The organism is Granulicella aggregans (assembly GCF_014203275.1).
GTDB lineage: Bacteria > Acidobacteriota > Terriglobia > Terriglobales > Acidobacteriaceae > Edaphobacter.
This window is the reverse complement of sequence record NZ_JACHIP010000004.1, coordinates 749,731-807,401: the sequence shown is the minus strand read 5'-3', so window position 1 is coordinate 807,401 and position 57,671 is coordinate 749,731. Positions and strand designations below refer to the sequence as shown.

At 59.3% G+C, this 57,671-nt stretch carries 46 protein-coding genes (2 of these 46 only partly in view); 20 read left to right on the top strand and 26 right to left on the bottom strand.

Annotated elements, in window-relative coordinates; all coding sequences use genetic code 11:
- A protein-coding gene (locus HDF16_RS17090) for a D-tagatose-bisphosphate aldolase, class II, non-catalytic subunit (RefSeq protein WP_184219040.1) crosses the window boundary here: on the bottom strand, positions 1–681 show its 5' portion. Its footprint begins 594 nt before the window's first position; the window shows 681 of its 1,275 coding nt (coding positions 1–681); its start codon is at positions 679–681; its stop codon lies beyond the left edge, outside the window.
- Between the two features lie 4 nt (positions 682–685).
- Positions 686–1,870, bottom strand: a complete 1,185-nt coding sequence (locus HDF16_RS17085) for an SIS domain-containing protein (RefSeq protein WP_184219037.1) — start codon at positions 1,868–1,870, stop codon at positions 686–688.
- Between the two features lie 77 nt (positions 1,871–1,947).
- Between HDF16_RS17085 and HDF16_RS17080 the strand changes: the two genes are divergently transcribed.
- Positions 1,948–2,916 (top strand): carbohydrate kinase family protein, encoded by a 969-nt coding sequence (locus HDF16_RS17080; RefSeq protein ID WP_184219034.1) that lies wholly within the window; start codon positions 1,948–1,950, stop codon positions 2,914–2,916.
- 172 nt (positions 2,917–3,088) lie between these two features.
- Here HDF16_RS17080 and HDF16_RS17075 read toward each other — a convergent pair whose 3' ends face one another.
- Positions 3,089–4,162 (bottom strand): amidohydrolase family protein, encoded by a 1,074-nt coding sequence (locus tag HDF16_RS17075; protein ID WP_184219031.1) that lies wholly within the window; start codon positions 4,160–4,162, stop codon positions 3,089–3,091.
- A 117-nt stretch (positions 4,163–4,279) separates the two neighbouring features.
- On the opposite strand from HDF16_RS17075, the gene HDF16_RS17070 reads away from it, so the two are divergent.
- From HDF16_RS17070 to HDF16_RS17050, 5 genes are all read left to right on the top strand, one after another.
- The gene (locus tag HDF16_RS17070) at positions 4,280–5,989 is read left to right on the top strand and encodes an MFS transporter (RefSeq protein ID WP_184219028.1); all 1,710 of its coding nucleotides are present in this window, start codon (positions 4,280–4,282) and stop codon (positions 5,987–5,989) included.
- A gap of 91 nt (positions 5,990–6,080) precedes the next feature.
- A complete protein-coding gene (locus HDF16_RS17065) occupies positions 6,081–7,412 on the top strand; it encodes a carbohydrate porin (RefSeq protein WP_246409188.1) in 1,332 nt (443 codons plus the stop codon).
- A 334-nt stretch (positions 7,413–7,746) separates the two neighbouring features.
- The gene (locus tag HDF16_RS17060; RefSeq protein ID WP_184219025.1) at positions 7,747–8,340 is read left to right on the top strand and encodes a sigma-70 family RNA polymerase sigma factor; all 594 of its coding nucleotides are present in this window, start codon (positions 7,747–7,749) and stop codon (positions 8,338–8,340) included.
- Complete coding sequence (locus HDF16_RS17055; protein WP_184219022.1) at positions 8,337–11,111, top strand: serine/threonine-protein kinase; 2,775 nt, start codon at positions 8,337–8,339, stop codon at positions 11,109–11,111. Before HDF16_RS17060 ends, HDF16_RS17055 begins: the two co-directional genes overlap by 4 nt.
- A 50-nt stretch (positions 11,112–11,161) precedes the next feature.
- Complete coding sequence (locus tag HDF16_RS17050; RefSeq protein WP_184219019.1) at positions 11,162–11,977, top strand: hypothetical protein; 816 nt, start codon at positions 11,162–11,164, stop codon at positions 11,975–11,977.
- Positions 11,978–12,082: 105 nt separating this feature from the next.
- On the opposite strand, the gene HDF16_RS17045 is transcribed toward HDF16_RS17050, so the two are convergent.
- Positions 12,083–12,529 (bottom strand): hypothetical protein, encoded by a 447-nt coding sequence (locus tag HDF16_RS17045; RefSeq protein WP_184219016.1) that lies wholly within the window; start codon positions 12,527–12,529, stop codon positions 12,083–12,085.
- A 214-nt stretch (positions 12,530–12,743) separates the two neighbouring features.
- Here HDF16_RS17045 and HDF16_RS30230 point away from each other — a divergent pair, with 214 nt between their 5' ends.
- Together HDF16_RS30230 and HDF16_RS17040 are read left to right on the top strand one after the other, a co-directional pair.
- Complete coding sequence (locus tag HDF16_RS30230) at positions 12,744–13,247, top strand: amidohydrolase family protein (RefSeq protein ID WP_221312822.1); 504 nt, start codon at positions 12,744–12,746, stop codon at positions 13,245–13,247.
- Complete coding sequence (locus tag HDF16_RS17040) at positions 13,181–14,134, top strand: amidohydrolase family protein (RefSeq protein ID WP_221312821.1); 954 nt, start codon at positions 13,181–13,183, stop codon at positions 14,132–14,134. The genes HDF16_RS30230 and HDF16_RS17040 overlap by 67 nt, the downstream gene beginning before the upstream one ends.
- 6 nt (positions 14,135–14,140) lie before the next feature.
- Here HDF16_RS17040 and HDF16_RS17035 read toward each other — a convergent pair whose 3' ends face one another.
- Genes HDF16_RS17035 through HDF16_RS17020 form a run of 4 tightly spaced genes read right to left on the bottom strand, consistent with a single transcriptional unit; the run spans position 14,141 to position 18,726 of the window.
- A complete protein-coding gene (locus HDF16_RS17035) occupies positions 14,141–15,076 on the bottom strand; it encodes an ABC transporter permease (protein WP_184219013.1) in 936 nt (311 codons plus the stop codon).
- The gene (locus tag HDF16_RS17030) at positions 15,073–16,176 is read right to left on the bottom strand and encodes an ABC transporter permease (RefSeq protein WP_184219011.1); all 1,104 of its coding nucleotides are present in this window, start codon (positions 16,174–16,176) and stop codon (positions 15,073–15,075) included. Before HDF16_RS17030 ends, HDF16_RS17035 begins: the two co-directional genes overlap by 4 nt.
- A 10-nt stretch (positions 16,177–16,186) precedes the next feature.
- Entirely contained in the window at positions 16,187–17,701 is a 1,515-nt protein-coding gene (locus tag HDF16_RS17025) for an ABC transporter ATP-binding protein (protein WP_184219008.1), read from the bottom strand.
- Positions 17,698–18,726, bottom strand: a complete 1,029-nt coding sequence (locus tag HDF16_RS17020) for a BMP family protein (protein ID WP_184219005.1) — start codon at positions 18,724–18,726, stop codon at positions 17,698–17,700. Before HDF16_RS17020 ends, HDF16_RS17025 begins: the two co-directional genes overlap by 4 nt.
- 186 nt (positions 18,727–18,912) lie before the next feature.
- Between HDF16_RS17020 and HDF16_RS17015 the strand changes: the two genes are divergently transcribed.
- Positions 18,913–19,650, top strand: coding sequence for a class I SAM-dependent methyltransferase (locus HDF16_RS17015; protein ID WP_184219003.1), 738 nt, complete (start codon positions 18,913–18,915; stop codon positions 19,648–19,650).
- Here HDF16_RS17015 and HDF16_RS17010 read toward each other — a convergent pair.
- Positions 19,632–22,037 (bottom strand): tetratricopeptide repeat protein, encoded by a 2,406-nt coding sequence (locus HDF16_RS17010; RefSeq protein ID WP_184219000.1) that lies wholly within the window; start codon positions 22,035–22,037, stop codon positions 19,632–19,634. The genes HDF16_RS17015 and HDF16_RS17010 overlap by 19 nt on opposite strands.
- Positions 22,038–22,361: 324 nt before the next feature.
- Here HDF16_RS17010 and HDF16_RS17005 point away from each other — a divergent pair, with 324 nt between their 5' ends.
- Complete coding sequence (locus HDF16_RS17005) at positions 22,362–24,740, top strand: DUF707 domain-containing protein (protein ID WP_184218997.1); 2,379 nt, start codon at positions 22,362–22,364, stop codon at positions 24,738–24,740.
- Positions 24,741–24,746: 6 nt separating this feature from the next.
- Here HDF16_RS17005 and HDF16_RS17000 read toward each other — a convergent pair whose 3' ends face one another.
- From HDF16_RS17000 to rfbF, 4 genes are read right to left on the bottom strand one after another with little or no spacing between them, the layout of a single operon-like run.
- The gene (locus HDF16_RS17000; RefSeq protein ID WP_184218994.1) at positions 24,747–25,673 is read right to left on the bottom strand and encodes an NAD-dependent epimerase/dehydratase family protein; all 927 of its coding nucleotides are present in this window, start codon (positions 25,671–25,673) and stop codon (positions 24,747–24,749) included.
- Complete coding sequence (rfbC, locus tag HDF16_RS16995) at positions 25,670–26,236, bottom strand: dTDP-4-dehydrorhamnose 3,5-epimerase (RefSeq protein WP_184218991.1); 567 nt, start codon at positions 26,234–26,236, stop codon at positions 25,670–25,672. The genes HDF16_RS17000 and rfbC overlap by 4 nt, the downstream gene beginning before the upstream one ends.
- Positions 26,233–27,357 (bottom strand): CDP-glucose 4,6-dehydratase, encoded by a 1,125-nt coding sequence (rfbG, locus tag HDF16_RS16990; protein WP_184218988.1) that lies wholly within the window; start codon positions 27,355–27,357, stop codon positions 26,233–26,235. The genes rfbC and rfbG overlap by 4 nt, the downstream gene beginning before the upstream one ends.
- Positions 27,342–28,112, bottom strand: coding sequence for a glucose-1-phosphate cytidylyltransferase (gene rfbF, locus HDF16_RS16985; RefSeq protein WP_184218985.1), 771 nt, complete (start codon positions 28,110–28,112; stop codon positions 27,342–27,344). The genes rfbG and rfbF overlap by 16 nt, the downstream gene beginning before the upstream one ends.
- A gap of 147 nt (positions 28,113–28,259) precedes the next feature.
- Here rfbF and rfbH point away from each other — a divergent pair, with 147 nt between their 5' ends.
- The 5 genes from rfbH (at position 28,260) to HDF16_RS16960 (ending at position 33,751) form a co-directional block, all read left to right on the top strand.
- Entirely contained in the window at positions 28,260–29,597 is a 1,338-nt protein-coding gene (rfbH, locus tag HDF16_RS16980) for a lipopolysaccharide biosynthesis protein RfbH (RefSeq protein ID WP_184218982.1), read from the top strand.
- Positions 29,598–29,630: 33 nt separating this feature from the next.
- Positions 29,631–30,347, top strand: a complete 717-nt coding sequence (locus HDF16_RS16975; protein WP_184218979.1) for a glycosyltransferase family 25 protein — start codon at positions 29,631–29,633, stop codon at positions 30,345–30,347.
- A 111-nt stretch (positions 30,348–30,458) separates the two neighbouring features.
- A complete protein-coding gene (locus HDF16_RS16970) occupies positions 30,459–31,811 on the top strand; it encodes a cytosine permease (protein WP_184218976.1) in 1,353 nt (450 codons plus the stop codon).
- Positions 31,812–31,814: 3 nt separating this feature from the next.
- The gene (locus tag HDF16_RS16965; RefSeq protein ID WP_184218973.1) at positions 31,815–32,759 is read left to right on the top strand and encodes a nucleoside hydrolase; all 945 of its coding nucleotides are present in this window, start codon (positions 31,815–31,817) and stop codon (positions 32,757–32,759) included.
- 11 nt (positions 32,760–32,770) lie between these two features.
- Positions 32,771–33,751: a nucleoside hydrolase gene (locus HDF16_RS16960; protein ID WP_184218970.1), complete on the top strand. Its 981-nt coding sequence runs from the start codon at positions 32,771–32,773 to the stop codon at positions 33,749–33,751.
- 11 nt (positions 33,752–33,762) lie between these two features.
- Here the strand turns inward: HDF16_RS16960 and HDF16_RS16955 are convergent, their stop codons facing one another.
- Both HDF16_RS16955 and HDF16_RS16950 read right to left on the bottom strand, forming a co-directional pair.
- Positions 33,763–34,749 carry a zinc-dependent alcohol dehydrogenase family protein gene (locus HDF16_RS16955; RefSeq protein ID WP_184218967.1) on the bottom strand — a complete coding sequence of 329 codons (987 nt, stop codon included), beginning with the start codon at positions 34,747–34,749 and terminating at the stop codon, positions 33,763–33,765.
- Positions 34,746–36,179, bottom strand: a complete 1,434-nt coding sequence (locus tag HDF16_RS16950; protein WP_184218964.1) for a dihydrolipoyl dehydrogenase family protein — start codon at positions 36,177–36,179, stop codon at positions 34,746–34,748. Before HDF16_RS16950 ends, HDF16_RS16955 begins: the two co-directional genes overlap by 4 nt.
- A gap of 101 nt (positions 36,180–36,280) precedes the next feature.
- Between HDF16_RS16950 and HDF16_RS16945 the strand changes: the two genes are divergently transcribed.
- Entirely contained in the window at positions 36,281–37,108 is an 828-nt protein-coding gene (locus HDF16_RS16945) for an AraC family transcriptional regulator (RefSeq protein ID WP_184218961.1), read from the top strand.
- A 15-nt stretch (positions 37,109–37,123) separates the two neighbouring features.
- On the opposite strand, the gene HDF16_RS16940 is transcribed toward HDF16_RS16945, so the two are convergent.
- The 4 genes from HDF16_RS16940 to HDF16_RS16915 all read right to left on the bottom strand — a co-directional run bounded on the left by HDF16_RS16940 (position 37,124) and on the right by HDF16_RS16915 (position 45,540).
- A complete protein-coding gene (locus HDF16_RS16940; protein WP_184218958.1) occupies positions 37,124–37,750 on the bottom strand; it encodes a protoglobin domain-containing protein in 627 nt (208 codons plus the stop codon).
- 146 nt (positions 37,751–37,896) lie between these two features.
- Positions 37,897–39,759 (bottom strand): PP2C family protein-serine/threonine phosphatase, encoded by a 1,863-nt coding sequence (locus HDF16_RS16935; protein WP_184218955.1) that lies wholly within the window; start codon positions 39,757–39,759, stop codon positions 37,897–37,899.
- A gap of 278 nt (positions 39,760–40,037) precedes the next feature.
- Positions 40,038–44,672 (bottom strand): chitobiase/beta-hexosaminidase C-terminal domain-containing protein, encoded by a 4,635-nt coding sequence (locus HDF16_RS30725; protein WP_348641342.1) that lies wholly within the window; start codon positions 44,670–44,672, stop codon positions 40,038–40,040.
- Positions 44,569–45,540, bottom strand: coding sequence for an FG-GAP-like repeat-containing protein (locus HDF16_RS16915; protein ID WP_184218952.1), 972 nt, complete (start codon positions 45,538–45,540; stop codon positions 44,569–44,571). Before HDF16_RS16915 ends, HDF16_RS30725 begins: the two co-directional genes overlap by 104 nt.
- Position 45,541: 1 nt before the next feature.
- Here HDF16_RS16915 and HDF16_RS31595 point away from each other — a divergent pair, with 1 nt between their 5' ends.
- Positions 45,542–45,847, top strand: coding sequence for a hypothetical protein (locus tag HDF16_RS31595; protein ID WP_184218949.1), 306 nt, complete (start codon positions 45,542–45,544; stop codon positions 45,845–45,847).
- 49 nt (positions 45,848–45,896) lie between these two features.
- Here the strand turns inward: HDF16_RS31595 and HDF16_RS16905 are convergent, their stop codons facing one another.
- The 5 genes from HDF16_RS16905 to HDF16_RS16885 form a co-directional block, all read right to left on the bottom strand.
- On the bottom strand, positions 45,897–46,412 hold the full coding sequence (locus tag HDF16_RS16905) for a hypothetical protein (protein ID WP_246409184.1): 516 nt from the start codon (positions 46,410–46,412) through the stop codon (positions 45,897–45,899).
- Positions 46,413–46,498: 86 nt separating this feature from the next.
- A complete protein-coding gene (creD, locus tag HDF16_RS16900) occupies positions 46,499–47,848 on the bottom strand; it encodes a cell envelope integrity protein CreD (protein ID WP_184218946.1) in 1,350 nt (449 codons plus the stop codon).
- A gap of 71 nt (positions 47,849–47,919) precedes the next feature.
- Positions 47,920–48,657, bottom strand: a complete 738-nt coding sequence (gene uppS / locus HDF16_RS16895) for a polyprenyl diphosphate synthase (RefSeq protein WP_184218943.1) — start codon at positions 48,655–48,657, stop codon at positions 47,920–47,922.
- 62 nt (positions 48,658–48,719) lie between these two features.
- On the bottom strand, positions 48,720–49,109 hold the full coding sequence (locus tag HDF16_RS16890) for a transcriptional regulator (protein WP_184218940.1): 390 nt from the start codon (positions 49,107–49,109) through the stop codon (positions 48,720–48,722).
- Positions 49,099–49,713 carry a hypothetical protein gene (locus HDF16_RS16885; RefSeq protein ID WP_184218937.1) on the bottom strand — a complete coding sequence of 205 codons (615 nt, stop codon included), beginning with the start codon at positions 49,711–49,713 and terminating at the stop codon, positions 49,099–49,101. Before HDF16_RS16885 ends, HDF16_RS16890 begins: the two co-directional genes overlap by 11 nt.
- Positions 49,714–49,880: 167 nt before the next feature.
- Here HDF16_RS16885 and HDF16_RS16880 point away from each other — a divergent pair, with 167 nt between their 5' ends.
- Both HDF16_RS16880 and HDF16_RS16875 read left to right on the top strand, forming a co-directional pair.
- The gene (locus tag HDF16_RS16880) at positions 49,881–50,744 is read left to right on the top strand and encodes an RNA polymerase sigma factor (RefSeq protein WP_184218934.1); all 864 of its coding nucleotides are present in this window, start codon (positions 49,881–49,883) and stop codon (positions 50,742–50,744) included.
- Positions 50,745–50,764: 20 nt separating this feature from the next.
- Complete coding sequence (locus HDF16_RS16875; protein WP_184218931.1) at positions 50,765–51,574, top strand: zf-HC2 domain-containing protein; 810 nt, start codon at positions 50,765–50,767, stop codon at positions 51,572–51,574.
- Between the two features lie 120 nt (positions 51,575–51,694).
- On the opposite strand, the gene HDF16_RS16870 is transcribed toward HDF16_RS16875, so the two are convergent.
- Both HDF16_RS16870 and HDF16_RS16865 read right to left on the bottom strand, forming a co-directional pair.
- Positions 51,695–52,585: a M48 family metalloprotease gene (locus HDF16_RS16870; protein ID WP_184218928.1), complete on the bottom strand. Its 891-nt coding sequence runs from the start codon at positions 52,583–52,585 to the stop codon at positions 51,695–51,697.
- The gene (locus tag HDF16_RS16865) at positions 52,582–56,412 is read right to left on the bottom strand and encodes a DUF2339 domain-containing protein (RefSeq protein WP_184218926.1); all 3,831 of its coding nucleotides are present in this window, start codon (positions 56,410–56,412) and stop codon (positions 52,582–52,584) included. Before HDF16_RS16865 ends, HDF16_RS16870 begins: the two co-directional genes overlap by 4 nt.
- 184 nt (positions 56,413–56,596) lie before the next feature.
- On the opposite strand from HDF16_RS16865, the gene hrpB reads away from it, so the two are divergent.
- Positions 56,597–57,671: the 5' portion of an ATP-dependent helicase HrpB gene (gene hrpB / locus HDF16_RS16860; protein WP_184218923.1), read on the top strand. Its footprint extends 1,256 nt past the window's final position; the window shows 1,075 of its 2,331 coding nt (coding positions 1–1,075); the start codon lies at positions 56,597–56,599; its stop codon lies off the right edge, out of view.

The following is a 57,671-nucleotide window of genomic DNA, read 5'->3' as shown; positions in this document are numbered from 1 at the left end:
CTCCACTCCCGGCTGCACAACCATTGCGATCACCCTTTGCCATGCATCATCAAGGCCCTTCGCCGCGAAGGCTGCACGATGCACTTCGAGCGTATGCGCTGCGGCTGCAGGCGGAGTGATCTGCAGGCCATCTAGCGAGTGCGTCGCTCCGCCCGGTGTAGGAACTTCGGTGCCAATCACATAGACGGGCTTGTCTGCTGGGGCAGCGGCCTCCGCAGCCGTGCACAGTTTGACGCTTCGGCTCGCAACCTCTTCATCGCTGAGCGGCACAGGATCGCCTGCGCACGACATGCTCGCATCAAGATGGATCTTGGTGAACCCGGCTGCGGCGTATGCGGAGACCATGGCGATGGCGTGCTCCATCGCTTCTGCCGCTGGCAGATTCTTCCACGGGTTCGGGCCGAGATGGTCGCCGCCCAGGATCAGCTTGCTGGGATCAAGCCCAGCCTTCGCCACGATCTCTTCCGCGAAGATGCGGAAGTCGGCGGGCTTCATCCCTGTGTATCCACCGAATTGATTGACCTGGTTGCTGGTCGCTTCGATCAGCAGCAGGCTTTCCTGCTCCGCAGCAAGTTCGGCGGCGGCGCGCAACACCAGAGGATGCGCGGAGCAGACCGACGTAATGCCCGCTTGTGCGGCATCGCTTCCCTGCTTCAGATGATCCTGCAGTAGCTTCGACATACTCTCAACGATAGATCGTGAAGTCGCTCACGACGCGGTTGATCACGCCTGCGGGGCTCGGCGCATCCGGACGGAGGCCAAACGAGATCGACGAATACAGCCCGAGAAGCTGGCCGAAGATTACGTCCACCGGCGGCCTGTAGGCATCGGGAAACGAGCCGTCGATGCCGTTGAAGATATCGCAGAACGGAAGTACCTCCGCCTCGTTCGCATTGAGGCCGACGACGACGCAGGTTGCAGTGATCTTCTTCTCGCGAATCTCGCGGAGCAAGTCGATCTCGTAGCGTAGGCGCGCGCGCTCCGATGAAAGGAAGCAGATGAAGTCGGTGTCGGGATCGAGCGCGGCCATGGGGCCGTGGCGCAGGCCGAGCGAGGTCTGCCACATGGTCTTGATCTTGCCACCGGACATCTCGAGGACCTTGAGCGATGCCTCCTGCGCGACCGCCGCGAGCGAGCCTGAGCCGATCATGCAGATGCGCCGGCTGCCCCCGTTCGCCATCTTTTTCGCGAGCTCGGCAGAGTCCGCGAGAAACTTGTTCGCTGCGGCAATCATGTTTGTGAGGATGGGCTTGTACTCCGCGAAGCTCCAAGCATGGGCGAGGCACTGGCCGAAGATGACCATGTTGGTGAAGGAGCTGGTCATCGCGAGGCTGCGATCGTTCACCGCGTCGTCGAGGACTGCGGTGAAGGCGTTCGCGCGATTCGCGGCGAGCGCGGCCATGCGCGAGCTTGCGTTACAGGTGACGACCATGTGCGAGATCTCGGGATAGATTTCGAGAGCCTGTTCAAGAACGTTGACGCCTTCGGGCGAATCGCCGGAGCGAGAGAACGAGATCCAAAGGTAGCGGCGGCCGGGGATGACATATTCCGACATGGTCGGCAGCAGGCTTGTGCTGGCCACCGCGGAGGTCTCGCAGCCCCAGCGCTGGCGCAGGAGCAGGGCCAGCGACTCGCCGATGTAGTCCGATGTGCCGGCACCGATGAGCATCACAACCGGTCGCGCTTCGAGAGGGCCGTTCACGCCGGCGTGTTCCAGGAATGAGATGATCTCTTCGTGCCGCGACTCGAAGAGTTCGGCGGTCTTCTTCCAGGTCGCGGGTTGCTGGGCAATCTCTCGCGGCGTAAACGCCAGCCCTCGTGACTCCTGCTCAGCGATCGGCAGTTCCAGCAAACTGGTCAAGGCTCCCACGCGATGCAACCTCCAAAACGGTCAAATAGAAAAGTAAATGAAACAAAACACAAAAAATAGTAACATGAAATTCGATTATGAAAGCACAAACTAACGCTGTTGCCTCGTCCGATCGCCGTTTCGATGTGACCATCGCCGGAGAGATCAACCTCGACCTGATTCTCTACGGTCTGCCTCAGGAGATGCCGGTGGAGCGTGAGCTGCTCGCCTCGAACTTCCAGGTGACTCTCGGAAGCTCTTCGGCGATCGTCGCGCACAACCTGGCTGCGCTGGGGATGAAGGTGGGCTTCGTGACGCGCATTGGGCCGGATGATTTTGGCAGGCTTGCGCTGGAGCGACTGGCCGAGAGTGGCGTCGATCTGTCGCAGGTGCAGTCGGGCATCGGAACCTCAGGGACCGGGGTGACCATTCTGCTGCCGCATGATCGCGACCGGCATATGTTCACGTATCTCGGCACGATTGCGGAGCTTACGGCGGAGTCGCTGCCGCTCGATTACCTCGAAGACTCGCGGCACTTCCATCTTTCGTCGCTGTATCTGCAGCGAGGCTTGCAGCCGGGGCTGGTGGCGTTGCTAAGGCATTTGAAGGCTGCGGGGATGACGATCTCGCTCGATACCAATGACGATCCCGATGGCACATGGGGCGGCATCCTCAACGACATTCTGGAGTTTGTCGACGTGCTTCTGCCCAGCGAGGGCGAGTTGATGCGGATGACGGAGCGCTCCAGTTTAGAGGAAGCGCTTGAGGTGATGGGCAAGCGGGTTCCGTTGATCGTGGTGAAGTGCGGGGCTCGCGGGGCGCTGGTGTATCAGGATGGCTCGAGTGTTTCGGTACCAGGACTACAGGTCGTGCCGGTGGATACGATTGGCGCGGGCGACAGCTTCAATGCGGGGTTTATCAGCGCGTATCTTCGTGGCGCGTCGCCTGTTGAGGCGGCAAGGATGGGGAATGTGACAGGGGCGCTTTCGACGCAGGGTGCGGGTGGTACGGAGGCTTTTCGGGATGCGGTGGTGCGCGGAAGCTTTCTTGCTCAGCATGGGAGGTAGTGGCTTCATTCCCACCCATGGCCAGGTGCGAGCCATGGGTGGGGCACCCGACGTTTGTGGGTGAAAGGTCCGAGATGTTGTGGGGGTGCGACCGGGGATCCAGGTCCTTCGACTGCGCGCTCCGCGCTTCGCTCAGGATGACCGAATTTTTTCGTTGGGTTGAAGGGCTTGACTAGCGGAGACGGGGTAGGAGCTTCAGGGCGTTGTCGCGGTAGACCTTCTTGAGCACGTCGTCCGGGAGGAAGAGGCCGTAGATGTTCCAGCGGCCCTGGCGTGATGCGTGCGAGGGGTACTCGAAGTACTCGTCGTCGGTTTCGAGGAAGCGGTAGTAGAGGCGGTACATCTCGATGTCGGGCAGCAGGTCGGTGCCGAAGAGGATGCGGTCGGCGTACTTCAGGAAGATCTTGCGGGCGGTGTAGGGCTGGCGACCGAGCTCCGGCGTACGGGCGCTGAAGTCGATGAGGAGATTCGGCAGCGCATCGAGTTGTTCTTCCAAGTAGGCTAGGTCTTCGCCACTTTCGGCACAGTGCGCGCCGACGAAGGTTGTGGCGGGATGGCGCGCGATGACGCGATTGCGCTGTTCGAGAAGCTCGCGCTTGGTGACGGGCACGTCGCTGAAGCCCCAGTCGGGATGGGCTGCCAATTCTTCGTAGCGCTCGTTGAACTCGTCGATGGGCGAGAAGAAGGCGGAGGGGTCGGAGGTGTGGAACATGACCGGAAGATTCCACTTGCCGCAGGCTTCGAAGATCGGGGCGAAGCGTTCGTCGTCGATCTTCAGCAAGGTTCCACCGGTGTCGCGCAGGGTCAGGCCGAGGTCTTTCCAGAACTTAATGCCGACGACTCCGTGCTCGATTTGGCGCTGCAAGCGGTCGAGAGTGACCTGCACGAAGTCCGAGCGCTCGACGCCTCTCCAGTCCATCCAGCCGATGGTCGAAAATCGCTCGGGCGAGGCGGCGTGATACTTGTCCATCATCGCCAGAGCTTTTTCTCCTACCTGCATCGTAATGTTCACCAGATGCTCAATTCCGCACGCATCCATGATCGACAGAACGTCCTTCGGCTCCATGGAATCGAGGTGATTGTGATAGTCGATTACCGGGAACTTTGGCCGTTCCACGATGTGCGGCTTGCGCTGTAGAGTGGAACGAGGGTGGAAGTCGCTGAGGCGCAGGTCGACCTCGGCGGTGGCGCTCACCATGTCTACAAACTTGTCGGATTGTTCCGGTGAAGCGTCCTGTACAGCCATGCAGCCACCTCGAATCAATTGATATCTTTTGGTTACGTTTACTTTCGCCTTACACTATAGCCGCTCGGCGGTTCGCGTCAAAGCAGTCGCATTCCACATCAGTTTCTCAAGGATTCCATGACCGAAGGCAGCCCGCTCCGCTCCAGTCCCGCTTTCTACAGCAAGTTTCTGCTCTGTATCGCCGGATTGGGCGGCCTGCTTTATGGCATCGATGTGGGCATCAGCTCCGCCGCGCTGCTCTACCTGACCAAGACCGTAGACCTGACCGTGAGCCAGACCTCGATCATCGTCGCCGCCGTCTTTGGTGGAAGCACGGTCTCCTCGCTCATCGCGGGCTTCTTTGCGGATTGGGTCGGACGCCGGAAGATGGTCATCGTCAGCGGCTTTCTCTTCGCGGTAAGCGTGGCGATCATCGTTCTTTCGCATGGCTTCGTTCCGCTGCTGGTTGGCCGGCTGCTGCAGGGTCTTAGCGGAGGTGTCATCGCCGTCGTGGTGCCGCTGTATCTGGCGGAGTGCCTGAGCGCGGGATCGCGTGGCAAGGGCTCGGGAATCTTCCAGTTCATGCTGACCTTCGGCATCGTTGCGGCCTCGCTGACTGGCCTGTACTTCATCCACCAGGCAGAGGCGACCATCGCAGCAGCGGGCGGCAATGCCGCACTGATTCGCGCGGCGCAGGATCACGCCTGGAGGAGCATGTTCCTAGCGGTCATCTATCCAGGGCTGGCGTTTTTCATTGGAGCGTTCTTTCTGAGTGAGACGCCGCGCTGGCTCTTCAAGAAGGGCCGTCTGGAGGAAGCGAGTGCTGCGTTGCGCCGTGCGGTCTCCAGCGACGAGGCGGATCGCGAGATGCGCGAGATGCAGGAGCTTGCACTCGAGGACAAACAGCACACTGAGACAACATCGGGCTCTGGCTCACTGCTACAGCGTAAGTACGTCTATCCGTTTCTCCTCGCATGCGTCATCCTGACGCTGAACCAGACGACTGGCATCAACTCCGTCCTGGGCTATCTGCTCGTCATCCTGAAGCAGGCTGGCATGACCGCGACCCACGCGGCACAGGGCGACCTGACCGTGAAGGTACTGAACTGCCTGATGACGATCGTCGGGGTCACTCTGGTCGATCGCAAGGGCCGCAAGTTTCTCCTGAGTCTCGGGACCGGTGGCATCGTTGTAGCGGTGCTGGGTGTGGCTTTCTTCTTCTACGCGTTTGAGTCGCACCGCATCGACATCAGCCAGCAGGTGAATGCACGCATCCAGGGCAACACGTTGAGCCTGAGCGCCAGCGATGTGAAGAGCTGGTCGCCACAGGGCGGCTCAGGGCAAGACTCAGGCGCCATGGGCCTGAGCATCCTCTACTCCTACGGCAGCGGCGATAAGCTCGCCACGCTGGTCAGCACCGACTCGGCACCGCTCGCCGTCGCGCCCGAAGTCGAGGCCGCAACGAAGCCGCTCATCATCCGCCACGCTTTCCTCAGCCGCATCCCCGCCGAGCGGACGGGGTGGTTCGTTACCGCCTTCCTCGCGCTGTTCATCGCAAGCTACGCCGCTGGCCCGGGTGTGGTCGTATGGCTTGCCCTTTCGGAGCTGATGCCGACGCGTATCCGCTCCGCTGGAATGGGCATCGCACTGCTGTTGAATCAAGGCGCATCCACGCTGATCGCGGGCGTCTTCCTTCCAGCGGTCGCGAACTTCGGCTACTTCTCCATGTTCCTGTTCTGGGGGGGCTGCACCACGCTCTACTTCTGCACGGCTATCTTCTTCCTGCCGGAGACCAAGGGCAAGACGCTCGAAGAGATTGAACGGAACTTCGACCCGGCCCGCGCGTAGTTGCGGCTGGGTTGGCCAATTTTGAGCAGAAGTTGCAAGACGAGTCTTGGAACGTGTGGCAAGCTGAACTGTGCGCTACAAATCGACCATCTTGTCCCTCCAATGGCTTCGCCGAGCGGCCGTCTGCGCGATCCTTACGTCCGTGCTCTGCATGCAGACGCCGGCGTTCGGGCAGGTGGGATCGGGTTCTCCAGACGCTTCGGCGCATGTGCAGGTAAGGACCAAGGCCGGAGACATCACCGAACCGACTGCGAGTTCCGGCCAAGCCAAGTTCCCGGGGCAGGCGCTGGATCAGGATGCGGTGGTCTTATCAGCGGTGCCGGCTGACCCGCTGCTGCACAACGATCCCTTCAGCTTTCTGCTGGTTCCGTTTGACCGGAGCATGAATGAGCTTCGCAAGGAACGGAGGCTAAGTCTCGCGGCGACTTACACTGTCGTCGACCAATACGCCACCGAGACACCGGCCGGAGTACGTCATAACTGGGCGACGGGGCGCTACGATCTTGTGGGCGGATGGAAGGCCTATGACCATGGAGGCAACGCGGGATCGTTCAGCCTGCTGGTGCGTTCGGGAACAAACATCGGTGTCAGCGAAAAGTTCAATCTGAGCGACAGTCTCGGATCGGGCCTGGTGTTGAACTGCCTTCCGGGCGGTGGCCCGCAACGGCCTATCACGCTGAATGTTTTGTACTACCGGCAGGACTTCTACAAGAAGAAGCTGGCCTTCTATATCGGCAAGCTCCATCCCAACGAGTTCATCAGCCTCAGCCTCTACAACAATGATGAGCGCAGTCAATTCCTGAACGCTGAGAACGATGGCAACCTGACGATTCCTTCCGATGGAACCTACGCCGGGGGAGCGGCACTGGAGTACCAGGCCACGGAGCACATCTACGTGCATACGGTCACGGTCGACACCGAGGGCGGACAGGAGCGGAATCTCAAGACGCTGGCTGACAAGAAGTATCTGAATGCCGTCGAGTTCGGATGGAAGAAGGGCAGCCCCACCCAGCAGCAGCACATCTTTCGCCTCGCCCTTTGGCGGAACGACACTGCGGATCAAGGTAGTGGGGCCGGTGTCGGATTTGGCTCGGACTATGAACTCAAGAGTGGCTGGGTTCCGTTCGGAAGAGTTGGCATTGGGACCGATCGCGGATCTTCCATCAAGAGAGTCTTCGATGCCGGGATCGCCAACATCCGTCCATTCGGTCGGCGGGGAGATATGTTCGGCGCTTCATTCACGCTGAACGACCCCAGCCATGGTGCGCAGCATCACGAGAGTCTCTTCGAGACGTTCTACCGGTTGAGGCTGACGCAGAGCCTGGAATTAGGCCCCGATCTTGAAGTATCGATTCATCCGACGAACAGCAAGCCGGCCTATACGACTGCGTTGCTTGGATTCAGACTGCGACTGATTCTCTAAGCAGCGGGCTAATTTAGTTGCTAGTTCGTATCCGGACGAATTTGCGTTGCACGAAATTGCTGCGGCTCTCGCTTTCCAAGTAAGGGATATTTCTAGTTCGTGCATCCATCCACTGGAAAATCACCGGAAATCCCTGCCACGCATCGCGCGGACGGTAGGGAGAGGCGGATGAGCCATGTTATTCAGCCATCACGAATTGCTGCATGCCTCAAAGGAAATTGCTGAAGCCACAAATTCGGGCGGCAGTCCGCATCTACTGAAAAAACTAGAACGGACGGCTGATCAGGGTAAGATGCACGCTATACTCCCGACTAAATATGTTTGGGCGGCGCCTATGGCTAACCTGGAACCGGAGCTGGACGGCTCGGGTAACTCGATTACCGCTTTGCTGGTCCAGCTGAGCGAAGGCAACCACGCGGTGGAAGACCGCCTGATCCCGCAGGTCTATGCTGAGTTGCGCCGGGTTGCGGCCCACCATATGCGCTTTGAACGCGGCAACCATACGCTCCAGCCAACGGCACTTGTCCACGAGGCTTACGAGCGGCTGGTGCAGCCGCACTCCGAGATCGCATGGCAGAGCCGGGCCCACTTCTTTGCGACAGCTTCCCGGTTGATGCGGAACATCCTGGTGGACCACGCCCGCGCGAAGCACGCCGGTAAGCGCGGGGGGTTGCAGCATCAGGTCTCTCTCGACGAGGCCTTTCTTCCATCGAACGACCGGTTGATCGATGTGCTGGTGCTGGACGATGCGCTTGACCATCTGGCGACATTTGACGCTCGGCAGGCGCGGATCGTGGAGCTTCACTTCTTCGTCGGCCTCAACTTCGAAGAGATCGCTGTGGTGCTGGGCGTTTCCGTTCGGACAGTGAAGAGCGACTGGGGCATGTCCCGCGATTGGCTGAGAGGAGAGCTGACGAAGCGGCCATGATGACCCCTGAGCTATGGCAACGCCTGAAACCGCTTTACGGTGCCGCGCTTGACCTGCCAAGCAGCGCGAGGGAGAGGTTTGTCACCGATGCGTGCGGAGATGACGTTGAGTTGAGGCTGGAGCTGAAGACACTGCTCGAGGCACACGATCAGAAGACGACCACAAGAGATGGGCCGCTGGTCGATCTGCTTAACTTCAATCACGGGCCTGGACTCTTTCCTGGAGCTTCTGTGCTGAACCGGTACCGAGTTGTACGACGCCTTGGGTCGGGCGGCATGGGCGAGGTCTACGAGGTGGAGGACCGCTTTCTGCAGGGCGTGCATGTCGCCATGAAGACGATCCTGCCGCATAAGTCTGATGATCCTGATCTCCAGAGACGCTTTGAGCGGGAGGTACTGCTGGCGCGCGAGGTAACGCACCCGAACCTGTGCCCGATGTACGACATCGCCCATTGCGATGACCCGCCGCCCGGCTTCCTGTTCCTGACGATGAAACTCTTGCCAGGAACTACGCTCAGCGAGCGATTGAAGCATGGCGAGCCGATCTCACCAGAAGATCGGTTGGCGATTCTCAGCAAGATCGCGCTGGGGCTGGCGGCGATTCATCACGCGAACATCGTTCACAGGGACATCAAGCCGGGAAACATCATGCTCGACGGCACTGGTCCGGAGCTGCGGCTTTGGATCACAGACTTTGGGCTCGCCCGGGCTTACGAGATAGAGACGACGGCGGTGGAGAAGAGCATGCTGGCGGGGACGCGCGGCTACATAGCACCGGAACTCTTTCTGGGCCAGACTCCATCGCAGGCGAGTGACCTTTTTGCCTTCGGCGTGGTGCTGCACGAGCTCTTCGTTGGCGAGAAGCCTGCGGCCTCGCCTGACGGTACCTCTTACACGTTGAGTTCACGGCTGGCCTCTCCCGATGTTCCTGACTTTTGCGTCACGCTCATCACAGAGTGTCTTAGCCAGGACCCGAAGCGACGATGCGTGGCCTTTGAGGAGGCGCTCAAAGAGATCGAGCCAAGCGGGTCTCGTCGCTCGCAGCTGGTTGAGGTGAAGAAGTTCTGGACGCGGCGGCGCTTTGCAGGCGCGGCTGTAGCTGGCATATGCGTTACTGGCGGGGGCGCGTGGTGGCGATGGGATGATCTCGAGTACATCTTCGAACCTCTTCCAGACCATCGCTCGGTTGCGTTGCTGGCGTGGCCTGATGGCCAGCTCTCGGCGGTAGTATCGACCGTGCTCGAGTCGATCGGGCAGCGCCTGGCCCGCGCCGAGGCTTACGTGAAGGACCTGCTGATCGTTACTCTCAGAGACCTGCCGAGGGGTGAAAAAATGCCATCTGCTCCTGCGGAGTCCGTCAGCGCGCTGGGAGCGAACCTGGTGCTGGCGGCGTCGCTCGCAAGCGTCGATTCAATGCACACATTGACGCTGCAGGTGCTCGACGCGTCGAGCCAGCGCTTGCTGCGGAAGGCGCATGTTTCGCTGCCTGCAGCACAGTTGAGTCAGATGTCCGAAAAGGCGACGCGAACCGCGGCCCGGCTGCTCGGAGTGCCTGAAAACGAAATTGAGGTTAAGGACAAGGAGGAGTTGAAGCGGGTCTCGCCCGAAGTGTACCGCATCTTCAGTGAAGCGGAAGAGCTGGCCGCCCGACCGAATGACACCGGACTTGAAGCCGCCCTGTTGAAGTATCAACAAGCCGTGGATCTGGATAAAAGTTTCGCTCTCGGCTATGCCAGGCTGGCGATGGCTTACATCACGGGATACCGGGATGGCGATCCTGCAAAGCTGACGCTTGCACAGGACAACGCCACGCTTGCCTACAAGTGGAACCCCGACTCCGCCAAAGGTCTTCTGAGCCAGGCGATGGTCTATGTCTACTCAGGCAAGACCGAACAGGCACTGGTCTATTTTGCGAGGTCTCTGAAAGCCGACCCAGGCAACCCCGAAACCCTGATCTACAAGGCGGAGGCTCTGCGGGAGACACAGCACTTGTCCGAGGCGGAACAGGTTTACCGGGACATCAGCCGTGAGCGTCCGAACTACTGGCTGGCGCACAACGAACTCGGCTGGACACTTTCTCAGCAGGCGCAGTACCTGAAGGCCGCGGACGAGTTTGCTGTCGCTGCGGCAGCCGCGCCGAAGGTTGCCATGCCGCTTGCCAATCTTGGGATCATGTACCTCGCAATGGGTAAGCGCCAGGAGGCAATTACGGCCTCCCAAAACAGCCTGGTACGCGCTCCCAACAAGGACGCCTACATGACGCTGGGGGACATCGCCTTTACCGACGGAAAGTATAAGTCTTCGCTCGAAAATTATCAGAAGGCTGCCGCTCTTCGACCAGCCGCCCACATGATCTGGAGAAACATCGGCGATTGCTACTCCGTGATGGGCAACGCTGCCCTGGTGAAGGAGAACTACGCCAAGGCCACGCGGTTGCTCGCGGCCAACCTGGCTGCGAATCCGCGCGATGCTTCGGACTGGGCCATTCTTGCCTTCTATCACGCGAAGATCGGCGACTCCTCAAACGCTCAGACCGACCTTAAGAATGCCGAGGACAGGGGAGCGACCGATGTTGAATCGCAGTTCATGATCTCCCAGGCGCTGGCCCTGCTGGGCAAGAAAGAGGAGGCGTTGAAGATGCTCCTATCCTGCATGGACCGGGGACTTTCGCCAGTCGAGGCCGGACTTGCGCTCGATTTGAAAGAGATTGAAAAGGATCCGCGGTATCTCTCCCGCGTCTCCAGGCTCCGGGCCCCGAAGAGTTCCACCTAACCCTCAAGTCTCGATCCATCCATTGCGGCAACCCGAAAGGACTCTCCTCCATGTCTCGAATATCCGTGTATCGCACATCCGGACTTTGCTTTCTAGTCTTCCTGATTGGCGTCGTAGTCGGCGGCGCCCTGATCGCATCGATTCACCAACCCAACCACATTCATCTGTCGGTGCTGCCTTATGAAGGCGTCAATGTCAGCCCCGAACCGGGAGACGTGATTGACTGGTCTTCCTATGGGCAGGACAACCCGCCGACTATCACGTTCAGCCCATTTACAAGCTCGCCCTGCAGGGATAAAACCCCCGGCAGCACATGTATCTACGCCGGAACCCGCGACAACATCTACACCTACAGCTGCAGCGGTTCCGCGATCTGTGACCCCGGCATGGGACCGTCATCTGGAACAAAGGGCGGAGGTGGAAGTGGCAACAAGTTAGCCTATGTTTCCGGATTGCAGCTTCTCGCCACAGCACTTTACAAGGTCGATCTCCCCGTCGACAGGGTGCTCGGCCTGGTTGCGGAGCCTGCAAAGCCCTACGTCCCGTTTGGACCACCCTCGCCACAACCCTTCGCAGGTGACGGGAGCGCCGATGCGGAGGTCAATTGCGACAGCTCCTCCAATAAGATACAGATCGACAACCCAAGCATTACGAAGCAGGTCGGGCGGTCGATCTACTGGCTTGGCAATCCTTCAGTCTCGATCGCTGTGGATCCATCGATCTGTAAGGGTGACATGTCATCGGCTCGTGCTATCCAATCGTGCCAGGTAATCAAAGCGGCCCCGGCTACTGCGTACACCATCACCGATGCCGCTTGCACCGCTCAACCTACCCTGAGCACCCCAACCATCACAACCACCCCGTAGCGATAGAAAAAGGACGTGGCGAGGGAGTTTCCCACTCGTCACGTCCTTTGCTGAATCAGAGACCGACTGCCTTGGAGAGCAGCGTTACCAGTGAGAGCTGCCTTGCTAGCGTGTCGGCTCAAGCAGAGCTACCTCCACCTTCGTCGGTTCGGCGTTTCCTGCGGCGACCTCGAGCTTCCTCATTGCCTTCTTCTGGTCGAAGGTGAGGTGGCTGGCCTTTCCCGGCAGCCAGACCTGGGTGAGGAAGTATCGCTGTCCATATTTGCGGAAGACGATCTTGCCCTTGCTTGCCGGCTGCAGGTCAGACGTAGTTTGGGTAATGGCCATCACGCCCACCGATCGGCCCCTGATCAGGGTGATGGCCGAGGACTCCCTGCTGACGACGTACTTGCCCGCAGGGAGATGCTGCGATCCGTACTCGAACGCGAACGGCGCAACGAACTGGACCCGATCTGCCTGGTACTGCGCTTTGGTTGTGGTGGACGACAGGCCGATCGCAAGAGCGGCCGCGACATAGATTGCACGAGACTTGAAAGATGAAAGTGCGTTCATGATGGTTCCCCTTTGAGAGGGCGTCTCAAGGACCGCCTTCACTTATCAAGGCGGTTCTATCCATCAAAACGTGCAACTTGTTCGCAAATTTATTTCGCACTGTTCAGGTTTCACCGTTCAAGGAAGGGCCGAGGCAACTGGGTTGGCAGCAGACATCCAGCCTTGATGTACAACTGAGACGTATCCCACCTCGCAAAGCGGAGACTGAGAACGTATGAGCTACATTCTGGCCGATGGCTGGTTAATCACGATGAACGCAAAGCGCGATGTGATGGAGAGCGCGAGCGTCTGCGTAGTGGGAGACCGCATCGCGGCGATCGGTACGCGAACCCAGATGGCCGAGCGCTATCCCGAGGCAGAGGTAATCGACTGTTCTGGCAAGATCGTGATGCCGGGGATGGTGAACACGCACACGCATCTGTTCCAGACACTGCTGAAAGGTCTGGGCGACGACATGGTGCTGAAGAAGTGGTTCACCTGCATGACCGGGCCGAGCGCGATCCATCTGACCGCTGACGATGCACGCGCGGCGGCGATGCACGGGTGTGTGGAGTCAATACGGGGCGGAGTGACTACGGTACTGGACTTCATGTACGCACACCCTCGGCCGGGCATGTCGCCGCAGTGGTCGGTGCGTTTGAGGAGACAGGTATGCGCGGGTTTGTGTGCCGGGGCTTCGCTTCGATGGGCGAAGAGTACGGCACGCCGCGTGAGTTGATCGAGACTCCGGAGAAGGCGCTTGGCGATGCACGCGAACAGATACGGCGCTTCAACAAGCCGGGAGGACGCGTGCAGATTGGGGTAGCTTGCAACATGATCTGGACGGTTGATGAGGGGGGTTACCGACAGACGCGCAAGCTTGCGGATGAAGAGAAGGTGCTGGTCACGACGCACATTGGCGAGACCACGTTCGAGCTCGAGACGGCGGCGGCTAAGTATGGAAAGACCGACACGGAAGTTCTTGCAGATATCGGATTTCTCGGGCCGGACGTGGTGGCTGCGCATTGCGTGCATTGCACGACGGATGACATCCGGCTGCTGCTGAAGCATGATGTCAAGGTGTCGAACAATCCCTGCAGCAACCAGTATCTTGCTTCGGGATGCGCGCCGATCCCGGAGATGCTGAAGGCCGGTCTGACCGTGGGACTGGCAAGCGATGGGCCCGCGAGCAGCAACAACCACAGCATGATCCAGGCGATGAAGTTTGCCGCGCTGCAGCAGAAGGGCGTGCACCAGGACGCGGAGATCATTACGGCGGAGACGGTGCTGGAGATGGCAACGATTGGGGGAGCGCGCGCCGTCGGCCTGGAAGGTGAGATCGGTTCGATCGAAGTGGGGAAGAAAGCTGACATCGCCGTGGTCGACTACGATAACGCGTGGATGACGCCGATCCATCATCCCGTATCGGCGCTGGTGTATTCGGCGCTTGGGCATGAGGTGGTGACGGTGTTGATCGACGGCAACGTGGTGATGCGCGACGGCGTGGTGAAGAGCGTCGACGAACGTGCGGTGCGGCGGAGCGCGCAGCTTCATGCTGACGCCTTGACGGCGCGTGCCGGGACGGATTCGTTCAAGCGGAGACCGTGGCGTTCGGCGACCATGTAGCTCGGTTCACGCCTCTTTTGCGTAAGGCACGGCGAGAGCGGCGGGTCTTACGTCGCGGCCACCGAAGATGCCGGAGATGGCCAGGATTGTGACCACGTACGGGATGGACAGAAGCAGCTCTTCGGGCAGGTGGGTGCCGAGGAGTTGCAGCGAGAGTTGGAGTGCGTCGCAGGTGCCGAAGACCATCGCGGCAAGCGCGGCCTTCCAGGGGCTCCAACGGCCGAAGATGACGATGCCGAGCGCGATGAAGCCCTGGCCCGCGACGATGGAGTCGCGGAAGAGGCCGATCTGTGCGAGCACCAGGTAGCCTCCGGCGAGACCGGCTGCCGCGCCTGAGATCAGCGTTCCGAGATAGCGCATGCGCGGGACGGAGATGCCTGCGGCATCGGCTGCGCGGGGGTTCTCACCTGCAGCGCGAAGTCCAAGACCAAAGCGTGTGTGGAAGAGTGCGAAGTGGGCGACGACTACGAGGACGAGGGTCAGGTAGAGCGGAAGTGTCTGGCTGAAGAGCGTTGGTCCGACGATCGGCAAATCGCTGACCCAGGGAATGTGAACTGCCTGGAACATCGCGATGGGCCCAGGCGATGCGTGTGCAAGCGTGCGGCGATAGACCGTCGCCGCGATGCCCAGAGCGAGCACGTTGAAGACGAGACCGACGACGACCTGTGAGGCTCGAACGGTGACATACATCCATGCGAGAAAGAGAGCCGCAGCAAAGCCGGTCAGCATCGCAGCGAAGAGAGGGAGCCACAGGCTGCCGGTGTGGATCGACGTCAAGTAGCTGGCGAGAGCGCCGAGCAGGAGGATGCCCTCGATGCCGAGGTTGAGGATGCCGGAGCGTTCCGCGAAGGTCTCGCCCAGAGCGGCCAGAAGAACAGGGCCACCGAGACGTATGCCAGCGGTGAGCCACGTGACGAGGAATGCCTGACTGAAGACACTCATGCCTGCATTGCCTCCTTCTTCGAGCGCAGGGCCGCGAAGTTGAAGCGGTAGTAACGGAGCATCGAGCTTGCGAGGACGAAGAGGACGATCAGCGATTGCAGGATGAACGTGATCGAACTGGGGATGCCGGCGCGGCGCTGCATGGCATCGGCCCCGACGGTCATTCCGCCGTAGATGAGCGCTGTTGGCAATACCGCAATCGGGTTCATCTCCGCAAGCAGAGCGACGATGACGCCGGTGAAGCCGACGCCTCCGCTGATGCCATCCATGAGGCGATGCTGCACGCCGAGGATTTCGGTGAGACCGGCGAGAGCTCCCAGACCGCCAGAGAGTGCAGCGGCAAGCAGTGTTCGGCGAGCAACGTCGATGCCGGCGTATCGCGCGGCAGCAGGGTTGAGGCCGCTTACGATGAGTTCGAAACCAAGCGGAAGCTTGCGCAGCAGCATCCACACAAGGAACGCGGCGGCGAGTGCGATGAGGACGCCCGCGTGCCCACGCGTGCCGGGGATGATGAAGGCGAGCCACGTTGCGTGGGGAAGTTGATCGGTCTCGGGCAATGAGCCGGGGGCGCGCATCGGACCTGCGACGAGGTACTTCACGATGAGGATCGCAACGTAGTTCGACATCAGCGAGATGAGGACTTCATTGCCGCCGAAGCGCGCGCGAAGGATACCGGTCAGGCCCGACCAAAGCGCCCCCACAGTAAAGCTGATCAAGACCGCTGCTGGGAAGAAGAGGAGGGGTGAAAGCGACGCGGCCCATTGTCCCGGGGCGGTTGCGAGGGCAAGCCATGCGGAGGCCGCCGCTCCGAGTGTGAAGCAACCTTCAAAGCCAAGGTAGGTGAATCCGGAGCGGCAGGCGACGATGGTGCCGAGAGCGATCAGTGTAAGAGGAGTAGCCTTGACGACCGCGTAGCCGAAGCCGCGGAGTGTGCCGAATGGCTCGTGGAAGAGCGCGTAATAAGCGGAGAGAGGATTCGCGCCGAAGTCGAGAAAGAGCAATGACGCGATGGCCATGGCCGCAAGGATCGCAGCGAGCATCGTCGTTGCAATAGCGGCGGGCGAGTTGTTTGGAGTGAGACGGCGTACTAGCAATCTCATGGTGGGAATCTCACGAAGACACCCCGGTGGGTTCGAGTGGAGTGCCTGCCATCATCATGCCGAGTTGTTCGGCGGTGGCGCTTGCGGGATCGACGACGCCGACGATACGACCTTCGTACATGACGGCGATACGGTCGGCGAGGTTCAGCAGCTCTTCGAGCTCAGCGGAGACAAGTAGGATTGCCGTACCCTTGGCGCGTTCACGCAGCAGCTCTGCCCAGATTGATTCGATGGCTCCTACATCGAGGCCGCGCGTGGGTTGTTCGACAACGAGAACTTTTGGCGCGGACATGATCTCTCGCCCTAGAATGACCTTCTGTAAATTGCCTCCGGATAATTTCGAGGCGTGAGTCTCATCGTTCGCGCCACGAACGCCGAAGCGAGTGATGATCGTCTGTGCCCTCGCTCGGATAAGCGTCTTGTTGAAGAGGCTATGGCGCGTATTGGATCGCGGCTGCGTCAGCATGGCGTTATCCGCGATGGAGAGATCAGCGACTGAACCGACGTTACGGCGATCGGCCGGGACATAGGCGAGGCCAAGAGCGCGACGCTCGGCAACCCGGGCCTCCGTAATGTCGCGACCGTTCAAGAGGATGCTGCCACCTTCGATGGTGCGAAGGCCAAGAAGCGCCTGCGCAAGCTCGGACTGGCCGTTGCCATCTACGCCAGCGATACCGAGGATCTCGTGGGGATGTAACTCCAGCGAGATATCTTTCAACTTCCGCTGACCTGCATGATCGCGAACGGAAAGTCTCTTGACGCTAAGGATGCTCGGGCCTGGTGGAACTTCCAGCTTGCTTACGCTGAGATTCACGTCGCGACCAACCATCAGCCGCGCCAGCTCCGGGCCTGAGGTATCTTCTACGGCAACACTTGCGACGTTGCGGCCGTCCCGCATTACCGTAACGCGGTCGGCGAGCTCCATGATCTCGTGAAGCTTGTGCGTGACGATGAGAATGGACCGGCCTTGTGCGCGCAGTCCGCGCAGAACGGTGAAGAGGCGGTACTTTTCGGGTGCTGTGAGTACCGCAGTCGGTTCGTCAAGGATAAGGACGCGGGCATCGCGATAGAGCAGCTTCAGGATCTCGACGCGCTGTTGAACGCCAACGGGAAGTGTACCGGTGATGGCGTTGGGATCGACCGCAAGGTGATGCTGCTCGCTTAGTTCACGAATCCGACTGGCTGCTCGCTTGAGATTGAGCATCGCACCCGTGCCTTCGCGCAGGCCAAGGATGGTGTTCTCCGCGACAGTGAAGGTGGGAACAAGCATGAAGTCCTGGTGCACCATGCCGATGCCAAGCGCGATCGCATCCGCGGGCGACGTGATCGATACACGCTGGCCGTCGAGCAGGATCTGGCCCGAGTCCATGGCGTGGAATCCGTAGAGGATCTGCATCAGCGTGCTCTTGCCCGCTCCGTTCTCTCCGAGCAGAGCGTGAATCTCGCCGGGTCGCACGGTGAGGTCGACAGCATCGTTGGCGATGATGCCGGGGAATCGCTTCGTGATTTGGCTGAGCTGAATCATTGTTGAAGCGCAGCGACGGCTGCAGAGACGTCGATCTTGCCTTGAGCGAGACTGGACCAGAGTTGTTGGAAGGTAGACCAGGCCTGGGCGGAGACCAGTGAGGGATTGTATTTGCCGTGGGAGCCGGCACGAAGCAGCCACATCTTGTCGACCGTGGGATGCCACTCCGTCCCGCCAGTGAAGGTGCGATTCGCCACGGCATCGGCGGTCGTAGTGACCATGCCCGCGAGATTCATCTCAAAGCTGGTGGCCATATGATTGGGGGCGAGCGAGGTCTGATCGGAGTAGCAGCCCATGACCTTGACATGCGCGGATGAGGCGGACTGAGCGACCCCTTGGATGACACCGAGGCCGGTGACGTCGGCGGCGTGCCATATGACATCGCAGCCGGTCCCGATCAAGGTGCTTGCGGCCTCGCGGCCCTTTGCCGCGTTGTCGTAGTCACCGGTGATGATGCCAAGGCCGCGGATACCGGGCACGGTGCGTTGCGCGCCTGCAATGAAGGCGAGCTTCATGCGTTGCTGGTTGGGATCGTCTGCGCCGCCGACGAAGCCGACTGCCTGGCGCTTGTTGGAGATGAGCGCGGCCAGGGCTCCGGCTGCGTAGGCGGCGTCGAAGTAGCCCATGTTCACGAACATGACGTTGCGTGGAACGGGATGATTTGGGATGAAGCTGGTGACGAAGTACGCCTGATGCGGATAGTCGGGTGCGACATCGAGAAGGGCGCTCGAGAACTCAAAACCGTGGCCGAGGATGAGATCGAAGCCGTCGTCAGAGTAGCCGCGCGCCACCTGTTGGACCTGTGCGAGCGTGATGTCTTCGGCGTAGGTGGCATAGAAGCGCGGATCGGCGCGCAAGCGCTCGATGCCTTCGTAGGCCAACTGGCCCCAGCCTCCATCGTTGATCACGCCGGTCAGGAGGAGAACGACCTTTGTGGGGCGCCCTTGTGCGGGGGCGCGGGGAATGAGGCCGCCTAATGCGAGCGTGCTCGCCGAGTTAAGAAAGCTGCGCCGCGATATTCGCAACGTCGGTGGCCTCTTCAGGTTGGGGTGCTTTGCAGTGATTGTAGCGGCTGCGGAGCGTCGGCTAGAACCAGCTCCTCTAAATCGTCCTTAGCCGGGTAATCCGAGCGATACCCGGCCACGATCGGTCGTCCTGCGGCGACACGAATGTGAGAGTCTGTTGCAGTACAGCCAGGAAGGTCGGAATTTATGCCAGCGTTGGAATGGAACCACTCATACTGGGGTAAGGATTACAGCTGGAGTGAGGGCGGAGACGAATGGAGCGTCACCTGGGGCGGAAGCGAAGCGCAGTGGTTCGGGTCACTCTATCCGCGCCTTCATCGGATGATCCCCGCGCGTCGAATCCTCGAGATAGCGCCCGGTCGCGGACGATGGACCCAGTACCTCATTCCGATGTGTTCTGCCTTCATTGGCATCGATATCGCTGAGTCCTGCGTGGTCGAATGCACCAAGCGATTCGCGAACGTCGCCCATGCGGGCTTCATTCAGAACGATGGCACATCCCTCGCGTCGGTTCCTGACGCGAGCTTCGACTTCGTCTTTTCTTTCGACAGTCTGGTTCACGCTGAATTGGATGTCATGCAGCGCTACATTCCGCAGATCGTCCAGAAGCTTGCGCCCGGAGGAAAGGCTTTCCTGCATCATTCGAACTTCGCGGTATGCGACGACGGCGGGCAGCAGCCGCCCCACGGGCGCGCTGCTTCAGTTTCGGGTGAGATTATCGCCGACCTGGTCAAGCAAAGTGGTGGGAGGATGCTGGTCAGCGAACTGATTAACTGGGGCTCGATCGACACCATAGACTGCCTGAGCACATTTGCGAGAGGGGATGATCCGGGGCCAGAGCATGTGCGACTGACGAACCCTCGCTACATGGAAGAAGCCGCGCTAATCCATGACTTTCAGAGTTACTACTCCAAGCTCACATAGTTTTCAGACATTGACCGACTGGTGTCGACGAGAGCGCGCAAGCTCGATGCGACGCGCTCGAAGACGGGTGACCAATCCTGCCGGTTGAACTGGCGGAACAGACGCGCCGTTGGATACCACGGCGACTGCTCGCCTTCGAGTCCCCATCGCCAATCGAGCGGATCGTAGAGGAGTATCCAGACCGGCTTGCCCATAGTGCCAGCAAGGTGAGCGACGGCCGTGTCCACCGTGATCACAAGGTCGAGGCCTGCGATGATTGCGGCCGTGTCGGCAAAGTCCTTCACGTTGTTGCAATCTGCAACGAAGCTGAAGTTATTGCCTTGCTCGTTCGCCTGCTGGGCCGGCTCCCCGGTCTGAAGCGAAGTGAATTCGATGCCTTCGATCGTTGCCAGCTCAGACCACTGAGAGAGTGTCGTGGAGCGCAAGCGGTCACGCTTATCGTTCTTATTGCCTGCCCACACGATGCCCACCTGCAACGTGGGCTTCAATTGAGTCGACGATGCGAAGCGTTCGGCGAAGCTGCTTGACGGTGGTGGGATCGTGGCGGCGTTCGTATCGAAGATGTAGGGCAGGCTCATCAAAGGCGCACAGGTGGCGAACTCCGGCAAGGGATCGCCCTGTGCGATGCACTCCGCAACGCCAGGTACACCTTGCAGCAGAGTTTGCAACGAACGTTGAACCTGGAGAATGACCCGGCCACCTCGCTGCGCGACCAACTCCGCATAGCGGGCGAATTGCAGCGTGTCTCCCTGGCCCTGCTCTGCGTAGAGGAGGATCGTCTTACCTTCAAGGGGCGAGCCATCCCACAGCGGCTGATCGAAGGCACGATGCTGATCGACAAACTTGTCTACCTGCTTGCGCCATTCGTACTCTTTCCAGCCTTCGTGGAACTGTTGGTGCAGGAGAAGCTTCTCGCCGAAGTTCCAGCGGTATTCCGCCGAGTCCGGCTGCTCGCGCACGGTTGCCTCAAGCAGATCAAGACCTTCCGGATCACCCAGCGACGACTGCACCAATCCCAGGTTATGTCTTGCGATCGACGAGTCGAGAGAGATCGTCAACGACTGGCGATAGAAGTCCGCAGCCTCGCTCAACTGGCCGCGATTCTGTGCAATAAATCCAAGCTGCGTGTAGGCTGCGGCATTCTTTGGATTGAGCGTGAGTGCTTGCTCCAGCGCCTCGATGGCAGCCGATTCATCACCATAGATGCTGAGGTGTTTTCCAAGATTGAAGAACGCTTCATCCGACTTCGGATCGAGAGAGGTTGCTTTGCGGAAGGCCGCTTCGGCCTCGTCGATTCGTTCCAGATCAGTAAGCGTCGCGCCAAGATTGTTCCAGCCTGCCGCATCGCTTGGCGACAGTTCGATGACTTTGCGATACGTCGCCAGGGCCTCTTCAAGTCTGCCATCGGCTCTCGTCAGGTTGCCAAGTTCGAGATGCGCGGCGGCGTGTCCTGGATTGAGGGAGAGCACCTTCAGCAGATGCCCTTCAGCAGCGGTGAGATCGCCAAGCAGTACAGCTTGCTTCGCCAGGTTGAACCAGCCATCGCTGGAGTCTCCTGTGATCTCTATCGACTTCGTGAGCGCAGTCTTTGCTTCCTGATGCTGTCCAAGTTCACTCAGCGCAAGGCCAAGATTGTTCTGAATGTCCGATGCGCCCTTAGGAGAGAAATCCAAAGCGATACGGTATAACTCGATCGCTTCGAGAACGCGGCCATCCGCACGCAGGACGTTGGCGAGATTGAAGTGAGCGTCGGGGCTTTCGGGGTCAAGGCGAATCGCAATGCGGTAGCTCTCTTCGGCTTCGTGCGTCTTGTCGAGCAACAGCTGTGCGTTGCCGGCCGCGATGAATGAGGGAGCGAAGGAAGGATTCAATTTTGTGGCTGTAACGTAGCAGTTCAGGGCAAGCTGGGCGTTGCCTTCACGCTCTTCAAGACGGCCCACGGACATCTGTGCTTCAACAGAGCGGGCAGACAGACGCTGGGCGGTCTTCAGGGATCGCCTTGCTTCTCTATCCCCACGTTCGAACTGAAGCTTGCCCAGGTTCAGGTGTGCCTCGCCATTCTGCGGATCGACCCGCAGCGCACGCCGATAGCTCTTCTCGGCAGCGGCCGTGTCCCCACTCTTCGCCAGAAGATTGCCGAGGTTATTGTGATAAGCAGCCATGCGCGGCTTCAGCGAGATTGCTTCATCGATGAGGCGCATGCCGTTTGAATGGTCTCCCTGCTGCCCTTTGAGTACCCCAAGCAGGTGAAGCGCGTCGGCATTCTGCGGCTCCCGTGCCATGATCTGGATATAGCACTGCTCTGCGCTTGCAAGATCTCCGCGCTGGTGCAGCGCGATGCCTTTGGCCACTAACTCAGCGACCGGCTGATTGAGTGATGCGATCAATAGGGAGTCCTTTTCAAAACGCCGGCTGCGAGAGCGGCTGTAATGGTGTCCCCCGAAGTATAGCGAGGCTGTCTCATAACGCTGTACAACTTTCCTGTCATCAAATACGGGTCTGGTTTCGCTATGATCTTGAGTGTTAGCGTGCCCATCGAAGTAGCACGGTGCACTGGTTCAAGCCAGGGATGAGATAGACCGTTACTGATTGTTGTTCTGCACTACCTGGCAACCCCCTCCCTTTCTTGAAAACTATTTAGAAGTCCTAACGGTCCAACGTCTCGCACTTACTTCATGGAAGCTGCTTGAGACGAGAGGACAAGCGTCAGGATGAACAAGACAGGTCACCAAAATCTCCCCAAGGTTCTTGGCATCGCAATGGTCAAGAACGAGCGGAGCATCATTGAAGCGTTCGTTCGGCACAACATTCGCTTTCTCGCAAAGCTCGTGGTGCTCGACAACGGATCGATCGATGGCACAAGTGAGATTCTGTCCGAGCTCGCCGTAGAGTTTCCGGCCTTGCTGGTCGTCCAGGATGAGCGTTTCGGATATACGCAGTCAGAGATCATGACCGCGATGCTGCATCAGTACCAGGCGGCGTTTCGCGCGGACTTCGTGATCGCGATCGATGCAGATGAGTTTCTGGATGTTGCGGATGATACTTCTTTCTTCGCCACAGTGAATCAGATTCCCGCCAACGGGTTCGGCCTCATCCCGTGGTGTACGTATGTGGTCACACCGAACTTTGACCCAACCTCCGAACCTGACCCGTTGAAGGCCATGCAATGGCGCAGAAGGCAGGAAGCGCCTCAGTACTTCAAGGTCGTAATGCGGCTTGACGGTGCCTCGGCTGCTGATCTCTCGCTGGTACAGGGCAACCACATGATCGAATCCTTGACGGGCAGAGATATCCCGGGTGTCGTGATTCAGGGCTTGCGGCTGCTGCATTACCCGGTACGCTCAAGAGAGCAGATCGTCGCCAAGACTGTCGTTGGCTGGATGGCTTACCTCGCCGTTAACCCGCAGGCGGGAGATAACAAGCTGGGCGATCAGTGGCGTACAAACTTTCGTCGCATTGTGAGCGGAGATCGCCTCGATCATCAAATGCTAAGCGAGATGTCTTTGCTGTACTCGCAGACGCCTCGCAAGATCGATTGGTCGAATGATGTCGTGCACGAGGGATCGCGACTCGTCTTCGAGCGACGATACTCTTCCGGCCTGATGCTCGATACAGTTGAACTGCTTGCGCTCTCCTGGGAACAGTCGATCACTAACTCGCGACGCCTGGCACCGACTGCCAAGATTGCTGCGCTGATTGGCGAAGAGAAGCCTGCGGCCAAGTCGGGCGATGCGACCCCCGACAGTCTGCCCGCGGAGGTTGTACCTTCGCCGAACACCGCAGTTGAGGCATTAATCGCCGAAGGGAAGATCGACGAGGCCCTGGAGTTGTTGAGCCAGTCCATCGCTAAGCAGGAGACTGCGGAGCTTTGGAACGATTGGGCGACGATTCAGTGCGCTCGTGCACAACATGATCTCGCGGAGCAAGGTTATCGGCGTGCACTTTATCTTCAGGAGTCGCACCGTTCTTCCGCTGTCAATCTCGGCATCCTGCTTATGAGCCGCGGCAGAGTCCAGGAAGGCACTACCTTCGTTCAGCCTTTTGCTTCGACGCTTACGAAAGATGAGCAGGATGCGATCACCGCGCTCTCAGCATCGTTCGCGGGAACAGAGTCGGAACCGCTACCAGCAACGCCGCAGATCGCCTTCGCTCCGCAGAAGAAGCGTTTCCTTGTGGTGGTGCGCGCTGGCGATAACTCACTACATCCTGAATGGCTTCAGGGGTCGGAGGCGAGAAACTGGGACATGATCGTCCACTCCTTCGGCAACGAGTGCCCGTGGGAAGACGAGGAGGGCGTCGAGATCATTCGCGCAACCGGGGCGGAGATCAAGGGGCCCAAGCTGCGCGCAATCCACGCTCTGTACGAGCGCAAGAAGGATCACTTTCTCTCCTACGAGTATGTCTTCTTTCCGGATGATGATCTTGCCGCGGATGTAGAGACCTTCAACCGCATCTTTCTCCTCGCCGATCACTTTGGGCTGCACTACGCCCAGCCCGCGCTGACGCACGACAGCTTCATGGGTGCGTGGGGGATCACGATGGAGAACCGGTCCTTCCTGCTCCGCTATACCAACTTTGTTGAGGTGATGGCTCCGGTCTTCAGCCGCGCTTATCTCCAGCTCTGCGCTCCGAGCTTCATCGAAAATATCAGCGGCTACGGCCTTGATCTTTTATGGTCAAGCTGGATTCCATCGCCATGGAAGATAGGAATACTTGACGCTTGCCCGGTGAAACACACAAGACCCTTTCGCGTTGGGAAGTTATACGAAACTTTGAAGGAATTGGGTTCCAATCCGGATCAAGAGCTGGTTGACTTGATACGCAAGTGGAAACTGGTGAAAGAAGAAGAGCAGATTGCAGGGAGAGTAGTGATACCGACTGCCAAGATCAGGGGCGGTATTTTGCGAAACCAAACCAAGGTTACGGTTCAGGATGGGCAGGGAATGCTCCTGCTGCAATCGCTGATCAACGGATTTCCAGAAGAGATCTCACGCGATCACGAACAAGCGATCAGCCTTCTGCTTCCAGTCATTCAGAACACGATGGATTGCTGGAGTCAATACCGTTTGGCGGGACAAGCCGGCCAGTAAGCGGCGCTATAGTTCCGCAGGAAGTAAGTTCTCCTCCAAGAGAAGGCGGCGCAGACCCTCACGCAGGCTGATCTTCGCGTGCCATCCCGGCAGTCTCGTTCCCTGCCAAGGTACCATCACTTCGCGGTCGCGATAGGCTCGGGTGCCGAAGGTTATTGGAAGCGGCTGCTTCGCGACATCTTCGAAGATCGCAACAACCTCGCGTAGAGTGTGGCGCTCTTCGTTGCTTACGGCATAGACCTCATGTCTCGATGCCTCGCTACCCTGCAGGAGGCTGGCGGCATGAAGGAAGGCCCTGCAGATATCGTCGACGTGAGTCAGGTCGAGTATCTGCTCTCCGGGCGACATGCCCAGTGGCTCGCCCATTCTCAGCAGGTCGATGAGGAGAGCGAGCAGCTTTCGGCGCGTGTCATTCGGGCCGTAGGTATCGAATAAGCGAAGCGTGATCGCCTTGAGTCCGGCGGTTTCCACGTAGTAGAGCAGGAGATCTTCGAAGGCCTGCTTGGTCGCGGCGTACAAGTTGACCGGCTCATACCCATCGCCACGGAAGCTTTGCCACGCGGTGCCTGTGTTCACCAACGTCTGAATCTGCGCGAGGCGCATCGCTTCAAGCAATTGCGTGCCGAAGAGAATGTTTGAGGAGATCAGCGCATCGATCTGATCGGTATTGTGTTGAGCGAGAAAGAGAGAGCCCAGGTGAAAGACTGTCGTGGGGCGGAACTCTGCGACCGCCTCGACCACTTCGGAGGTCTGTCCGGTATAGGTATAGACCTTTGCTACGGATGGAAGCGGGGCAAGGCTTGAGGCGGATGCAGGGCGTGCAATGGCTGCAATCTGCCAACCTTCACGGCTCAGACGATCAATCAAATGTGAGCCGATGAAGCCGGAGGCTCCGGTGACAAGTGCGCGAGGAGCTTCGGCAGCGAAGGTCATAGGCTGAAGGGGCTTTCAAACTCCGAGAGTGTTTGGAACACTTTGTCGCGCTCTGAAAGGATGGGATCGTTGACTGGCCAGGGAATCTTTGCGGAGTCCCAGCGAATGCCGCCATCGTGCGCTGGCGAGTAGACGCTCGATTGCTTGTAGTAGAGAAGAGCCTCATCAGAGGTGACGCAGAAACCATGCGCGAAGCCGGGTGGAAGATAGACTGCATTCGCGGCCGTTCCGCTTAGGTTAATCACGGCGTGCTGGCCGTAGGTGGGCGAGTCTCTGCGGAGATCGAGGGCCACGTCGAACACTTCGCCACGCGCGCAGAGCACCACCTTGGCGTGCTGCATAGGCGGGACCTGAAAATGGAGTCCGCGCAGCGTGTCCCGGACGGAATAAGTGAGATATTCCTCTTGAAATTCCGTACATAGGCCGTGCTTTTGCCATAGCGGCTTATGGAAGACCTTCGCGAAGAAGCCACGCCTGTCGCTGACTACAGTGGGCCGTATCTCAAAACAGCCGTCCAGGGGTGTCGCTACGAAGTCGATCTTCGGGTAGGGCAAATCACTCATGGTCTCGGGCGCCTTAACAACTCTTCATAGGCCGAGATCTGTTGAAGCGTAAAGTCGCGCATCGCAAGACCAGGCTCTGAGCTAGCCTGCCAGGTTTGATACCAATCCACAAGCCACGAGAGAGCAGCATCGAGTCCAAGTTGCGGCGTCCATCCCAGGTGATGGATCGCGCGGCTGATGTCGAGCTTCAGATAGTGGGCTTCGTGCGGGCCGGTGTGCTCATCCACAACCCAGCTCGATCCATTGCCCCATAGCGTGGCCATGTGGTCGGCGATCCAGGCCACAGTCTGGGCGTCATGCTGCATCGGGCCGAAGTTGTAGGCTGTGGCAAACTCACTCCGCGACTTCGGCGAGCCCATCAATAGCTTTTCCGCGAGGCGAATGTAGCCGTGCAGCGGCTCGAGCACATGCTGCCATGGACGAATCGAGTGCGGGTTGCGGATGTGAACTGGCGTGCCTGAGAGGAAGCCACGAACTATATCCGGGATCAACCGATCAGTCGACCAGTCGCCACCGCCAATAACATTTCCCGCTCGTGCCGTGGCGATGGCTACGCCATGCTCTGCGAGCTTGGCAGGATGAAAGTACGACTGGCGGAACGAAGCTGCTGCGATCTCGGCGCATGCCTTCGAGCTTGAGTAAGGGTCGTAGCCTCCGAGGGGATCTGTCTCGCGATAGGGCCAGATCCACTCTTTGTTTTCGTAGCACTTGTCTGTCGTAATGCAGACCACTGCCCGAACGGAAGGAGTGCGTCTTACCGCGTCGAGGAGATGCGCAGTGCCCATCACGTTTGTGGCGTAGGTCTCGATTGGCGAGTCGTACGAAGTGCGTACCAGCGCCTGCGCGGCCAGATGAAAGATGACTTCCGGGGCGAACTCGCGAAGAGTGCTCTCAAGGGCACTCGCGTCGCGGATGTCCCCGCGGATGTCTTCAACAGCGGATGCAACTTGCGCCGTCTCGAAAAAATTAAGCTGAGTTGCTGGGTCCAGAGAATAGCCCCGTACCGTAGCACCGAGATGCGTAAGCCAAAGCGCGAGCCATCCACCCTTGAAGCCCGTGTGGCCCGTCAGGAAGACTCGTCTGCCCTTCCAGAACCCGGTATCCACTACCAGCTCTTCCATGGCGCCTGTCCCTTGTTCCAGAGCTCTTCGAGGTGCATCTTGTCTCGCAGCGTGTCCATTGCCTGCCAGAAACCGCGATGGTGGAAGGTGCATACCTCGCCCCCCGCAACCAGCGCCTCCAGGGGTTCACGCTCAAACATCTGGCTGTCGTCCGTGACAGCATTGATCGCCTTCGGCGAGAGGACAAAGAATCCGCCGTTGATCCACCCAGCCTCGTCGGGCGGCTTTTCCTGAAACGACGTGACCGTGGTTCCGTCGAGACCAAGCACGCCGTAGCGCGAAGACGGCTGAACGCTCGTGATCGTGACCAGCTTTGAGTGCTCTTTGTGGAACTTGATCGTGGCTGCGATGTCCACATCCGAGACCCCGTCGCCGTAGGTCATACAGAAGCTTTCTTCACCTTCAAGGAAGCGGGCCACGCGGCGCAATCTCCCACCTGTTCCGCTGGTATCTCCGGTGTCAACGAGAGTCACACGCCATGGCTCCGCGGCCGATCCGTGGACGGTCATCTTGTTGCTCGTCATGTCGAAGGTTATGTCGGAGGTATGAAGGAAATAATTGGCGAAGTATTCCTTGATGACGTAGCCCTTGAAGCCGCAGCAGATGATGAAGTCGTTGATCCCGTGATTCGAGTAGAGCTTCAGAATGTGCCACAGGATAGGGCGGCCTCCGATTTCGACCATCGGCTTGGGGCGAACGCTAGTCTCTTCGGCGATGCGAGTTCCCATGCCACCCGCAAGAATGACTGCCTTCATGCGCAACTTCCTCCGTCAAGTCATCATAGTCGCGGAGTCGGTCTATTCATGTTGCTTGTGAAGGTGCGTGTGTCCCCCAAATGGGTAATGTCTTCGCGTGAACTCATGGCTGCGACCTGCGATTCAAGATGTATCCTTAAGGCACTCATGACTGAAAAGGCCAGCGAACTCCGGAGACAGATACTCGAGCTAACCGTTCAATACCATGCGGAGGCGTTCCCTGAGACCGCGTTCGAGCCAGGCCGTTCCGCGGTTCCAGTCTCGGGAAAGGTCATCGACGCAGAGGACATCGCCTCGGTCGTGGACTCCGCGCTAGACGGATGGTTCACCACGGGCCGCTTCGCGAAGGAGTTCGAGCGCAAGCTTGCCAGGTTTGTGGGTGTTCGTTCGGCGAGCCTAGTCAACTCCGGGTCGAGCGCCAATCTTGTGGCTCTGAGCGCGTTGACGTCCCCGAAGCTGGGTGACCGCGCATTGAAGCGCGGTGACGAAGTCATCACGGTGGCTGCGGGCTTCCCGACCACCGTCAATCCTATCTTCCAGAATGGACTGGTTCCCGTCTTTCTCGATGTCAACCTGCAGACCTACGACATCGATTGCACAAAGCTGGAAGAGGCGTACAGTCCCAAAGTAAAAGCTGTGATGATTGCTCATACGCTGGGGAATGTCTTTAATCTGGATGCGATTACCGCCTTTTGCAAAAAATACAATCTATGGCTGGTTGAAGATTGCTGCGACGCTCTGGGATCGACTTTCAGAGGACAGAAGGTGGGCACCTTCGGCGACATAGCTACCGTGAGCTTTTATCCCGCACACCACATCACCATGGGTGAAGGCGGAGCGGTACTTACGAACACGCCTGCGCTTCAGGTCTTGATTGAAAGCTTCCGCGACTGGGGCCGTGACTGCTGGTGCGAGCCCGGCAAAGACAATACCTGTGGCAAGCGGTTCGACTGGCAACTAGGCACGCTGCCCTGCGGCTACGACCATAAGTACACCTACAGCCATGTGGGCTACAACCTGAAGGCCACGGATATGCAGGCTGCTCTTGGCGTCTCTCAGATTGCCAAGCTTCCGCAATTTATCGAACGCCGTAAAGAGAACTTCAAGTGCTTATCGGAGCAGCTGGCTTCTTTAGAAGAGTTTCTTCTTCTGCCGGTAGCTGCGGAACACTCGGACCCTAGCTGGTTCGGGTTCCCCATCGCAGTCAGGGTGGACGCCCCTTTTAGTCGCGATCAGTTGACTAGAGCTTTGACAGCGAAAGGTGTCGGAACGCGCCTGCTTTTTGCTGGCAACTTGTTACGGCAGCCGGCCTATGAGGGCTACAAGCATCGAGTCGTCGGGGATCTAAGCAATACGGACTTTGTAATGAACCAGGTCTTCTGGATCGGGGTCTATCCGGGACTGACAAAGCCGATGCTTGATTTCGTAGTCGACGTCATCACGGAATTTATTCAATCGGCCAAGAATGGCCTGCTAACCCTCTAGTCGCGGCGGACGACAACCATGCGCATATCGCTGATGAATCTCGATAGAAGCACCGATCGCCTCGCTTCGTTCCTTGAGATCAATCAGCATCTCTCGGATGTCTATCGCGTTCCCGCTGTAGAGGGCAATGCGCTCGACCGGGCGAAGCTGCGTGAGGGCGGGATACTGGCCGATGCGATGCCGACTTACACCGATGGAGCGCTGGGCTGCGCGTTGTCGCATCTCGCTCAATGGAATCTCGCCGCAACAAGTGGCGGCTTCGTTACGATCGCGGAAGACGACGCCATCTTTCATGATCAATTTGAGGCGCTGGCTGAAAAGGTCGTCGCTTCGCTTCCCGCTGATTGGGACATCATCCAGTGGGGGTGGAACTTCGACTCGATCCTCGCTTTCGACTTGCTGCCAGGCATCTCTAACTCTGTAGCGGTCTTCGACCAGGCGAAGCTGAGAGACAATATACCGGCATTCATGCGGCTTCCCATCACGCCGGTTGCGTTTCGGCTGCAGCGCTCACTGGGGACTGTGTGCCAATCAATCTCCCCTGCTGGAGCGGCGAAGCTCCTCAAGCATTGCCTGCCAATCCGGCCCATGGAGGTCTTCTATCCTGTGTTGAACCGGAGTCTTCAGAACACGGGAATCGACAACATGATGAACGACCTCTACCCGCAGATCAATGCTTACGTTTCGTTGCCGCCCCTGGTGGTCACGAAGAATGATCATGGAGCGTCGACGGTACAAGGGAACGGCTGAAGGTAGACCGCGAGTGTAAGCGGCGCATCATCTATACTCTGGATTCAGACCCCGTGCGCCCCGCCGCAATGACGTCATCCCCTCTGCTGGAGGCATCCCATCGAATCGGCCGTGCTCCCGAACCTCGACGTTGCGACCAGCGGCATTGAACGCTTTGCCATCGAGCCTGTTCCCGACCACCTGAAGACCGTTCGCTGGCCCGATCTGTTTCTTCTCGTCAGTAATTTCCTGATCAATCCCTCAACCATCGTCATTGGCGGTCTCGCTGTCGCATCCGGCCTCTCATTCGGCGCGACCGTCATCACATCTACGCTGGGCATCCTGACCGCCTTCTCGGCCTACATCATCATGGCCACGGTCGGTGTTGACTACGGCATCACCGGGCAGGTCGCTTGCCGCATGGTCTTCGGCATTCAGGGTGCCAAGTGGCTTCCGTCCATCATGCGTGTGATCGCATCGACCTACTGGTTCGCGGTGCAGACGATCGTCGCAGCCAACGTCGTTGTCGCCATCCGCCACCAGGTCAGCGGCGCTGATTCTTCGGTCGTACTCACCGGGTTGGTTCTTGCGACGCTGCAGGTGATTCTCGCCCTCGCCGGGTATGACTGGCTCAAGAAGTTGTCGCGGTATGGCTTCCCAATCAAGATCGCCGGTATCGCGTACATGTTCTGGCTGCTTGCGCATGTGGCCCAGCCAAACTATCGCCCGTCTGCGGTTCTGCAGTTTCATCAGCACAGCGGATGGCACTATGGTCTGTGCGCTGTGTGGCTGAACAGCATGGTCGCAGCGTGGCTGACCATGATTACCGATGCTGCGGACTTCTGCCGGTACACGCGCAGCCGCCGCGATATGTGGTGGGGCACCATGCTCGCAGGCCTGCTGGCGACCGCGTTCTCGGTGTCGCTGGGCGCTTATGGGGCTTGCGCATCGCTTGGGCGTGAGACCAACCCGTTCTCGCTCACGGCCACCATCGATCCACACTGGTTCACGCTGACTCTTATTCTGCTGGTAATCACGCTCGACGAGACCACCATCAACGTCATGAACCTTTACACCGGCGGACTCTCGCTGACCAACTTCATCGAGCGTCCCGGGCGTTTCTGGAACACGCTCGCCGTCGGAATCGTGAGCGTCACGCTTTCCGCATTCCCGTTGCTGCTGACCCGCCTTCTTCCCTTCACGACGTTGCTTGGCAATCTCTTCGCGCCGGTTGCCGGAGTTCTTCTGTTCCACTACCTGTTCATCGCGCGAATGCACATCGACGTGCCCGCGCTCTTCGACCCGCACGGCATCTATCGCTACTTTCATGGCGTCAACGTTGTGGCGATGGCGTGGTGCGTTCTCGGATACGCCTTCTACTCCGTCCTACCGGTAGTCGCTCTGCCTGCGGTGGTCACACCGATCGTCACCGGCCTCGGCTATCTTGTCACGATGCGACTTACAGGCATTCGCAAGCTCGCTTAATTTATGACCACACCGCGCAGCGTCATCTTCGATACCGATCCATCGCCCGACGATGCCGTAGCCTTCCTCGCCGCGCTCGTTTCTCCGGACGAACTTGAAGTGCTTGCGATCACGACGGTGGCCGGAAACGTGCCTGTGGAACTCACCACTCGTAATGCTCTCAAGGCGCTCGAACTGGCCCGTCGCACCGACGTTCCGGTCTACGCAGGAGCTGCAGCGCCGCTCGTCCGCAAGCTCATCACCGCCGAGCATGTTCACGGACGGACCGGCTTCGACGGATACGACCTTCCCGCCCCCACTAAGCTTCCGCAGGCCAGCTTCGCGCCAGACGCGATCGTCGAACTTGTGATGAGCCGACCGAGCGGCGCGGTCACTCTCTGCTGCCTGGCGCCACTCACCAACGTTGCGTTGGCGATGGCCCGCGAACCCCGCCTTGCGCAACACCTCGCCGGCATCGTCCTTATGGGTGGATCGATGTCCGAAGCGGGGAACATCACGCCCGCCGCCGAGTTCAACTTCTACGTCGACCCCGAAGCCGCTGCACGCGTGTTTTCGAGCGGCGCTTCCATCACGATGATCCCGCTCGACTGTACACATCAGGCGCTCATCACTGACGCTCGGCTTGAGATTCTGCGGAGTGCTGGAACGCCGGTCGGCACGGCCTTCTATCATCTGCTGGAGTTCAACAAGCGCTTCGATCGCAGCAAGTATGGCTGGCCGGGCGGTCCGCTCCACGACGCGACAGTAACCGCCTACCTGCTTCAGCCGAATCTGTTCGATGGGCGACATGTTCACGTAGAGATCGAATGCAGCAGCCAGCTTACGCTTGGAGCAAGCGTCGTCGATTGGTGGAGTGTGGCTGGCAAGCCTGCCAATGCCACCGTGCTCCGAACCATCGATTCCGATGGCTACTTCAAACTTATCTTCGACCGCCTTCTGCGTCTCTAGGAGAACTCGCTTTGCATCACGACACGACGCCACGCACGCTTCTTATCGACACCGATACCGCCTCCGATGATGCCGTCGCCCTCATCATGGCGCTTCGATCTCCCACCGTTCAAGTCGTCGCGATCACCATCGTTGCGGGCAATGTCTCCGTGGAACAGGGCGCGCGTAACGCTCTGTTCACTGCTGAACTTTGTGGCTCGATGGTTCCGGTACATATCGGCGCGTCCAAGCCACTGCTTCGCGAGCTTGAAACCGCCGAGTGGTTCCACGGCCTCGATGGCCTGAGCGACCATGGCTATGCCCCGGCGCACCGCACCGCCGAAACTACCCATGCTGTCGGCGCAATCCTAGCTGCCAGCCACTCGCACGCCGGTCTTGAGGTCATCACGCTGGGGCCGCTGACGAATCTCGCCATGGCTTTGCTGCGTGATCCTTCGCTGGCGACCAGGATCAGCCGCTGCGTCATTATGGGCGGGAATCCATGCTGCGAAGGCAACGTCACACCTGCGGCTGAGTTCAACATCTGGGTCGACCCCGAAGCCGCGCGCATCGTCTTCGCCTCTGGCCTACCCATACAGATGATCGGCTGGCAGCTATCGCGTGACGAGGCCGTGCTCGATGCGAAGGATATTGCCCGCGTTCTTGCTTTAGGCACTCCTCTTGCCGAGTTCGCTATCCGCTGCAACAGCACCGCCGCCAGCGCCTTCGAAACGCAGACTGGCGAGCAGGGCATATCCCTGCCCGATCCGATCGCCATGGCGGTCCTGCTCGAACCCGCGCTTAGCCTCGAGGCTAGCAGCCATCACGTCCAGATTGAGGTCGTAAGCTCGCTCACCCGAGGCATGACGGTCGTGGACAGGCTCAACGTGACCTCTGACCAGCGAAACGCTTCAGTCTGGGCGTCCAACAATCAGGCCGCCAGCAAAGTTGAGATTTGCTGGAAACTCGATGTTGCCGGATGGAAGGCCTTGCTGGAACGAAGCCTGCAGTGATGTGTCCTCGATTACCGCTCTGGGTGCAACTCAACGACGACCTTGCCTCTGCTGCCTTTGGCAACGAGATCAAAGGCGGCCGCGATCTCATCTTTTCCGAATGATTGTTCGGCAAGCAGCGGCGCGAGTTTGCCCTGCTCCGCGAGTTGCGATGCTTGCTGCAGGATGTGGCCATGATTGGCCCGGCCAATCCCGGTCAATAGCGGCATCAACGTAAACACGCCGGAGTAAGTGGCCGCGCGAAAGGATAAGGGCGCAAGTGAATGAGTGCCCCACCCGAGACAGCTGACGACGTGGCCCGTGTAACGCTTCGCAGCGACGAAGGAGGCATCCAGAACGGGTCCGCCCAGCGTGTCGTAGACGATGTCGAAGCCCTCTCCGCTGGTGTGCGTTGCGATGTATTCCTCCACCGGCGAGTCTCTGTCGATCGCAACCGCGCCAATGCGTTCCACGATCGAATGCTTGTCCTCAGAGACGGTTGCGAACACTTTTGCACCATGCGCGAGAGCGATCTGCACCGCCGCATAACCCACGCCGCCGGCTCCTGCGTGAATGAGAACTGTCTGCCCTGCGCGGACCGCAGCTCGATCGACTAGGCCCTCCCAAGCTGTGATCGTGGCAAGCGGAAGAGCCGCAGCCTGCCGCATGGTAAGGGTCTTCGGCTTCAGCGCAAGCAAGGCTGCATCCCCGGTGACGAACTCCGCCAATGTCCCCTGCAATCCGCCGACGCCGCCAACCATTCCGAAGACTTCGTCGCCGGGTTCGAAGGACGTTACATCCGAGGCCACAAAGTCCACGATGCCGGCCATGTCCAGCCCCAGTACGGCGGGCAATGGCTGCTTGGCATGCCCGGCTGCTGCTGCTCGAATCTTGGTGTCGAGCGGATTGATGCCACTGGCAAGGACTCTTACAACTACCTGCCCGGGCGATGGTACCGGCGTTGGCAACTCCGTCTCGCGAAACGGTCCGTTCGCGGTGTCGACTACATAAGCCTTCATGCCGTGGCTCCAGGAACAACCATAGGTGCCGATGAGAACAACACGATGAGCCCTTCCATCAAAGTGGGATGAGTCAGGATGGCTTCGCGCAGTGCCGTGTAAGGCAGGCCCGCGATCATGGCAATCTGGACAGCCGACATAATCTCGCCACCATCGACTCCGAAGACGGTGATGCCGAGGATGCGATCGTCCTCTCCGACCAGAGCCTTCATGAAGCCGCGCGTCTCGGAGAGAGTGCGCGTGCGTAGGTCGGCGGCCATTGGGATCTTGAACAGGCGGTATGCAATGCCTTTGGCCTTCGCCTCCGTTTCGCTGAGCCCAACCTTCGCCAGCTCCGGGTCGGTGAACATCGTGTATGGAACCTGGCGGCCTGTCGTTACGTGGTCCTTCCCGGCGAGGTTATCGCGGATGACGCGGAAGTCGTCGAAGGCGATGTGCGTGAATTGCGGACTACCCGCGACATCGCCGATAGCCCAGGTACCGGGCGCTGTCGTCTTCAGTCGTTCATCTACCTTGATGTAACCGCGATCCGTCAGCTCCACTCCAGCGAGATCGAGCCCAATGCCGCTGGTGTTGGGCGTGCGGCCCGTAGCGACGAGCAGGTGTGAGCCGGTGATCGTGGCACTCACGCCGTCTTGTTGGTAGGTCAGGCTGACGCTCTGCCCTGATGTGCCGGAGACACTTTCCACGCTGGCACCGAGGATGAGTTTGATGTCTTCGTCGTGGAAGAGGCTCGCCATGGCCTCTGAGACGTCGGGATCTTCGCGATGCAGCAAGGCCGTGTTTCTCTCCACCACGGTGACCTTGCTGCCGAGACGGCGCATCGCCTGCGCGAACTCGAGACCGATGTAACCCCCGCCGATGATGAGCAGATGCTCGGGCAGCGTCTCCAGCTCCAAGGCTTCAATATGCGTGAGGGGCTGCGCCGCGACGAGACCAGGAGTCTCGTCCAGAGTGGCGTGCGTGCCCGTACCAATCACGACGTTTGCGCCGCGCAACTGGCGCTTGGTACCGTCATTCATATCTACCTGGATAAGCCGGGGACCGACAAAGTAGCCGTGCCCTAACACCAGGTCGACGCCACTCGTTTCGAAGTTGCGAACGTGGATGTCCACGAGTGCCTTCACCATGGACCGCTTGCGGTTGGTGACACCGGCCATGTTCACCTTGTAGCCGGCGCTATCGATGCCGAACTCGGCGGCACGCGCGAAGTACGACGCAACCTTAGCGCTGTGAATGATGTTCTTGCTTGGCAGGCAGGCGATGTTGGGGCATGATCCGCCAATCCAGCGCTGCTCAATGGACGCGACCCGCACACCCTGCTTCGCTAGCGTCCAGGCTAGATACTTAGCCCCTTCGCCGGTCCCCAGAACAACGAGATCGTACTCTTCCGGAGTGATGCCTTCGTTTGATGTTGCAGATGTCGTCATAGTCCCCTCCCGGATATTGTGAAGTGCCATAAGAATGATGACGAAATTCCTTATACTCAGAGTCACCCAGCGTATCCCGAAACTGTCCCGGAGTATCCCAGATGGACCGGCTTTCGCCTTTTTTCTCGAACTTTACGCTATCGGCGAAGGTCTTCTTCTCAGGTCATTTATGTGGAACATCTTCCGATCACGCCACTAGGAGCGTTGGACATCTGCACGTTCTGCGTAGCGGCGTACTGAACATTCTGAACAAGACCGGAGAGCCGACGGTAATCCGAGAGCCGACGGTGCTCCTGTATGCGAGGCCGGGCGAGCACACGTTTCGGACCGAGGGCGCGGAGATCGTCTGCGCCTTCGTCGACTTCGGCGCGGGCACCCTGAATCCGTTGCTCGCTGCGCTTCCCTCTTTACTGACTGTGCCACTCTCCGCTGTCTCTGGACTTGCACCTACAGTCGACCTGCTCTTCTCAGAGGCGTTTGACCAGAGAGACGGACGGCAGGCTGCCGTCGATCGGCTGGCAGAGTATTTCATGCTGCTGTTGCTGCGCTCAGCGATCGACTCCCAACTCGTACAGGGTGGCATTGTGGCTGCGCTTTCGGACAAGCATCTCTCAAGGGCGCTCGCGGAGATTCATCACGCGCCCGAAAGAGACTGGTCGCTTGAAGAATTAGCTCACGTCGCCGGGATGTCGCGCGCACGCTTCGCGGCGCGCTTTCTGGCCACGATGGGGAAGACTCCGTTTGAATACCTTTCCTTGTGGCGCATCGGCGTGGCGCAGTCCCTGCTGAAAAAAGGTGAGCCCTTGAAGATGATCGCCCCATCCGTCGGTTACGCGAGCGCCGGTGCTCTATCGCGTTCGTTCTCCCTGCGTGTCGGCCAACCACCGATGGCGTGGCTGGCTGCCCAACAGTTCAACGAGATCAAGTAAACCCGTTCTGCGTCTCTACCACTCATTGATCGAGTGATCGCTGCTCTTCTGGGCCGCGTCGAAATAGGGCCTTGACCACAGTGCGATCTGCATCTGCAACGAACGGCACCAGGCGAGATGCATGCCTGCCACCTCTTCCTCGGTGTTGCCCTTGCTGGCGAGATACGGCTTGATGGTCTCGTTCATTACAGCAACGAAGGCGACGATATCGTGGAATGGAACAAACGCCGTCGATCGGACTCCATCGGCCTGATTTTTCTTGAGGCTGGTGTGCCTCAGCGCGATCTCCTGCTGATAGTTGAGCCAGTCCTGATCGTACGGACGCAGACAGGTGTCGAGGATCCATTGCTGGAAGCGAAGGTTGCTCTGCCCCAGATACTCCGGAATGGGTTCTCCTTCGGGCGTGCGGGAGTGCCGCGCGAGATTCGGAATGCTGGCAATGATCCCGCTCCGCCACTGCGCTACGATCTGCTGCGTCTGGTCCGCCAGCACCTCTCCCGCCATGTGCAGGAAGTGCTCGTCCTGCGCCGTGAATCCCGCCGAAGCCTTGAGCTTCTCCAACTCATCGAGCGACACTGACGACTTGGCGATCTCGGTCGTTCCATAGGTATAGGCGGGAATCACTTCGGCAACCTTGTTCATGATGGCTCCTGTACTCTTCAGAACTTCTCTATCCTGCAACGGCACCTTCGAAGGCTGCCTTTGAGCAGAATGCCACATACTCGCAACCGGCCAGCGTCTCAAAGTCGCAAGTCACGGTCTCTCCGTATCATCTTGACTTGTATTCGCTACGTCGCAAGCGCCGGGCCACGAGTGATTGCCACAACGGTGATGTCATCCGACTGCCCGAAGAGCATCGCCGCTGCAACGATTGCTTGCGCGGAATGGGTCGAAAACTCTCGTCCCCGCTCGAATCCGAAGAGCTCCTTGCGTTGATTCTGAGCCTCGACGACGCCATCCGAATAAAACGTCATGCGGCTGCCGGGAGCGAGGTGGAACTGCATCGTCTCATACCGTATCCCGCTGACCAAACCGAGCGGCAACGCACCGGGCATCGCGATCTCCAGTCCATCCAGGTAAGGGGGAAGATGGCCCGCGTTGGCAAGCGTGACCGTGCCATCGGCTGCAATATGTGCGGCAAGCGCAGTCGAGAATCCTCCGCCGGAACGCCCGACCAGGCGCTCGTTCAGCTTGTAAAGAAGCAGGTCCGGAGCGTCCGAATCTTCAGCCGCGGTCCGAATAGAGCCAACCAGCAACGAAACCATCATGGCTGCCGGCAGGCCTTTACCCGCGACATCGCCGACGACGAGCATCAACCCATTCTCCGCAGTCGGCAAAATCTGAAAGAAGTCGCCTCCAACCTGCTGCGCGGGCTGGTAAGCGCTCTCGATTACAAAGCCGGGGACTGATCCAGTGTGTTCGGGAAGAAGAATCTGTTGCACCTGCTGGGCCGCCGCCAGTTCACCTTCGATGAGCGCCTGCCGACGGCTCATGCTCGTGGCGCGAAGAACCATGATCACGGCCAGAGAGAGGGTCGAGAAGATGCCCGCCAGCGGATCCAATCCGATCACAAATGGTCCAGCATGATAGTTGTCGATGAGATTCAGACCCCTAAAGACGAAGCCTTGCAGGATGTTGATGCGATAGAGCAGCAGCAATCCAAACTTGGCGTAGATATACAGGCTGAAGAGAACGACGGGAATCAGCAATATCCCCGCCTCCCGGTTGCCGCGGCGCATGTGGACGATGAGGACAACAGGGATAACTACTGAAAGAAGGGTCACGAACGGCAGGTTCTCGGCCAACCCCCATACGCCGGACAGGATAGGGACTAGATCGTTCATGGAGCTATAGGCGTTCAGCAGGCCCGCGAGGACTAGATAGATCCGGAACTTCCAACCGATCTTCTGATGAACAAAGGCAAAGTACATGGACACCCATGCGATGGGCGATAAAACAGTGAACGACCTGGATAAAACTTCCCAGGCAGCTGGAACATTGCGAAAGAGAAAGACGATCTGAAAAGGCGCCTGCGCAAGCCGGATCAAGCCCAGAGCGAAGATCCAGAGGTACTCAGACTGACGCCGCTGTGCAGCGAAGAGCATCAGGGCGACGAAGCCTACTCCCGCGAGAAGGAGGGTATCCAGCCAGCCCACCGTGCCTTCCCCAATCATGGTCAGCCCGTCCTGCTGTTGGAGCACGGCCGCCTGGCCGATCCTGAGATTAGAAGGATAGTACCCGGGGTTCGTGCTGTTCCATTCCGTCCTGGCGATGTGGACGCGGATCGCGATCACCAGCGATCCCATGGCTAAGGTTGCGTCCGGGATATGCTTCAGCAGATTCGCGTCCTTGGTATAAGGCGCGTAAGGAGCGACCTGCCCCGAAGAGATGAAGCGCTCCCCATTGAGGTAGATCTCGAAGGCACGCGAGATCGATTGCTCCCTCAAGGCGAGACCGACTTGATCTGGGCTGACCTTCACCCTCAGGCGATACCAGACGATATCGGGGTGAGTATTCGGAAAAAGCGACCCGAGTGCGGCGTGAGAGTTGAATGGGGTCCAACCTGAATCGTCGAAGCCGGCTTGTGCATAGGCAGGATCGTCCCCGGCGTGCACCAGCCAGGTCCCTCCCAGGTCTACCGGTTGGCTCAAACGAGTGGCATCGAAGACAGGAGCTGTATCCTTCGCGGCCTGAGCTATCCCCGCCAGCGGAAGCAAAGACAGGCCCGCAAGGACGAATGCTCTACGTGCGTCTGCTATCAACCAGCACAAGGCATTCCGAAAGACAAGAGATCCGGGAGCTTTCAATTGACCTCCGCCACCATCGTTCCAAGCTAGCACCCTCCCGCTATCAGGTCGCCGCTCGATGAAGCGATTTTATCGGGAACGACCTCATCGCAACCTGCAACTTGGCGGCCCAATGGCATGGCCTATTTGACGACCAGGGTGACCGTGCCCGAACTCGTTACCTGATGGGTCACTGGCGGCGGTGTGCTCGATCCGCCTCCACCGCTTGAGCATCCTGCAACGAGAGCCACTGTTGCCACGCCCACGATCACCAGGGATAGAGCCGCCCGTGAGTTGCGACGCAGCTTTGCCTTCGCGATCGGAGTGAGCAATAAAGGCAGGAAGAGAAACGCCAGGGCTGCGCCAGGCAACGTCTCCGTGAAGACCGCAGTGATTTGATAAGTGCCGGTGGGAGTCGTCGACGTGGTCGTGATCGTCAAGGCTCCCGCGCTGGACGAGTAGCTGCATGCAGCCCCGGCGGGGAGGTTGAGACACTTCACCGAGATGTTTGTCGCCGAAGCGGGCAAGGTGACAGGATAGGTTGCAGTGCCTCCGGCAGACACGGTAGCGGAAGAGGTCGGAAACGAAGGAGGAGTTGACGAGCCAGCCGTGTCGACCTCGAATTGAAGCGCGTTGGAGGCGCCGCCGCCAGGAGCGGGAGTCTGCACTGTGACCGAGACTATGCCGGCGGAGGAGATATCGGAGGCCGGAACCGTGGCGATCAGCTGGCTTGAACTGACGTACTCCGTAGTCAACGTGGATGAACCCCAGACGACAGCAGACGCGCTGGTAAATCCAGAGCCACTCACCGTGAGGTTGAACTGGGCACTACCGGTGCTGACGTATGCGGGCGAGAGGCTCGCGATGGAAGGCGTGGGAGCCGGGAGATTCAGAACGTAGCTGGCGCTCACGACCGCGCTGGGGCTGGAGTTGATGGCGGCGGCGAAGGCCTTGATGGTCTCCGAAGTGTTCACCATGATCGGAGCTGTGTACACGCTCGAAGAGGTAGTGGGCGTGCTGCCGTCAAGGGTGTAGTAGATGGTGGCGTTCGGCGTTGTGGAGGTGAGCGCGACCGTCTGCGCCGCAGTGTAGGTGCCTGCGGCGACACTGAACGATGGTGCAGCGGTGTTCTGCTCAGTGAAGGTCACTTTTCTGACTCGGAAGGACGAGTCGGCAAAGTAGAGATTACCGGATGCATCGAATGTGGCCTGCATCGGATAGGCAATCTCGGCAACGGCCGCCGCACCGCCATCTCCGCTGTAGCCGGGATAGCCGATGCCAGCAACGTCCGAGATCACACCGGTACTGAGGTTCAGTTTGCGAATCTCTCCGGGACTGTTTGAGATATAGAGGTTCCCTGCAGAGTCGAGCAGAAGGCCTCTCGATGCAACCTCAGCACTGGTGGCGCTTGCTCCGTCGCCGGTCTGACCGGCCAAATCTTCGAAGCCTGCGATCGCGTCAATCACTCCGGTAGCGGCTGTGACCTTGCGAATCCTGGCACCATACGAGCTGCCGATGTAGAGGTTTCCTGCCTTGTCCACGGCAACTGAATCAGGATTCGGCACTCCGGCACTGGTGGCAGGCCCACTATCGCCACTGTAGAGATAGTTGCCATTCCCGGCTATGGTGTTGATCACGCCGGTGGCCATAGTCACCACCCGGACGCGATTGTTGCCGGTGTCCGCAATGTAAAGATTTCCCGCCGGATCGAAGGCAAGTCCAGCGGGCCCCGACAGGCTTGCGGAGGTCGCAGGACCGCCATCGCCGGATGCACCGTAATAGCCAGTACCGGTTCCCGCGTACGTAGAGATGATTCCCGTGGCTGCATCTATCTTGCGGACCACGTTATTGGCACTGTCGGCTACATACAGATTTCCTGAGCTGTCGAGCGCCAGCTCAGCTGGATAGTTCAGGGCGGCGCTCGCCGCAGGACCGCCGTCTCCTGTGTAGGTACGTTGCCCAGTGCCCGCATACAGCTCAGCTGTTCCCGCGGATGCCGCGATCTTCCAGATCACGTTGTTCAGGAGGTCGGAGACATAGAGGTCTCCGGACTTGTTGATGGCGAGGCCTCTCGGCTCGGCGAAGGTTACGCCCGACGCAGGGCCGCCCGCGCCGGAGAAACCTGAGGTTCCAGTGCCTGCGACCGTGGTGATTACCGGCGAAGATCCGCTGAAGGTGTACGTCGCGGTAGCGGGACTGCTGACCAGATGTCCAGGGCCAATCGCGATGGCCTTCAGCGTTACCGTACCCGATACGTTCAAGGGCAGGCTATAGCCGGCCAAATCCGTTGTGGGCGTGCTGCCGTCGAACGTCACGTAGATCGAGGTTCCCGGGGTTGAATCCGAGATCGCGACGCTCTGCGCTGACGTATAGCTCCCCGACGCCAGGCTGAACGTCGGCGTAGCCGCTTGAACGGTGGGGGGTGCCGACGCGGTTACAACCTCACGAATGCGATTCAGAAGGTCCGTCACATAGATGTCGCCAGCGCCGTCCACTGCTAGACCTTGCGGGTAACAGAGCGACGCGCTGGTCGCGGCTCCGCCGTCTCCGGGCGGTCCACAGATAACGCCATTTCCCACCACGGTTGTGATGATGCCGCTGGATGCGGTGACCTCGCGGATAACGTGGTTGTACCCGTCAACGATGAAGAGATTCCCGGAACTGTCGGAGGCGACGGTTCTTGGCTCGTTGAGGGTCGCGCTGGTTGCCGGACCGCCGTCTCCGGAGTAGCCGCCGTTTGCAATGGAATTCGTAGGCGTGGTGCCCGCAAACGTGCTGATGACGCTCGATGGGGTGATGACACCGGCGGTCGCCGCAACCTTGCGGATCAAGTCATTGCCCGTGTCAGCGATGTATAGGTTTCCGCTGGCGTCGAACGCCACCCCACCCATGTATCGGAAGGCCGCTCCGCTGGCGGGACCGCCGTCACCTGAGTAACCATACTGCCCCGTGCCAACGATGGTGCTGATAATTCCTGTCGCAGCATTAATCTGACGGACCGTGTTGAAGCTGCCCCCAAGGTAGAGGTTGTGCGACGAGTCCACTGCAAGTCCGAAGACATTGCCGATGTTTGCGGCTGTGGCAGGCCCTCCATCCCCGGGCAACGACGTGGAGCCGCCAGCATATGTGGTGATCACCCCGCTGCTCAGGTCCAGCTTCCGAATCACGGGGTAGACGTTGTCGCTGATGTACAGGCTTCCATTGTCCAGCAACAGAGCGTTTGGAGAGCCGAGTTCGGCGCTGGTGCCAGGCCCTCCGTCACCGGTGTTACCGCTGAACCCGTTGCCGACGACATCCGACAGAATGCCCGTTCCTGCCGCGATCCTGCGTACCATGTGATTTTCAGAGTCAGAGAAATAGACGTTGCCGATGGCATCCTTCACGAGCGATGTAGGGTAGTTGAGTTGCGCCAGGGTGGCAGGGCCGCCGTCGCCCGCGTAGCCTGCGACTCGAGTGCCTGCGATGGAGTAGATAAGCGATGCGGACGAAGTACCGATCACATACTGCGCAGAGGCGCTTTGACTGTAAGAGCGGCCATAAGAGAGTGCCGCTGCCGCCACGGTCTCCGACGAAGACACTGTGATCGGCCCTGTGTAGAGATTCGAAGCTACAGTCGGAGTCGCACCGTTCGTCGTGTAGTAGATCTTCGCTGTAGCATCAGAGTCTGTGATCGTCACCGACTGCTGATTCGCATAGTATCCCGGCGTAAGAGAGATTGCGGGGGTCGCTGTCGCCGGATAAGTTAGCGTGTAGGTCGCATAGACGTAGTCACTCTGCTGATATCCGGTCTCGGTTGCATACGCCTGAATAATCTCCCCTCCGCCGTTCGCGAAAGTAAGAGGCCCGGTATACGGAACGAGACCTTTCGTATTAAGCGTGGTCCCGGAGGCTTGGTAGTAGATGGTGGCTCCCGGAATCGACTCGCTGATGCTGAGCGTCTGCACCGTGGAGTAAGTGTCGGGAGCGACAGAAAGCACCAGGGGCTTCAGAGTTGCTGTGAGCGCCACGGTTCCGGAGATGCTGGAAGCGTAGTTGCTGTTGCCCGGGTAGCTCGCCGCGACCTGGTGAGTTCCGGGTCCGATCGGAGCAATGCTGCTTACGCTTGCCGTGACCGTTTCGTTGGGTTGAGAGAGAACTACCGGAACATTTCCGTCCTGGCTCGGCAACACCAGGTCCGGCAGACCATCTCCGTTGAAGTCCGCAGATGCGATGTAGCCGGAGCCAAGTTGGGCATTTGCGCTGAACCCGACCCCGGGCGCAAAGGTTCCGTCGCCGATTCCTTGCAGATACCCGAACAAACCGTGCCAGAACTGCCCGACGGCCAGATCGGCGATGCCGTCGCCGTTGAAGTCCTCGACCACTGCGGACTTTGAGTTGAAGCCCTGCACGGAATAAGAGACCGCAGCATTGAAGCTTCCGTCGCCTTTTCCCAAAAGCACGGTGACTTGATTACTCGAAATCGCTCCGTAGTTCGTGACCGCAAGATCGAGAACGCCGTCGCCGTTAAAGTCTCCGAGCGCAAGGCCTAGTGAACTCGGACCTGCGGTCAGGCTTCCGGGGACCTTCGTAAACGTGCCGTCCCCACTGCCCAGATAGATCCACACCGTTCCCGCGTCGTTGTTGCAGGGATAGGCGTCTCCGCAGCTGTTGACTAAGGCGAGATCCAATTTCCCATCATTGTTGAAGTCGCCTGTCATTACCGCAGTCGTGCTCATTCCGATGGCAAGGCTCGCGGGTGCCGCGGTAAATGTGCCATCGCCCGCTCCGAGGAAGAGCAAGATCGAATCGGCGTTGACTACCGCGAGGAACGCCGTCGCCATTGAAGTCACCTGTCGCAACCGACTGCGGAGTGCTTACCGTGCTCAGTTGCGGAGCCGAAGTGAAGGTGCCGTCGCCTACGCCGAGCAGTACCGTTACCAGGTTGTCGTCGACACTGGTCACGGCCAGGTCGGGGATTCCGTCACCGTTATAGTCCGCGACAGCGATCGAATCCGGGTAGAGGCCGACGGTCGGACTTGTCGATACTGGAGTAAACGTTCCGTCTCCTTTGCCGAGCAGGATCGCCAGTAGCGTCTGGCTGGAGTTGGAGTCGGACACCGCAATATCGGGGATGCCGTCGCCGTTGAAGTCCGCAACCGCAACGGCGTTCGCCTCCTGCTTCACGGTCGAAGTGCTCGAACTGAAGAAGTCGAAGCCTGCGGTTCCGGATCCAACCGGCGCTGTCCCCAGGACGGCGTTGCCGTTGTTCGTGTCGAGGAAGGACACGGAGCCGGTTGGCGCTGCTGTTCCAGGTGTATTGCTGACACCTGCCACGTTGGCGGTCAGTATGTAGTTGCCCGGGGAACCGTCCAGGGTAATAGAAGTAGTTGTTGCGTACTTCCCCGTGACGGCAATTGCCGATCCGCTGGAAGAACTTCCTGCACTGGCATTGGTCCCGGCAAAGACTGCCTTGTAGCTGTGGCTTCCAATGCCGGGGCGAAACTTCATGATGGCTTTGCCCGCACTCGTCAACTGCGCCGTGCCCAGCGCGTGAATATCCGTACAGTACTTGGCGGCGGCATCGCAAAAGTCCACCGTGCCCTTTGTGACTGCGCCTGAGGCGGAGGAGACTGAGACCGTCAAAGTGACCACGGTCCCGGATGGCACCGTGGCATTCGATCCGGCGCTGGTACTCACAGATAAAGCTGTTGTGGTCGCAACCTTTACCTGCGCGGAGGCGGAGGCGCAGATCCCCACGAGCAGAGCGAAAGAGAAAGTGATCGCGGATTTTCTGGAAATGGCCCGAAAGATCCAGGAAAAAACACGCAGAACTTCTCCACAAGCGCAGGAAAACACAGTCATCTACTCCACCCCGGATTACTCAGTTGGACTCGCCGGATTTATAGCGTATTTTTTCGTTGAAAATCGATGGGGGAAGTGTAGCACTCCCACTCGCGAGATATCGTTGGCGTAGAAAGGCCCTTAGGCGACGGCCTCAGTGGTCCTGGGAGTTATGCAGGCAGCTATCGGTCATCCTCACGTTCCATAGCCAGGATGTGTCGACGGCAGAGCAGCAGCGGTATGCCTCCAAAGACTCCGAAGCTGCAATCTATCAATCGCCAAGCCAGAGGTAGACCCCGGAGGGGACCGGCGATCAGGGCAAGTGGAAATACTCCCGCGCATGCGATGAGGCCAAACGTAACGACCCATTTATTGCGTACCGGATCGCGATACGGCCCAATGAACACCACCGCAAGGACAAGATGTGCAAAGGCGAGCCAGTCCGTCCCGTAAGCCAGAAAGGGATAGTTTCGATTGGTCTCGGAGAGTGCATCATGCACCCTGGAGATCCACGGAAGCAGGTGGGTCCAATCCGCAAACGGCCGCAACGGACCGCTTTGGAGCAGACCAAGAAAGGCGTGAAGCTCCGTCTCCAAAGGAAACGCCGTGACGCCGCTCAGGATCAGGCCCGCCATCACGACGCCGATCCAGAAGCGGCATGCCCGGAGGTGACGTACCTGCATCATATCTGTCTTCATCCATTGGCCTCGTACTGTTTCAACCATACATTTCAGAACACGGCAGCATGCTGAACGTCAGCACTGCGGCAACTTACAGGCCACGCCTACGAAGGATGTGGAGGGGGTGCTGTGGGGGTACGATCCTGGCTCACTTGCAGCCCTTCACTCGCCTCTCTGTACCAGTCCACTTCGCGGGTTGCAAACATCACTGCGGATAGCAGGCAGAACAGCATGAGCGAGCCGAGGACAAGGGCATTGTCCTCCGAGATCAGCAACCCGTAGATTGCGGCATACAGACTCGTCAACATCGCTCCGAAGCCCAGGCCTCGCGTCGTGCTTCGCAAGACATAGGAAAGATAAAAAGTCAGCAGGACGATGCATGCAGCACTGGCGAGCAGGTAGGCGGTCCCAAAGGCCACGCGCTCGGAGAAACTGACGAGCAATAGAAAGAAGATCGCGAGGCCAAGTCCGAGCAGGAGATATTGAACCGGGTGGATCGGCAGTTGTTTGATCAGCTCGAAGATGAAGAAGCCGCCAAAGGTAATGACGACGAAGAGGATGCCGTACTTTGTGGCCCGGCTGCTCAGACTGTAAGGATCAAGCAGGGTTGTAAGGCTCACACTCATCAGGTCGATCGGCTTTACCGGATTGGCCTCAAGCTGCGCCTGGGTTCCGCTGGCCAGCGAAGAGACCTCCCATACCGCCTGAAAGCCGTCGCTCGCTACATCCCGCGTTCTCGGAAGAAATTGCCCTGCGAAGAGCGGCGATCTCCACACCGACCGAAGCTCCAACCGATTGGCATCTCCGACGGGAGCCATGCTGAGCGTCTCGGTCCCTGCAAGGTTCAAGTCCAGGTAGAAGTCCAGGTGACCCTTCATGGAAGACACCCCATGTAGAGGGATCCGCAGATTGGGTTGCCACCCGGTCGTGGCGGGCGCCCCCTGCAGCATCGTCTCTTCAACACCATTCACCATCACCCTGGGAGTTCCAATAATTCCGCGCACATCCGTCACGGAAAGGGCCAGGTAGGGTTCACCCCATACGACGCTTCCTTCCGTCTTGGGGTCGACCACATCGAACTCTCCTTTCAAGTGCCCCTGAAGTTCGTAGACCTCGACCTTGTACAGGCCATGCCTGCGCTCACTGGGCAGCAAGGAGCCACGCATGTCCAACTCCCGGGGAAAGCTCGTTGCACTCAGTTCCTGCTTTCGGACGCTTGTCCTCTTTACTCCTTTGTCGCTGGTCTCCGTGATCTCCGTGGTCTGGACATAAGGACGCACCAGTACCGGCCCGATCAAGACCTGTGGCCCGGCATAGCTTGCTTCTATGGATTGCACCGCTGTGTCACGGTACTTCTGCCTGTCGTCGATCACGCCGCTAACCATGTAAAGCGCGATCAGAATCACGCAAGCAAGCGCGGCAATTACTGCGCCCTTCTGTAGCATCTTGTTCATCGCGAACTCCTCTCTGGTTCTACTTCGGGTGAACCTCTGCATCTATCCGGGAGATGTCTGTCGGTATGCCATCACGCGCCAGCAGCGGACATCGCGGGACACTGTGCAGACGAGGCTGGAACCCCGCCGAAGCGGCGCTCCCTTTGCTTGAACACCCTGAGAGCGGCTTCGAGATCGGCCGCGTTGAACTCCGGCCACATGCAGTCGAGGAACAATAGCTCGGCATAGGGAGACTCCCAGAGCAGGAAGTCCGAAAGGCGTTGTTCGCCGCCCGTCCGGATCAGCAGGTCGACGTGGTTCCTTCCACCATGTTGTCCGGTAAGCAAGCTGCCAAACAGATCTTCAACCGGCAGACAACCCACGTTTGCAAGGCGGGACATCTCAAGCGCCGCCCGCGTGATGGCCTCGCGCGAAGAGTAATCCACCGCCAGGCGCACATGAAGCCGCTGCCCTTCAGCGGTAGCCTCCTCTATATCTTCGATCTCCCTCAGCAGCAAGGCGGGCAGACGGTCGCGGCGGCCAATCACCTCCAGCTTCACGCCGTTCCATCGAAGCCTGTCGCGCTCCAGCCGAAGATACCTGCGCAGCAGCCAGAAGATGCCCTGCACCTCGAACGCGGGCCTGCGCCAGTTATCCGCAGAGAAGGCGTAGAGCGTCAGATAGCGGATGCCAAGCTCAAGCGAGTGTTCGACCACACGGCGCGTAGCAGCAGCTCCGGCACGATGCCCGGCGATGCGCGGGATGCCGCGCCGCTCGGCCCATCGGCCATTGCCGTCCATGATGATCGCTACGTGGATTTCACTTTGCATCGCAAAGCAATCAGGCGTGAATAGTAAACTTTGCATTGTAAAGTTTCTCGCAAAAAAAGAGTTCAGATCTTGGACGGTGTAAGACCGCGCATCAAGCTTGAGGCGGGTTTGTCTTTCGAAACCTTGGCCACGTCTTTGATGACCTGTTCAAGCGTAGAGAGATATTGCAGGTATCGCTCTTTCCCTGCAGCGGTGATGCAGCAAAGGGTTTGGGGGCGATTCTTCTCCTGTCCCTTGGTGATGGCTACCATACCCTCGGTCTCCAGCACGCTCAAATGACGGCTGAGATTGCCGTCCGTCAGCGAGCAGAGCTGCTTCAGATCATTGAAGAGCAGCCCCTTCGGATTTGTAACCAGGCAGGTGAGTACACCGAGGCGAGCGCGCTCATGGATCACTCGATCCAGCCCCTCATAGGCATACCGTCCTTCGCTTGGCGTCACTTTAGGCTTCATCTTCATTCTCCGGAGTAGCAGTCAGCAGAACGCCTGCCACCAGCAGTTGGCCGGCGCCGAACGCAAAGCCCATGGTCCAGGGAGCGAGTGAGCGGGTATCCCCGATCGCCAGGCAGGTAAGGCCGGTCAATAGGTACCAGGCACCGGCAGCAATCATCGGACGCGGAAGGAAGCGGCACGACGCAAAGACTCCCAGACTATAGATGACCTGCCAAAGTCCCGGAAGCATCCACAGAACCTGCGGAGCAGAACGGACCAGAACGAAGGTGATCAGGATCCCCGCACCAACCGCAGGCAGGAACTGTTCGACAGCGGTGCGAATCATCTCATCGGACAACCCCGAGTGCAGCCGCCGCGTGCGAGTGTAGATCTGGACTCCGGCCACAGCAGAGGAGAGCACGGCGGTGCCTATCCATAGGCACAGATAGGCGCTCATGTGATGAGCGGCGTCGCGCAGCCAGAGTGCTTGAGCGACTCCCGCGAGCATGGCGGCTGCACCGGTTCCGGCAAGCGTCGCAGGACCGTAGCCACGAAACTGCGTATTCAGGGCCATCTGCCTGCGGATGGTGCTGATGTCGCCTAATGCATCGTGAAGGTCGCTCATGCCTTTTCACTTTACAACGCAAAGCGTAATGAACGCAAGGCCGGATACCGGTCGACCAGAGGAGCCGATCGATCCTCGGCTATAGTGGCCGCTGCGCGAAAGACGCCCCCGCATTTGCTACTATCGTTGCCAACGATGCTGGAAGTCGTCGCAATCTGGATGGTCCATTGGCAGGAAGTTCCCTAAGCTCGGCAATCGCGCAACGGTATGCCGAATCCTCCGGAGAGGCCTACGGCATAACGACTGAGAGCTTTCAGCAGATGGTTGCCAGCATCGTGGCCGGCGGAGCGGTAGAGCTAAGCGAGGCCGAACAAGTTGCTCTTGTCGGAAACCTGCGCGTTGCGGATCTGACGTTAGCGCGCGCTTGTTCCGCTGGAAATGATTTTGCCTGGAAGGCATTCCTTACCCGCTTCCGCACACCGCTTTACGGCGCGGCATACAGAATTACGAAGGACGAAGCTACCGGCCGTGAGCTAGCGGATGAACTCTATGCCGAGCTCTACGGGTTCAACGACCGCCACGGCAAACGCAGATCAAAACTGGAGTACTACACGGGACGGGGCTCGCTCGAGGGCTGGCTTCGCACCGTCCTCTCGCGTCAGTTTGTGAACCGGTATCGCTCCCGTTCGCGCGAAGTCAGCCTGGATGAACAGCTTGATGCGGGCGTGGGGTTTGCGGCGGCGCCGGCTGCGGACGAGAGCGGACCCGACCACAGGCTTGGAGTTGCCATCGCGGCAACTCTTGCGGAGCTCGGCGCAGAGGAGCGTTTTCTCTTGTCGTCCTGGTATCTCGATCAGCGGACGCTGGCCGAAATCGGACTCCAATTAAGTCTCCATGAATCGACGATCAGCAGAAGGCTGGATCAGCTGAGGAAGAAGTTGCGCAAGCGTGTCCGGGAGCGGCTGCGGGCAGCCGGGCTGGGATTGCGTGAGTGCGACGAATTGCTGGCGGAACTGGACGTGCGAGATCTTAATGTGAATGTGGCAGCAACTTTAAAGCAAGAAACGCGAGTCGAAACGTTCCATAAGTGAGAGGCACAAGAGTTCAAAACGTGAAACAGACTGAATCCAATCCGCTGCGAGTGGAACTTGCCAGGATGGCGGGGGCGTTGCCCCATCCTGACGAGGATGTGCTGACCGCGTTCGCGGAAGGTGCGCTGCTGGAACGCGAACGGGAGAGCGTGATGGAGCACCTCGCAGGATGCAGTGAGTGCCGAGAGATCCTGAGTCTCACGGCTGCGGCGGCACCGGAGGCGACCGTGCTGCACGTTGTGCCGACTGGGCCGACGCAGAAGCGTTGGTTGCCCTGGCTGGCTGCTGCGGCGGCGGTGGTCCTGGTGAGTTCGGCGGCGTTGATCTACGTTCGAGGGCGAGAGATCAACGGGCTGCCCCAGCAGTCTCCAGAGATTGCAGTCCAGGGTATTGGGAGACGCGAGCCGGACTCGGCGCGTCCTGATGCGCCCGCCGTTCAGAGTGCCGAACCGATGCCGGGCCTTGCCACCTCCGAAGCTGCTACCGGAAACAGCGAAACCGTTGGCCGAACGCATTGGCGAATCAATGAAGCAGGACATGCGGAGCGATCCCTAGGCAATGGGACGTGGCAAGCGGTCCTGCCCAATGACAGCGCCAGGATACGCGTCATCTCCGTATCCGGTAGCGATGTCTGGCTGGGCGGAGAGAAGCTGCATCTTTGCCACTCCAACGACGATGGGGCGACTTGGCATTGTGAGCAACTGCCGACAAAGAACAGCTCCGCAAGTGTGCTTGCCCACATACGGTTTCGGGACCTTCAGACGGGTGTCGTCGAAGCCACCGATGGCACGCGCTGGGAGACGGGCGATGGCGGACGCACCTGGAGATAAGCCACTCCTATCGCGACTATATGTAGAGGTATTCAGACGAATTCAAGCAGATTCCCTTCGGGAATGACAAAAAAGAGTGCGTAGCCGAACGGCAGAGAACATGATCATGTGGTCGCGATACTACTTCGCTTCGATTGTGATTTCGTATGCAAGGTGAAATGGCTTAAGCGGCTTACCCGTCGCGAGATGCTCCTGCTCGATGATCTCTTTCGCCTGCGCGAGCCGCTCCGAGGGCAACGGATGAGAACGGAAGTATCCCGTCAACCCTTCGATCGCTACCTGGCCGAGTTCGTCTGTCGGGGTCTCGGCGTGGATCACGTATTCGCGATGGAGTTGGACCCACCGCTCAAGCAGATTGACGGCTCCCTGCGATGAATAGTCCGACGCCACAGCGATCCTGAGCCCCTCACGATCTGCTTCAGACTCCTCGTCCTTGCTGTAGCCAGCCTGCCAGAGGGACATGGGAATGCTCAGCAACTGTCCTGCCAGATCGAGATCGACGTGGCGGAGCTTTGCCTCAATCTGAACCCGCTCGGCAGCATGATAGTGATCGACGTGTTCGATCTCATGGCCGAGCACGAAGGCGAGTTCGTCCTCGCTCTTCAGCTGATCGAGCAGGCCGGAGCCGACGAAGATGTGGCCTCCCGGAAGGGCAAAGGCGTTGATGAGACTTGGATCCGCGAGGAGATGGAAGTGCCAGATGAGCTTGCGCCTGGCATGGAGAGTTACCTGCTGACCGACCTCCGAGATGTATCGTTCGAGCGCCCGGTCCTCTGCGGTGCGAATCGGTGTCGCATATCGTTGGGCGAGCTGGTCGCCGATCCGCATCTCCTCGCTATCGGAGATGCGGGTAAGGTGCATGGGGACACGCGTCAGATCGCGTTGCCAGTCTGCCGCCAAATTCACCAGTGCACTAGCGCTCACCGCATCGTGACGGTTGCGACGTTGCGCGAGGTACATGGCTCCGATCGTGAGGGCAAGCACCGCCGCCAAGCCGAAAGCTCGCTTCACAGAAGCCGCCGGACCGATTCGCGGAAGCGGTTATAGAGTGTCGACACCAGCATCAACGCCGCACCCAGAGCGATGAAGGTGATGTAGCGGTCGCGTTCGCTTAGCTGCCATGCGTCGCGGAAGACGATCTTGCAGACACAGACCAGGAGCAGGAGCAGGCCCGTAATGCGGTAGGTGCGTTCGCCGACTCTCAAGCCGAGCAAAACGACCATGAGGCCCTCGAGGCCCCAGGCAAGCGTGACCATGCCGGAGTTCAGCTTTACCACGATCATGAGAGTGAGCAGCAGGATCGGCGCGAAGAAGAGCCATTGCTCCGGACGGTTCAGGGCGAGAGCCTGGCTGAGACGGAACTGCATCGGCCTCAGGTTATATCGAGTCCGCAGTCGGAACGCGATGGGTAATCCCGCGAAGAGTAACGCGATGACGAAGCTGAGTACCGCGATATTCCCCTTCCATCCGCCGGTGGAGAAGTAGCTGCTGCCGAAGATATTGTGGGCTATGCCCCGAGTGACGACAGCAGTCACGAGAAGAATGGCCTGCTGCAGGAAGAGTTCCTTGTCGATCGTCAGCACCGTAAGCAAAAGCGCGATAGCCAGGATGGCCCATGAGAGGACGATCCATTCGCTGCTCACCTCGAAGTAGAGAAGCGAGGCGACAGAGCCGGTTGCAAACCAGGCAAGAAGGTTTGCGATGGAAAAGCGCTCCACCTCGTCCTTCTCTTTACCGGACTGGAGTTGCATCCATACGAACAGGTTGATGAAAGCTATCGGAATGATGGTGTAAATGCGCGGACTGATCGTCTCGCCGGGCAGCGTTGCCGCAGTCAAGTTCACGAAGAAGATTCGTGCGAAGCCAATCGTCAGCGCTACATATCCCTGGAGCCGGATCTGTCTCTGTTTGCGCCAGTCGCCGAACTCAAACAGCAGCAAGCCGAAGATGGCGAGGCCGTCGGCAACAGCAATGGACTGTAGTTCACTCCACAGCATCCATGCACCAAAGATGGAAGCGGCCCAGGAATAGATGTGGTTCAGGTCCTCCTCTTTGGCAGTCTGCGGAAGCCGGACACAGTACGCGAGTGCATAGAGAACGGCGACAAGGATCGAAAGCGTAATCAGGCGGAGATCGACACCATGCCACTTATCCAGCACGTAGAGATTGAGCGTGGCTGCCCGCACGACCGCGAGGGTGGCAAGCGTATGAGCTTGCCATGGGAGTTCTTCAATGTCGAAGAAGCGATCGACCAGGGCGAGCGTGAGCGCAAAGGCGACCCAGAGAACTGCCAGCCATGGCTGTTGTGCCTCGTGCCAGGCCAGCGTCGCGAGCAAGCCCGTCGCCAACCAGGTGTGCGCCCACGCCGCCTCTCGCTTATACGTGGCATTCTGCAAGGTGCAGAAGCGCGATACCGCATAGAAGGCGATCGCGCTGAGGACGATTGGGAGATACCGTGCGAGTGCTGTCTTCGCATCGAGATTCGATAGCAGGAGGTCTGCTGTCACAAGCCCCGCTAACACGTGACCTTGCCAGCAGAGATCGTCAAGCTTGATGGACCGGGACGTCAGGTAGAGTCCAACCGTAAGTCCAAGCCAGCCGCACGCGACCCAGTCTGGCGATACTTCAAACCACACCAACGCCACCAATGCGGAGGTGCCCGCCAGGAGGGTGAAGGATCGCAGATAGATTCGAAGTTCCTGCTCGGCGGAGATCACCGCAGCAGTGAGATAGAAGATCAGCGCCAGCAAGGGCAGCGTGATCAGACGCGCGGTCACGTGATGCGGATAGACGTCCGTTACATGGCAGTTCACGACTGCCATGCGAACCGCGACCGCCACGGAAAGTATCCACGCCTGTGCCAGAAGATGCCGGTTGTTCGGGAGCAAGCGAGTTCCCGCTGCTGCGCCGGTCATCAGCACAGCCCATCCGACAGCCGTCCCGTCCGCAGGGAACAAGGCCCACACGCCAAGGAAGGCCATGGCCGCGCCTAGATAACTCTGCCACTCGGCAAGTTGCTCGTCGATGCCCTCGAACATACCCCGCCAACGTTCGCGGACGAAGTGTGCATTGATGTAGAACAGCGCGGCGCACAGCAGCAACTGAATCCCCGTAGCGACGAGCGGCGTTTGCGCGTGTTGCCGCAGTTCGAAGAGCGTCCGCGCTTCGTAAGCGACGAGCAGCCCGGTCACGGTGCCGGCGATCAGGCCGAGGCGGCGGAACACCACTTCACGCTGAACGATTCCCGCAATGAGCAGGGCTTCGGCACCAATCATCCAGACCACGGCGATGCTGTTGCCGCTGAACTTGAACGGTACCGCGGCGGAGATCAGCATGGTGCCAAGAACAGTGAGCAGGATGAAGGCTGGCCGGCGGCGACGGGTCACAGGAAGCTGGCCGAAGATGAACTCCATCGCTCCCAGCGCGAGTAGCGCATACGCCGCAAGCTCAGGCCGGGTGGATTGGAACTTCATCACGGAGAGCAGCAGGATAGTATTCGCCAGCGCCGCGATGGTCGAGATGCGTTCGTCACGAGGAGTGGGAATCGCGCGCACCACATAAGAGATGCGGAAGATCAACCAATAGAGAACAAGAATGATGCTGCTGGGAAGCAACTGGGGAAAGTCGTGACCGGCTACGCCGTTCGGATAGAGTCTGTAGAGCCAATAAAAGTGGTTGGAGAAGCTGGCCAGTATCCCGAAGACTTCAAGCTCATACCAGCCCATGCGCAGTGCCACACCAACGATGCCGACGGCCAGGATTAGGCCTGCGGACAACGCGTAGACCGTGTCCTGTGTGAGCGCAATCGTCGAGAACGCCAGTAGAAACGAAAGCCCCGTGATGAGCTGGGACTTGTAGCGCAAGGTGTGCGCCGCGATGGCAATGGCAACTCCGAGCAGAAAGACACAGTTCAGCGTCTCCGAACTCATCACCTTCATGGCCTGGACATGGTTCATCGCATAGGTGGTGAAGAAGGCCAGCGCCCATCCGCCGCCTATGCCCGTTCGGCCAAGAAGCGCATATCGTTCTTTGCGCTCAAGCCAGATGCCACCGCCGAGCAGCGCACTGGCCGCCGCATACAGCAAGGCAACCTTGCCGGCGGGTCCCATCGAGATCAAGGCGACCCTGCCCAGCAGCGCAAATCCCAGGACGAGGAGGACGATGCCGATCTTGGCGAACAGGTTCATGCCCAGCACTTCTTCAAGCGGCAGCTTGGTGCGGAGCCAGTCGACAACGCTCACACGCGGCTCTGCTGCCTTATAGCTATTGAAGCTTGATGGGCGAGGTTGAGCAGGAGGTTGTGGAGTCTGCAGCGATACGCGCGGAGCAGCGACTCTTGCAGTTGCAGGTGGCGCAACGAAGGGCGGCGGGACGGTATTTGCGCTGCCCGGAATCGCTGGTGCTGGCGGCGGGACGGCTACTGGCGTAGGAGGCACCAAAATCGTTGCAGACTCGACGACCGGCGCTGCTGCCTGAATCGCAGGCAATGCCTGCGGCACGGGATTCTCTTGCTTGAGATGAACCGGCGGGCCCGGCGGTACTATCTTGGGCGCTTGCTGAGAGGTTTGCTCAGTAGGCATCGAGTGGGCGAACGCAAGGTTTGGTGTCGCCTTCACTACGGCAGACGTAGGAGGAATTACTTCATCAGGCGTACCTACCGAACGGTTGGCGGTCGCCGCCAGCTTTTCGTTGACAACCTCCAGCGAACGGCGAAGCGTAGCGATCTCGCGCTTGAGATCGGAGACATTGCGCTGATTTTCGTTCGATTGCTCCTCGACGAGCTGTCGTAGGTTGCCCGCCTTGATCCAGGCCCCAATGGCGACCGCTGGTATTGCCAAAACTCCAAGTCCAACAAGCAGAAAAATACCTTCCATGCGTACACCCGATCAGTGAAAAGGATTGGCTTCGATATTAGAACGAGAGGTGGAAGAATTCTTGCACCGTTTATTTCGAGGTCCCGTTCGAAGATACGGTTTCGGCTTAAGTGAACAATATTGACGGCGCAAGAGTGCGCATGCTTCGATGGAACGAGTGAGTCTAAAGCCAGCGCTTCCGGTAGATGCGGTCCTGCCGGAGATCCTCTCTTCACTGCGGCAGACACCCAATTTGGTCATCGAGGCACCTCCGGGCGCGGGCAAGACGACCCGCGTTCCACCCGCGATCCTTGGCCTTGTCCGAGGCGAAGTGATCGTCCTCGAGCCCCGCCGCATCGCGGCACGGATGTCAGCCCGAAGAGTCGCATGGGAGCTTGGCGAAGAAGTTGGCGGCACAGTTGGCTACCAGGTCCGCTTCGAGGAGAAGACCGGCCCGGCCACGCGGCTCCGATTCGTCACAGAAGGCATCCTGACGCGCGGGCTCATCAGCGATCCGACCCTCAAGGGAGTAGACGCAGTCATCCTCGATGAGTTCCACGAGCGGCATCTCGATAGCGACCTCGCGCTCGCACTGTTGAAGCGCCTCCAGCAAACACGTCCGACACTCCGCATCATCGTGATGTCTGCAACACTCGACGCGGCACCCATCGCTCGCTTCCTCAACGACTGCCCGGTTGTGCGATCAGAGGGCCGGATGTTCCCACTAACGGTCCGGTATACGCCGTATTCATCGGAGCCGCTTCCGATCCGGATGAGGAAAGCTGTGGAGGTGTTGATGAAGCAGCAGCACTCCGGGAGCATACTGGCTTTCCTTCCTGGCATCGCGGAGATCCGGCAGTCCATGCGAGAGTGCGAGGCGGTTGCGAGGCAGTCCGGCTTGATCATGCTGCCGCTGCATGGCGATCTCTCTCCAGCGGAGCAGGACCGGGCGGTCCTGCCCTCTCCGGAACGGAGATTGATCCTCGCGACGAATGTGGCTGAGAGTTCCGTGACGGTCGAGGGTGTTACCGCCGTGATCGATAGCGGACTGGCGCGTCATGCCACTTATTCGCCGTGGACAGGTCTGCCGACCCTGCACGTGGGGCGTATCAGTAAGGCCTCCGCTACACAGCGGGCGGGACGCGCCGGTCGCACCGGGCCGGGCGAAGTGATGCGGCTCTATCCCGAAGAAGACTATCTGTTGCGACCGGAGCACGATACTCCAGAGATCCTGCGCAGCGATC

Excerpts from the sequence above, each read along its gene's own strand:
- HDF16_RS17005 (WP_184218997.1), top strand. The coding sequence starts at position 22,362 with ATGAACAAGACAGGTCACCAAAATCTCCCCAAGGTTCTTGGCATCGCA.
- HDF16_RS16940 (WP_184218958.1), bottom strand. The coding sequence starts at position 37,750 with ATGAACAAGGTTGCCGAAGTGATTCCCGCCTATACCTATGGAACGACC.
- HDF16_RS17080 (WP_184219034.1), top strand. The coding sequence starts at position 1,948 with ATGAAAGCACAAACTAACGCTGTTGCCTCGTCCGATCGCCGTTTCGAT.
- rfbF (WP_184218985.1), bottom strand. The coding sequence starts at position 28,112 with ATGAAGGCAGTCATTCTTGCGGGTGGCATGGGAACTCGCATCGCCGAA.
- HDF16_RS17035 (WP_184219013.1), bottom strand. The coding sequence starts at position 15,076 with ATGAGTGTCTTCAGTCAGGCATTCCTCGTCACGTGGCTCACCGCTGGC.
- uppS (WP_184218943.1), bottom strand. The coding sequence starts at position 48,657 with ATGCAAAGTGAAATCCACGTAGCGATCATCATGGACGGCAATGGCCGA.
- rfbC (WP_184218991.1), bottom strand. The coding sequence starts at position 26,236 with ATGAGTGATTTGCCCTACCCGAAGATCGACTTCGTAGCGACACCCCTG.
- HDF16_RS17025 (WP_184219008.1), bottom strand. The coding sequence starts at position 17,701 with ATGATTCAGCTCAGCCAAATCACGAAGCGATTCCCCGGCATCATCGCC.
- HDF16_RS17075 (WP_184219031.1), bottom strand. The coding sequence starts at position 4,162 with ATGGCTGTACAGGACGCTTCACCGGAACAATCCGACAAGTTTGTAGAC.
- creD (WP_184218946.1), bottom strand. The coding sequence starts at position 47,848 with ATGAACAAGATGCTACAGAAGGGCGCAGTAATTGCCGCGCTTGCTTGC.
- HDF16_RS17040 (WP_221312821.1), top strand. The coding sequence starts at position 13,181 with ATGCGCGGGTTTGTGTGCCGGGGCTTCGCTTCGATGGGCGAAGAGTAC.
- HDF16_RS16945 (WP_184218961.1), top strand. The coding sequence starts at position 36,281 with ATGGACCGGCTTTCGCCTTTTTTCTCGAACTTTACGCTATCGGCGAAG.
- HDF16_RS16965 (WP_184218973.1), top strand. The coding sequence starts at position 31,815 with ATGACCACACCGCGCAGCGTCATCTTCGATACCGATCCATCGCCCGAC.
- HDF16_RS17060 (WP_184219025.1), top strand. The coding sequence starts at position 7,747 with ATGGCTAACCTGGAACCGGAGCTGGACGGCTCGGGTAACTCGATTACC.
- HDF16_RS16975 (WP_184218979.1), top strand. The coding sequence starts at position 29,631 with ATGAATCTCGATAGAAGCACCGATCGCCTCGCTTCGTTCCTTGAGATC.
- HDF16_RS17070 (WP_184219028.1), top strand. The coding sequence starts at position 4,280 with ATGACCGAAGGCAGCCCGCTCCGCTCCAGTCCCGCTTTCTACAGCAAG.
- HDF16_RS30230 (WP_221312822.1), top strand. The coding sequence starts at position 12,744 with ATGAGCTACATTCTGGCCGATGGCTGGTTAATCACGATGAACGCAAAG.
- HDF16_RS17015 (WP_184219003.1), top strand. The coding sequence starts at position 18,913 with ATGCCAGCGTTGGAATGGAACCACTCATACTGGGGTAAGGATTACAGC.
- HDF16_RS17000 (WP_184218994.1), bottom strand. The coding sequence starts at position 25,673 with ATGACCTTCGCTGCCGAAGCTCCTCGCGCACTTGTCACCGGAGCCTCC.
- HDF16_RS16950 (WP_184218964.1), bottom strand. The coding sequence starts at position 36,179 with ATGACGACATCTGCAACATCAAACGAAGGCATCACTCCGGAAGAGTAC.
- HDF16_RS16890 (WP_184218940.1), bottom strand. The coding sequence starts at position 49,109 with ATGAAGCCTAAAGTGACGCCAAGCGAAGGACGGTATGCCTATGAGGGG.
- HDF16_RS16955 (WP_184218967.1), bottom strand. The coding sequence starts at position 34,749 with ATGAAGGCTTATGTAGTCGACACCGCGAACGGACCGTTTCGCGAGACG.
- HDF16_RS17030 (WP_184219011.1), bottom strand. The coding sequence starts at position 16,176 with ATGAGATTGCTAGTACGCCGTCTCACTCCAAACAACTCGCCCGCCGCT.
- HDF16_RS17055 (WP_184219022.1), top strand. The coding sequence starts at position 8,337 with ATGATGACCCCTGAGCTATGGCAACGCCTGAAACCGCTTTACGGTGCC.
- rfbH (WP_184218982.1), top strand. The coding sequence starts at position 28,260 with ATGACTGAAAAGGCCAGCGAACTCCGGAGACAGATACTCGAGCTAACC.
- HDF16_RS17050 (WP_184219019.1), top strand. The coding sequence starts at position 11,162 with ATGTCTCGAATATCCGTGTATCGCACATCCGGACTTTGCTTTCTAGTC.
- HDF16_RS16905 (WP_246409184.1), bottom strand. The coding sequence starts at position 46,412 with ATGAAGACAGATATGATGCAGGTACGTCACCTCCGGGCATGCCGCTTC.
- HDF16_RS16885 (WP_184218937.1), bottom strand. The coding sequence starts at position 49,713 with ATGAGCGACCTTCACGATGCATTAGGCGACATCAGCACCATCCGCAGG.
- rfbG (WP_184218988.1), bottom strand. The coding sequence starts at position 27,357 with ATGGAAGAGCTGGTAGTGGATACCGGGTTCTGGAAGGGCAGACGAGTC.
- HDF16_RS17045 (WP_184219016.1), bottom strand. The coding sequence starts at position 12,529 with ATGAACGCACTTTCATCTTTCAAGTCTCGTGCAATCTATGTCGCGGCC.